Below are 56,240 nucleotides of genomic sequence, written 5' to 3'. Positions count from 1 at the left end.
GGCAAGGGCAAGTTCAAGGAACTGTCCGCCGACGCCAAGGGCGGCGTTCGTCTTGCCTTCTCGATCGACGAAGCCAAGGCTCATGCCAAGGAAATGCTCGGCAACACGCTCGTCACCGCGCAGACCGGCCCGGCCGGCAAGCAGGTGAACCGCCTCTACATCGAGGACGGCGCCGACATCGAGCGCGAACTCTATCTGTCGCTGCTCGTCGACCGCTCGGTCGGCCAGGTTGCCTTCGTCGTTTCGACGGAAGGCGGCATGGACATCGAGGCTGTTGCGCACGACACGCCGGAAAAGATCGTCAACGTCGCGATCAACCCGGAAGCCGGCGTCACCGCCGCTGATCTTGCCAAGCTCACCGCGGCCCTGAAGCTCGACGGCGAAGCCAAGGCTGACGCTGAAAAGCTCTTCCCGATCCTCTACAAGGCCTTTGTCGAGAAGGACATGAGCCTGCTCGAGATCAACCCGCTGATCGTCATGAAGAACGGCCGCATGCGCGTTCTCGACGCCAAGGTCTCGTTCGACGGCAACGCGCTCTTCCGCCACGACGACATCAAGGCTCTGCGCGACGAGACCGAAGAAGACGCCAAGGAAATCGAGGCCTCGAAGTGGGATCTCGCCTATGTCGCGCTCGACGGCAACATCGGCTGCATGGTCAACGGCGCCGGCCTTGCCATGGCGACGATGGACATCATCAAGCTCTACGGCAAGGAGCCGGCGAACTTCTGCGACGTCGGCGGCGGCGCTGGCAAGGAGAAGGTCGCGGCAGCCTTCAAGATCATTACGGCCGACCCGAAGGTCGAGGGCATCCTCGTCAACATCTTCGGCGGCATCATGAAGTGCGACGTCATCGCTGAAGGTGTCGTTGCCGCCGTGCAGGAAGTCGGCCTCAAGGTTCCGCTGGTCGTTCGTCTCGAAGGCACGAATGTCGAGCTTGGCAAGAAGATCCTGAATGAATCCGGCCTGGCGATCACCGCCGCCGACGATCTGGACGATGCTGCCAAGAAGATCGTCGCCGCGATCAACGGCTAACTGAAGGACCAGACCACATGTCGATTCTCGTTAACAAGAACACCAAGGTCCTCGTTCAGGGCCTGACCGGCAAGACCGGCACCTTCCATACCGAACAGGCGCTTGCCTATTACGGCACGCAGATGGTCGGCGGTATTCACCCGAAGAAGGGCGGCGAAACCTGGACCGGCTCCAAGGGCGAAACCCTGCCGATCTTCGCCTCGGTTGCCGAAGGTCGTGAAAAGACCGGCGCGGACGCATCCGTGATCTACGTTCCGCCGGCAGGTGCCGCGGACGCGATCATCGAGGCGATCGATGCGGAAATCCCGTTCATCACCTGCATCACCGAAGGCATCCCGGTTGCCGACATGGTACGCGTCAAGGCTCGCCTCGACCGCTCCAAGTCGCGTCTGCTCGGCCCGAACTGCCCCGGTATCCTGACGCCGGAAGAATGCAAGATCGGCATCATGCCGGGCTCGATCTTCCGCAAGGGTTCGGTCGGCATCGTCTCGCGCTCCGGCACGCTGACCTATGAAGCCGTGTTCCAGACCTCCAACGAAGGCCTCGGCCAGACGACGGCCGTCGGCATCGGCGGCGACCCGGTCAAGGGCACCGAGTTCATCGACGTGCTCGAGATGTTCCTGGCGGACGAAGCCACGACCTCGATCATCATGATCGGCGAAATCGGCGGCTCGGCCGAAGAGGATGCTGCACAGTTCCTCATCGACGAAGCCAAGAAGGGCCGCAAGAAGCCGATGGCCGGTTTCATCGCGGGCCGTACCGCTCCGAAGGGCCGTACCATGGGCCACGCCGGCGCTGTCGTTTCCGGCGGCAAGGGCGATGCGGAATCCAAGATCGCTGCGATGGAGCAGGCAGGCATCCGCGTATCGCCTTCGCCGGCTCGTCTCGGCAAGACGCTGGTCGAAGTCCTCAAGGGCTGATCTCAAACCATTTGTCCGGGCCGGTCGATCCGGCCCGGACAACGTGCCTGCCGCCTGTTTCCTTGGCTGATTGAAGATCAGGACATGCGGCAATGACTGCCACGGTGACCCAGCGCGTCCTGACGATGCGCGGCGCCGTAGGAGAAAGGCCCGGCGCCCGGACGCGCCGAACGAACATGAACGACCGGGATACCCGGCAACCCAACTTCAGTCAGGAGGCGGACAGATCAGTCCGCGTGAGACCATGACAAGGCAAGAGGCCAACGAGCAATTCCAGCTCACTTCGTTTCTGGACGGCGCCAACGCCGCCTATATCGAGCAGCTCCATGCACGCTACGAGGCGGACCCGGCGTCCGTGTCGGCTGAATGGCAGGCCTTCTTCAAGGCGCTCGCCGACCGGCCGGAAGATGTGGTGAAGGCAGCCAAGGGCGCCTCCTGGAAAAAGAACAACTGGCCGATCCCGGCCAATGGCGAACTGGTCTCGGCGCTCGATGGCGACTGGGGCACGGTCGAGAAGGTCATCGAGAAGAAGGTCAAGGCGAAGGCCGAGGAAACGGCGGCCGCCACCGGCACCGTCGCCAGCGCTGCCGACATCCACCAGGCGACGCGCGATTCCGTCCGCGCCATCATGATGATCCGCGCCTATCGCGCCCGCGGCCACCTGCATGCAAAGCTCGACCCGCTCGGCCTGGCTGCCCCGGTTGAAGACTACAACGAGCTTTCGCCCTCGAACTACGGTTTCGAGGACAAGGATCTCGACCGCAAGATCTTCATCGACAACGTGCTCGGCCTCGAATACGCGACCCTCCGCGAGATGGTCGAAATCCTCGAGCGCACCTACTGCTCGACGATCGGCGTCGAGTTCATGCACATGTCCAACCCGGAAGAGAAGGGCTGGATCCAGGAGCGCATCGAAGGTCCGGACAAGGGCGTCGACTTCACGCCTGAAGGCAAGAAGGCGATCCTGCAGAAGCTGATCGAGGCCGAAGGCTTCGAGCAGTTCATCGACGTCAAGTATAAGGGCACCAAGCGCTTCGGTCTCGACGGCGGTGAGTCGCTCATTCCGGCGCTCGAGCAGATCATCAAGCGCGGCGGCCAGGAAGGCCTCAAGGAAATCGTGCTCGGCATGGCCCACCGCGGCCGTCTGAACGTGCTTTCCCAGGTCATGGCAAAGCCGCACCGCGCCATCTTCCACGAGTTCAAGGGCGGCTCCTACGCGCCTGACGACGTCGAAGGTTCGGGCGACGTGAAGTACCACCTCGGTGCGTCTTCCGACCGCGAATTCGACGGCAACAAGGTTCACCTGTCGCTGACGGCAAACCCGTCGCACCTGGAAATCGTCAACCCTGTGGTCATGGGCAAGGCACGCGCCAAGCAGGACCAGATGGCGACCGTCTTTGAAGGCGACATCATTCCGCTGCGCGAACGCTCCAAGGTCATGCCGCTGCTGCTGCATGGTGACGCCGCTTTTGCCGGCCAGGGCGTGATTGCTGAAATCCTCGGGCTTTCCGGCCTGCGCGGTCACCGCGTTGCCGGTACGGTCCACTTCATCATCAACAACCAGATCGGCTTCACCACCAATCCGGCCTTCTCGCGCTCGTCGCCCTATCCGTCCGACGTCGCCAAGATGATCGAAGCGCCGATCTTCCACGTTAACGGCGACGATCCGGAAGCGGTTGTCTACGCGGCCAAGATCGCCACCGAATTCCGGATGAAGTTCCACAAGCCTGTCGTCATCGACATGTTCTGCTATCGCCGCTTCGGCCACAACGAAGGCGACGAGCCGGCGTTCACGCAGCCGAAGATGTACAAGGTCATCCGCGCCCACAGGACCGTCGTCCAGGTCTACTCCGACCGCCTGATCGCCGAAGGCCTGATCTCCGAAGGCGAAGTCGAGAAGATGAAGGCCGATTGGCGTGCACATCTCGAACAGGAGTTCGAGGCCGGCCAGTCCTACAAGCCGAACAAGGCCGACTGGCTTGACGGTGTCTGGTCGGGCCTGCGCTCGGCCGACAACCAGGACGAACAGCGCCGCGGCAAGACGTCGGTGCCGATGAAGCAGTTGAAGGAAGTCGGCCGCAAGATCTCCGAGATCCCGGCTGGTTTCAGCGCGCACCGCACGATCCAGCGCTTCATGGAAAACCGCGCCAACATGATCCAGACCGGCGAGGGTGTCGACTGGGCCATGGCTGAGGCGCTCGCTTTCGGCACGCTGGTCACGGAAGGCACCAAGATCCGCCTGTCGGGCCAGGACTGCGAACGCGGCACCTTCTCGCAGCGCCACTCGGTGCTCTACGATCAGCAGTCGGAAGAGCGCTACATCCCGCTCGCAAACCTGTCGCCGACCCAGGCGCGCTACGAAGTCATCAACTCGATGCTTTCGGAAGAGGCAGTTCTCGGCTTCGAGTACGGCTACTCGCTCGCCCGTCCGAACGCGCTCACCCTCTGGGAAGCTCAGTTCGGCGACTTCGCCAACGGTGCGCAGGTCGTCTTCGACCAGTTCATCTCGTCGGGCGAACGCAAGTGGCTGCGCATGTCGGGTCTCGTCTGCCTGCTGCCGCACGGCTATGAAGGCCAGGGTCCGGAGCACTCGTCTGCTCGCCTGGAACGCTTCCTGCAGCTTTGCGCGGAAGACAACATGCAGGTCGCCAACGTCACGACGCCGGCGAACTACTTCCACATCCTGCGCCGCCAGGTGAAGCGCGACTTCCGCAAGCCGCTGATCCTGATGACGCCGAAGTCGCTGCTGCGTCACAAGCGTGCGATCTCCAGCCTGTCGGAAATGGCCGGCGAGAGCTCGTTCCACCGCCTGCTGTGGGACGATGCCGAGGTGATCAAGGACGGCCCGATCAAGCTGCAGAAGGACTCGAAGATCCGTCGCGTCGTGCTCTGCTCGGGCAAGGTCTATTACGACCTGCTCGAAGAACGCGAAAAGCGCGGCATCGACGACATCTACCTGCTGCGCGTCGAACAGCTCTATCCGTTCCCGGCCAAGGCGCTCATCAACGAGCTCAGCCGCTTCCGCAACGCGGAGATGGTCTGGTGCCAGGAAGAGCCGAAGAACATGGGCGCTTGGTCGTTCATCGACCCGTACCTCGAATGGGTTCTTGCCCATATCGACGCCAAGTATCAGCGCGTGCGCTACACCGGCCGTCCGGCTGCCGCATCGCCGGCGACGGGCCTGATGTCGAAGCACCTGGCGCAGCTTGCCGCCTTCCTCGAGGACGCGCTGGGGGGCTGATGCTCCCCACGCTCTGAGCCAATAGAAACAGATATCTGATCAACGGAACAAAAATCATGGCAACAGAAATCCGCGTTCCCACCCTTGGCGAATCCGTCAGCGAAGCGACCGTCGGCACCTGGTTCAAGAAGGTCGGCGACGCCATCAAGGCCGATGAACCCCTGCTCGAACTCGAAACCGACAAGGTGACGATCGAAGTTCCGGCTCCGGCCGCAGGCACGCTCTCTGAAATCGTCGCCCAGGCCGGCGAGACCGTCGGTCTCGGCGCGCTGCTCGGCCAGATCGCTGCAGGTGCCGCTGGCGCCGCAGCGGCCGCTCCGGCTGCTGCCGCCGAAAAGAAGGCCGAGCCGGCTGCTGCCGCCCCGGCCGCTGCTGCAGCACCGGCTGCCTCGTCGATGCCGCCGGCACCGTCGGCTGGCAAGCTGCTTGCCGAAAACAACCTCTCGGCCGATCAGGTCGACGGCTCCGGCAAGCGTGGCCAGGTGCTGAAGGGCGACGTCCTTGCAGCCGTCGCCAAGGGCATCTCGACGCCGGCCGCTTCCGAGCCAGCCAAGATCCAGGCCCGTGCGCCGTCGACGGCTGAAGACGTCGTTCGCGAAGAGCGCGTCAAGATGACCCGCCTGCGCCAGACGATTGCCCGTCGCCTCAAGGATGCGCAGAACACTGCCGCCATGCTCACCACCTACAACGAGGTGGACATGAGCGCCGTCATGTCGCTGCGCAACAAGTACAAGGACATCTTCGAGAAGAAGCACGGCGTGAAGCTCGGCTTCATGGGCTTCTTCACCAAGGCCGTCACCCACGCGCTGAAGGAAATCCCGGCCGTCAACGCCGAGATCGACGGCACCGACATCATCTACAAGAACTACTGCCACATCGGCGTCGCCGTCGGCACGGACAAGGGTCTTGTGGTTCCGATCGTTCGCGATGCCGACCAGATGTCGATCGCCGAGATCGAAAAGGACATCGGTCGCCTCGGCAAGGCTGCCCGTGACGGCGCGCTGTCGATGGCCGACATGCAGGGCGGCACCTTCACCATCTCCAACGGTGGCGTCTACGGTTCGCTGATGTCTTCGCCGATCCTCAACGCGCCTCAGTCGGGCATCCTCGGCATGCACAAGATCCAGGAGCGTCCGGTCGCCATCGGCGGCCAGGTCGTCATCCGCCCGATGATGTACCTCGCGCTCTCCTACGATCACCGCATCGTCGACGGCAAGGAAGCCGTGACCTTCCTCGTGCGCGTCAAGGAAAGCCTGGAAGATCCGGAACGCCTGGTTCTCGATCTCTGATATCCGGAAACAGCGGGGGCGTCCTTCATGCCCCCGCCGTTCGCCGTCCGCGATCACGCGCGGCGAAAACCGTCTCTGCGGCCTGGCCGGAGAGACTGGCCGTCAGGGCCGATGATGTCGATCCGAACCGCTCCTGCGATTGCGAGGGATGATGGAAGCCGCCGCAGCGTCGACTGAAATCTGGGTGCTTGGCTGGAGCGTGGTGTTCCTGATCGTGCACATCCTGGTGCAGGCGCTGTCGCTCGATCTCGCCGGCGATCTCAGTTTCAAATATCTGCTCGGCCCCCGCGACGAACAGCGCGTTTCGAAGAGCATCGTGGCAGGACGTTTGCTGCGGTCGCTTCGCAACATGCTGGAAACCTATCCGGCCTTCGTTGGGCTTGCGCTCGCCCTGGCGGTGACCGGCAAGACCGGCGGTCTCGGCGCCATCGGCGCAGTGACCTGGCTTCTGGCACGGCTGGCTTACACCGTTCTCTACGCGGCCGGCGTTCCCGTGCTGCGCACCCTCGTCTGGTTCGTGTCGATCATTGCGCTGTTGCTGATGGTTGTCCGGCTCATGGCATAGCATCCTGGCGACAAGGCAAGAGGAGACTGGCATGGCATTCGGACCCGACGTTCCGCCGATCCAGGCGCATATCTGCGTCAAGGACGGGCTTGCCGCCATCGCCTTTTACGAGAAGGCGCTCGGTGCGGTGAATACATTCCACGCGATGGCCGGGGACGGCAAACGCGTCATGCACGCCAATCTGGCGATCTACGGCGGCGAGGTGATGCTGCACGACGAATTCCCCGAATTCGGCGGCAGCGTGCTTTCGCCGAACACGATCGGCGGTACCGGCGTTGCGATCAGCATCAACCTGGCGAAGCCTGCCGATGTCGACGCAGCCTACGACAAGGCGGTGGCCGCCGGGGCATCGACAGTTCTGGAGCCGCAGGATACCTTCTGGCACGCACGCTACGCGCGCATCCAGGATCCCTTCGGCCACGTCTGGGCCTTCAACGCACCGGTCGCAAACCCATGAGCCAGTATTTCTTCGAACTCGCATCGCTGATGGCGATCTTCGCCTTCGCCATCGTCTCGCCCGGCGCAGACCTCGCGATGGTCATGCGCCAGTCGATCGTGCATGGCCGCCGTCCGGCGATCATCACGTCCTTCGGCATCGGCACGTCGCTGATGTTCCATGTGACTTACACGATCCTCGGCCTCGGACTGATCATTTCGCAGTCGATCTATCTGTTCAACATCGTCAAATGGTGCGGCGTCGCTTACCTGATCTATATCGGCATCAAGGCGCTTCGCGCCGGCCAGACGGAGATCCAGGTCGACCACACGGAAGGCAGCGGGCCGGTCAAGGGCCAGTCGGCGGCCAAGGCCTTCGGCCTCGGCTTTGCCGCCAACGCGCTCAACCCCAAGCCGGTGTTCTTCTTCCTGTCGATCTTCTCGACGGTCGTTCACGCCCATACGCCGATGATGATCAAGTTCGGCTACGGCCTTGTCATGGCGACCTGCCTGATCGCGTGGTTCGTCGGCGTCAGCCTGTTCATGACGACGCCGCGCATGCGTGCTGCGTTTACCCGCGCCAGCAAGTGGATCGACCGCGCCAGCGGCGTGGTCTTCATCGCGCTCGGCCTCAAGCTCGCGACGGAGAAGGCAGCCTGATCATGTGCTCCGGTCGACTCCTTTCAGCCCTGTTCGGTCTTGCCTTTGCCGCGCCGGCGATTGCCGCCGACTGCAAGCAGTCGCACGCGATCTACGGCGACCGCGACGGAGCCTACGAGCTGCGTTTCGAACCGGTCGGCTCGGCAAGCGCCGCGACCAGCAACCACTTCAAGGTGGCGGTTCTCAAGCCCGGCCTGCTGCTCGATGGCGTCGTCATGCCGGCGGGCGAGCCGGAACGGGCGACCGGGCTGATCATGCACAATTGCCCCGAGGGGGATGCGACCGGCGAGGAACTGCGCGCCTGTACTGTGTGGCAGGGTGTCGTCTACGCGCTCGACAAGGCCGGCGCGATCAGCGAGATCCCGCAAGAGAGCGAGACGGCGGCCGAGCAACTGCTGCTTCCCGACTTCGGTCCGTCGCTTCGCGCTTCGACCGCCTGGGGCAAGGGCAAGGCCGAGGCCGACAGTTGGGATGCCTTCACGTTCAAGGGATGCGCCGCATGAGTGCGAGCCCTGTTCTTCTCGTGACCGGCGGCAGCCGCGGCATCGGTGCTGCAATCTGCCTTGGCGCTGCAAAAGCCGGCTGGCGGGTCGCTGTCAACTATGCGTCGAACCGCGATGCGGCCGATGCGGTTGTCGGCGCGATCGAGCGGGCTGGCGGCACGGCGATCGCAGTTCAGGGCGATGTCGGCTCCGAGGCGGATGTCCAAGCGATCTTTGCTGCCGTCGATTCGGCTTTCGGCCGGCTGGACGGGCTCGTCAACAATGCCGGCATCGTCGGACAGACGGCACGGGTCGACGAGATGTCGCCCGAGCGGCTTGAGCGCATGTTCCGCATCAACGTCACCGGCTCCATCCGCTGTGCAGCGGAAGCCGTCCGGCGCATGTCGACACGATACGGGCACCAGGGCGGTGTCATCGTCAACATCTCCTCGGTTGCCGCCACGCTTGGCTCGCCGGCGCAGTATGTCGATTACGCCGCCTCGAAAGGTGCGATCGACACCTTCACGACAGGGCTTTCGCGCGAGGTCGCGACCGAAGGCATTCGCGTCAACGCGATACGGCCCGGCATCATCGATACCGAGATCCACGCCTCCGGCGGCTTGCCGGACCGGGCGCGTGATCTCGCCTTCACCATACCCGTTCAGCGACCCGGCACGGCCGAGGAAGTCGCTGACGCGGTTCTCTACCTCCTGTCGGATAAGGCGACTTATGTGACGGGGGCAATTCTCAATGTCAGCGGCGGACGGTAACCGTCCTGAAGGAAGGATATTCTAATGGCTTATGATCTCATCGTTATCGGCAGCGGCCCCGGCGGCTATGTCTGCGCGATCAAGGCGGCCCAGCTCGGCCTGAAGGTCGGCGTCGTCGAAAAGCGCGCCACCTACGGCGGCACCTGCCTCAACATCGGCTGCATCCCGTCGAAGGCGTTGCTGCATGCTTCCGAGATGTTCCATCAGGTTGCCCACGGTGTTGACGCGCTCGGCGTCGAAGTCGCGGCACCGAAGCTGAACCTCGAAAAGATGATGGCCCACAAGGACGCGACCGTTAAGGCCAATGTCGACGGCGTCTCGTTCCTGTTCAAGAAGAACAAGATCGACGGCATCCAGGGCACCGGCAAGGTGCTCGGCCAGGGCAAGGTCTCCGTCACCAACGACAAGGGCGAGGAACAGATCCTCGAAACCAAGAACATCGTGATCGCCACCGGCTCCGACGTCGCTGGCATCCCGGGCGTCAAGGTCGATATCGACGAGAAGGTGATCATCTCGTCGACGGGCGGCATCGCGCTCGAGAAGGTTCCGGCCAACATGATCGTCGTCGGTGGCGGCGTCATCGGCCTCGAACTCGGCTCGGTCTGGGCCCGCCTCGGCGCCAAGGTCACCGTTGTCGAGTATCTCGACACGCTTCTCGGCGGCATGGATGGCGAGGTTGCCAAGCAGTTCCAGCGCATGCTCGCCAAGCAGGGCATGGACTTCAAGCTCGGCGCCAAGGTGACCGGCGTCGTCAAGGACGGCAAGGGCGCCAAGGTGACGTTCGAGCCGGTCAAGGGCGGTGACGCCCAGACGCTCGATGCCGATGTCGTGCTGATCGCCACCGGCCGCAAGCCCTACACCGACGGTCTTGGCCTTGCGGAAGCGGGCGTCGTCATGGACCAGCGCGGCCGCGTCGAGATCGACAATCACTTCCAGACGAGCGTCGCCGGCGTCTACGCGATCGGCGACGTCGTGCGCGGCCCGATGCTCGCCCACAAGGCGGAAGACGAAGGTGTGGCGGTTGCCGAGATCCTCGCTGGCCAGGCCGGTCACGTGAACTATGACGTCATCCCTGGTGTCGTCTATACCCAGCCGGAAGTCGCCTCCGTCGGCAAGACCGAGGAAGAGCTGAAGGCGGCTGGTGTCGCCTACAAGGTCGGCAAGTTCCCATTCACGGCCAACGGCCGTGCGCGCGCAATGCTCGCCACCGACGGCTTCGTGAAGATCCTTGCTGACAAGGAAACCGACAAGGTGCTCGGCGGCCATATCGTTGGCTTCGGCGCCGGCGAGATGATCCACGAGATCGCGGTTCTGATGGAATTCGGCGGTTCGTCGGAAGACCTCGGCCGCACCTGCCACGCGCACCCGACCATGTCGGAAGCGGTCAAGGAAGCGGCACTTTCGACCTTCTTCAAGCCGATCCACATGTAAGGATCATGCAGGGGGCTGCGATCACGCGGCCCCCTGTTTCCGGCCGCGTTTCTGCGTGCCGGCTGGCCCTTGTGGCCATTGCTCACCTTATCGGCGTCAGCGCCCGCATTGCCGCTATCGGCGTTTCCGGTCGCCAAGCGACCGTATCATTCTTCTGAAGCAGACCTGAGGGCGTGGAAACGCTCCTCGAACTCGCGCCTCAGGCTGCGCCGTGCCTCGGCAGCGCGCTGCCGGCGCTTGCGGTCGGCCGTGTCGGTGACAAGGGTCGGAACCGGGGTCGGGCTGCCGTCGGCATCGACCGCGACCATGGTGAAATAGCAGGAATTGGTGTGGCGGCGCTCGCCGCTCCTGATGTTCTCGGCCTCGACCCGGATGCCGATTTCCATCGAGGTGCGGCCGGAATTGTTGACGGCTGCACGGAAGGTGACGAGCTCGCCGACATGGATCGGCTGGCGGAAGGTGACCTGGTCGACCGAGAGCGTCACGGCATATTGCTGCGAATAGCGCGAGGCACAGGAAAACGCCACGCGGTCGAGGAGGTTGAGGAGCGCGCCACCATGGACCTTGCCGCTGAAATTCGCCATATCCGGCGTCATCAGCACGACCATTTCGAGTTCGCGTGTGTCGTAGCTGGTTTCCATTGTCCATCTCCAGATTTTGCAGCATCCCGCCTGAGTTATGCAGCTTGCCGGAGCGAAGGGAAGGGGGAGGATCTGGAAGAGGGGATGTGACGATTGGCCCGAGGGCTGCGACAAGCGGTCTTCTGTCCAGGCACGGGGGAGGGCGCGATCATGTCTGCAAGGACAGACGACGCGCGCGTCAGGAGGAAAGATGAAACCGAGAGCCGTGGCCATATCGTTGCCGAGCCGGCATCTACCGGATGCCGATTGGGCCGACCGCTTCGAGCTTGCCCTTGATGGCAAAGGCGTGACCGCGGCGGAAGCCGCCGAACGTTCGCTTGGCCGGTCGCCGCGATGGGTCCGCGTGTTGCTGCGCCTGCGCAACCGCATCGTCTCGATCATCGGCCTGAAGTCGGCGGCGCCGTCCAGCCGTCTGGGACTGATCGGGGCGTTTCCTGTCGTTTCGAAGAGTGATGACGAAGTGGTGCTCGGCTTCGATGACAAGCATCTCGATTTCCGCATCGTCGTCGACGTCCGGGCGGGGTCGGCGGTCAATCAGATCGTCGGCGTCACCACGCTTGTGCGCAGGCACAACACGCTCGGGCGGGTTTACCTCATGGCCGTCACGCCGTTTCACAAGGCTATCGTGCCGACACTTCTGGCGCGGGTGGCAGGTCCCGGCGGTTAAGTCCGCGGTTCAATTTTCAGTCCGGACAAAAGCAGGTCGAGATTGTCGCGTGCGCTGGTGAGGCGCATGGCCGGATCTTCCGCCTCGGCAATCCAGAGCGCCGCATCGGAGAGCGCGCCATTGATCAGCCGCGCCAATGTCTCGGCATTTCCCGGACGTACGACGCCCGCGGCGATCATCGCCGAAAGCCTGGTGGCAAGCGACGCGAGGCATTGGCGCCGGCTCGGTTCCAGCACGCTTGCTCCGAGTACCGCCGGCGCATCCTTCAACACGATCTGTCGGATTTCCGGTTCGAGCGCCATTTCCAGATAGAGCCTGCAGCGGCGCACGAAACCGTCCCACGGCTCCGGGGTCGCGGAGGCTGCGTCGAGCCGTGCGTCCATCTCGCCGTCCAGAGTCTCCACGACCGCACGCAGCAGGCCCTTCTTGTCGCCGAAATGATGATAGAGCGCCCCACGCGTGAGCCCGGCCAAGGCGGTGAAATCGTCCATCGAAGTCTCCGCATATCCGCGTTGCCTGAACGCTTCCCGGGCGGCGGCGATCAGCTTTGCCTTCGTTTCCGCGATCATGTCGCTGCGCGCACGCCTTGTCATTTGCAGCTCCTCCTTTTGCATACGGTTCGTATGTTAATTGACATGCGAAGCGTATGTCAATATCACTACCATACGCGGCGTATGTTAATGACGCGACGCTCAGACATGTATCGCAGGAGTTTTCATGGCCAATCCCTATGCACAGATCTTTGCTGCCAAAGGCACGGTCGGCTTCACCTTGGCGGGATTGGTGTCACGGTTGCCGTTGTCGATGATGGGCATCGGCATCATCACCATGCTGGCCCAGTCCCGCGGCAGCTACGGTTTGGCTGGCGGTGTGGCCGCCGCCTTCACGCTGGCCTCGGCACTGCTGGCGCCGCAGGTTTCCCGGCTCGTCGATCGCTTCGGCCAGAGCCGCGTCCTGCCGGTCGCCGCGGCACTCAGCCTTCTCGGCAGCTCGACTCTCCTCGTCTTGACCCATTGGCGGGCGCCGGACTGGACGCTCTTCATCTTTGCCATTCTTGCCGGGTGCACGCCCAGCATGTCGGCGATGACCCGGGCGCGGTGGACCGAGCTCTATCGCGGCCGTCCGGAGCTGAAGACCGCCTTTTCGCTCGAATCGGTCTTCGACGAGATCTGCTTCATCGTCGGGCCGCCGATCGCCGTGGGCTTAAGCGTCGGCCTGTTTCCCGAGGCCGGACCGCTGGCGGCTGCGGCATGCCTGGCCATCGGCGTCACCGCCTTCGTGCTGCAGAAAGGCACCGAGCCACCGGTCAAGCCGGCCGAGACGATGGCGCCCGGTTCGGTCCTTCGTTACCCGGCGCTGCGCGTGCTGATTGTCGCGCTCGCCGGCATGGGCATCATTGTCGGCACGATCGACGTGGTCAGCGTCGCCTTTGCCGAGGCCGAAGGGCGACCAGCGGCGGCGAGCCTCGTGCTCTCCCTCTATGCCCTCGGTTCCTGCATCGCCGGTCTGGCGTTCGGTGCGGTCCGGATCGGCCTGTCTTTGGCGAAGCTGTTCCTGATCGGCGCGGGCATGACCGCCGCCAGCACATTGCCGCTGCTCTTTGCCGACGGGATCGGCAGCCTTGCGACGATGATGTTCATTTCGGGCCTGTTCTTTGCGCCGACGATGATCGTCGCCTTGAGCATCGGCGAAACCGCCGTGCCGCCGTCGAAGTTGACGGAAGGGCTGACCTGGTTGACCACCGGTCTCGGCATCGGTGTTGCGGCGGGTGCGGCGGTGTCAGGCGGCGTGGTCGCGCGCTTCGGCGTTCAGGCCGGCTTCACCATTGCGCTCGCCGCCGGGGCCTTGATCCTTGCCGCAGCGTTCTGGGGCTATCGCCGTCTGTCGTGGATCGAGAGTGACGCTGCCACTGCAAGCGCGTCCGAGGTCGTTTCCCGTGCCGGTGCGCAAGGTTGAGAAGGGAGCGTCGTGCCGGCGGGCGCTCGCTGACGGCCGGCCCTTCAGTTGGCGCGCGTGACCGTAAAACCCTGAGCGCGCAGCAATTCGACCAGACCTTCCTTGCCCGGCAGGTGCAGTGCGCCGACCGCCATGAAGGCGCCGCCGTCCTTGAGGATCGGTTCGGCGCGCGTCGCCATGGTTTTGTTGCGGTCGACGATGATGCGCTGCTCGAAATCGGCATAGCCGAAATCCTCGGCGCTCTTGTCCGACACGGCTCTCATCATCGGCATGATCATGCCGGTGTCGCCTGCGAGATAGAGATCGGTCATCGTCGCGAAGACGTCGTCGATGGTCTTGCCGAGCGCGAGCGTCTCGATGAGGGCGCGCAGATGCAGTTCGGTCGGCAGCGAGTCCATGGCGGCGAGCTGCTCGACCAGCGTTTCCAGCCCCTTCAGCGTCTTGCCCTGACTGACGGCATCCTCGGCGATCTTCTTGTCGAGGAAGGAGGCGCCTGCAGCCTTGCGGCTCATTTCGCAGGCGGGCAGCGCGACGAAGCTCGCGATCATCCAGGGCTTCATGCGGGAAACCAGGGTCAGCGGAATGCCGCGTGCCTTAAGGCCTGTTTCGAGCTGTTCGCGGTCGTCGGGCTTCAGGAAGTCGGCGATCGTCTTGTTGTCCGGAAGCATGGTGAGATCGGGCCGCATCAGGATCGCGGCGGCCGACTTCTTCTCATCGATGATCTCGTCCGATTCAACGATGACGGTCGAGGCTGCCTCAAAGGCGGCGGGCGCCTCAGTCGGCAGGGCCAGCACGCGCGGATCGGTGACATGCATCGTGCCAAGCAGCCAGGACGGCGCGACACCGTCCTTCTCGATCTTCCAGAAGATGCCCTTGCTGTTCGGGATGGCGGCAGCTTCCGCTTCGAGTGCGGCCAGTTTCGTCGGGTCGGATTTTGCAAGCGCGGTCAGAACATTCGCGCCGCCACATTCGACCTCCGTGGCATCAGCCTCAGCGACGAAGACGAGAGTGACGAGGAGGCAGGCGGCGAGCATGACATGCAGCAGGGCGACCAGCCAAAGTGCGCCATCGGCGAGCCGCGCAAGCAGGTGCCGCGGCAGGTTTTGCTGAGGTCTCGCAAAGGCGGTCATCGTTCTTCCCTGACAGTCGCATGGTCGATAGTCGACCCTAGGCCCGGGCCGGTCACGGCTTCCTTAACGGGCATGGTTAATCCGCCCTTTCGCCGAAAATCAGGCGCGCGGGTGGGCGCGGTCGTAGATTTCCAGAAGCCGAGCCGAATCGACGCCGGTATAGACCTGGGTGGTCGACAGGCTGGCATGGCCGAGCAGTTCCTGAATGGTCCTGAGATCGCCGCCGCCGGCCAGCAGATGGGTGGCGAAGGAGTGGCGCAGCGCATGCGGCGTTGCCGTCTCGGGCAGGCCGAGCGCCCCGCGCAGCTTCTGCATTTCGCGCTGGATGATCGCCGGCTGCAGCTTGGCGCCGCGCGCACCCAGGAACAGCGGCGCATCGGCCGCGATCGGATAGGGGCAGAGCTTCAAGTAGGTGGCGACGGCCTCGCGCGCCGCTTCGATCAGCGGCACGATGCGGGTCTTGTTGCCCTTGCCGACGATGCGCAGCGACGAGGGCGCGCCGGCAAATGCTGACGGCGTGAGGCCGAGCGCCTCGGAAATGCGCAGGCCGCAGCCGTAGAGCAGGGTCAGCACCGCTGCGTTGCGCGCCGCGATCCAGGGTTCCTCGGCAAGTTGCGCCTCGGACGTCACGACATTCAGCGCTTCGCGATCGGTGAGCGGCTTCGGCAGGGATTTGGGCTGTTTGGGCGAACGCACCGCAGCCGCACCGGCCGCGTTGGCAAGGCCGTTGCGTTCGAGATAGCGCAGGAAGGAGCGAAGCCCGGCCAGCCCGCGGCCGAGCGTGCGGGCGCCGGCGCCGCCCTTGCGACGCTGGGCGAGGAAGCCGCGAAGGTCAGCCGGCCTCAGCGTGCGGATATCGGAAAGCCGTGGCGGCCCGGCGAGATGGCCGGTGAGAAATGTCAGGAATTGCCGGGTGTCACGCTCATAGGCCTCGACGGTATTGTCGGAGAGGCGGCGCTCCCGCATGAGGCCGTCCAGCCAGCGCTGACGCTCGGCAAGTAGCTCGGGATGGCCGATGACGAGGAACTCGTTCATTGTCGTTTTCCTGAGTTTGTCGGTCCGCGACAATGCCCTGACGCATCTTAGGTTTTTGCTAATGCACCCTTGGAATCTGTCATCCTTCGATCATATAGAATTGCGATGGTCAGCCGCAAACAAACGGATCGGACTATGGCGGGACGGGATTCGGTGAACGGATTCGCGCATTTTGCAGAAGTAATCACCCTGGTCTCCCAGGGGCAGCCTGGCCACATCGTCGACACGCTGATCGCGGAGCGTGGCCAGCGGATCGTCAAGAGCCCGCTATGGCCGCTGATGCGGCCTTTTCTCTACACGTTGCTGAACTATCGCAAGGCGCACGAGTTCGCCGATGCCGTCGCCAACATGCCGGGATTCCAGGCCTTCGAGCACCTGAGCTCGCTGCTTTCGCTGGAGGTGCGGGTCGACCGGGCCGAGCGCATTCCCGCCAAGGGCGGCTTCCTGCTCGTCAGCAACCACCCGACCGGCATTGCCGATGGGATCGCCGTTTTCGACCTCTTGAAGAGCCGGCGGCCGGACATGATGTTCTTCGCCAATCGAGACGCCATCCGCGTCAATCCGCGTTTCGTCGAAATGGTCATCCCGGTCGAATGGCGCGAGGAACACAAGAGCAAGCTGAAGGCGCGTGAGACGCTGCAGGTGACCAACCGGGCGATCGGCGAGGGTAAGGCGACGGTGCTCTTCCCCTCGGGACGCATCGCCTACTGGGCCGAAGGATGTCTCAACGAGCGGCCATGGAAGACATCGGCCGTGGGCTTTGCGCGCAAATACGGCCTGCCGATCCTGCCGGTGCATATGAGCGCCCGCAATTCCGGCCTGTTCTACTGGTTCGCCAAATGGTCGACCGAGCTGCGCGACATGACCGTGTTCCACGAACTGCTGAACAAGAAGGGCGATCTTTTCGACTTTCGCATCGGCAACCTCATCCCGCCGGAGGCGCTGGAAGGTGAAACGGGCGAGGTGACGAAGGCGCTCGAACGACACACGGTCTTCGATCTGGCGCTGGATGCCGACGCGGCCTTCAAGCCCCGGCTGCAAACGGCGGCCGCGCTCTAGCGACTGTCGTGGCTTACGGAAACGCTGGCAGGCTTCACCCCGCGCGGCGGATCGGCTAGGTCTGAGCCATGCAGCTTCAATCCATGTTTGCCGAAAACTACCGTTCGCTGAGGTCGATCCGCATGGATCTGACCGGGGTCAACCTGTTCATCGGCGAAAACGGCGTCGGCAAGTCCAATCTCTACCGGGCGCTTCAACTCGTGCAAGCCGCCACGCGGGGCACTTTGGCGCGCGAGATTGCCGAAGAGGGCGGAATGTCGTCGGCGCTCTGGAGCGGCCGCCGGCGTGCCGACAAGCCGGCGCGCATAAGGCTCGAAACCGAGCTTCTGGACGAGGAGCGGGCCATCACCTTCCGCTACCGCATCGAGGCCGGGCTGCGTCCGCCGAAGGCTGCGGCCGGGTTCGCCTATGAGCCACAGGTCAAGGAAGAGGAACTGACGGTCGAAACCGGCCGCCGCCCGGTGACGATGATGAAACGCGTGGGCCCCGGCATCTTCGTGCGCGGCGAACGCGGGCGGATGGAGGATTATCCGGAGCAGGCGCTGACGTCCGAAACGGCGATCTCGCTGCTCGGCGATGCCGGCCATTATCCGGAGGTCGGCACCTTCCGCCGTGCGGTCGAGCAGTGGCGCTTCTTTCACGGCTTCCGCACCGACCGCGATTCGCCGTTGCGGCTGCCCTGCCTTGCGGTGACCGCGCCGATGCTCGACGAGACCGGCGTCAATATGGCGGCCGTCTTTGCAACGCTGCGCCACACGCGCGAGGACACGGTCGACCTCGACCGGGCCATCGCCGACGCGTTCGGCGGCGCTTACCTCGATGTTCCCGAACCCGGCCAGTTCGCCGAGTTTTCGCTGGTCTTTCCGGATTTTCCCAGCCGGCCGTTTTCGCCGCGCGAGCTTTCCGACGGGCAGATGCGTTTTCTGGCGCTGGCGGCCGCACTGCTTTCCTATCGCCGGCCGCGCTTCATCGCGCTCAACGAGCCGGAGACGAGCCTGCACCCGGACATGCTGCCGGCGCTTGCCGACATGATCGCCAGCGCGTCGCGCGAAAGCCAGATCTGGATCGTCACCCATTCGGAGCGGCTGGCGCAGGAAGTGCGTCAACGCTCGGGCATTCGTCCGCGGCGAGTGATCCGCAAGGACAGCGCCACCTGGATCGACGGCATGCGGCTGACAGGGCTGATGGACGATGACGAGTAGGCAACAAAAAAGCCCGGCGCGGTGGCCGGGCTCTTTCTGAACTTTCCTGAAAGTATCAGGCGATCTTCTGGCCGGTCTTGGCCCAGTCGGCCAGGAAGGTTTCGAGGCCCTTGTCGGTCAGCGGGTGCTTGACCAGCGCCTTCAGCGTTGCCGGCGGTGCGGTGACGACGTCCGCGCCGATGAGGGCGGCTTCCTTGACGTGGTTCACGGTGCGGATCGAAGCTGCAAGGATTTCGGTCTCGTAGCCGTAGTTGTCGTAGATGTGGCGGATCTCGCGGATCAGGTCCATGCCGTCAAACGCGATGTCGTCGAGGCGGCCGACGAAAGGCGAGACGAAGGTCGCGCCGGCCTTGGCGGCGAGCAGGGCCTGGTTGGCAGAGAAGCACAGCGTCACGTTGGTCTGGTGACCGTCAGACGTCAGCGCCTTGCAGGCCTTGAGGCCGTCGAGCGTCAGCGGCAGCTTGATGCAGATGTTGTCGGCGATCTTCGAGAGAACGGCGGCTTCCTTCATCATCTCGGCGTATTCGGTTGCGGTCACTTCAGCCGAAACCGGGCCTTCGACGATGCCGCAGATTTCCTTGGTGACTTCCGTGATGTCACGGCCCGACTTCAGGATCAGCGACGGGTTGGTGGTGACGCCATCGAGGAGGCCGAGATCGTTCAGCTCACGGATTTCCTTGACGTCGGCGGTATCAACGAAAAATTTCATGGGGTCACTCCCTTGGGGCACGATTGCCGTTCGGCGCATATCTACCGGGGAGGAATTCCGTTGGCAGAGATCGCGCGCGTTGAAACTCTGGTGGAACCGTGACAAACCCTGCGGCCTGCAAGGCTGCGGTTCGCAGCGCAGTTTTCTTTAACCGAAACACGTGGCAAGGTCACGGCAAAATGACTCGCGATTCAACCGATTTATTCGGCGATTTGCTCGGGCCCGTTTCGGCCCGTCGCGTCGTGCCGGTCCTGGTGCCCATGCCGGCGCCGAAAGCCTATTCCTATGCGGTTCCCGACGGCATGGCGGTCGAAGCGGGCTCGATCGTGCAGGTGCCTCTGGGCCCCCGTCTCGTCGTCGGCGTGGTCTGGGATGGCGATGATGACGGGAGCGTCGATGCCAAGAAACTCAAGACGATCGAGAAGGCTTTCGACTGCCCGCCGTTGACGCGCGACATGCGGACCTTTCTCGATTGGGTGGCCGCCTATACCGTCACGCCGCCGGGGCTGGTGGCACGTATGGCGCTCCGCGCACCGGCGGCGTTCGATCCCGAACCGATGGTGGAGGCACTGCGTCTCACCGAGATGCGGCCGGAGCGCATGACGGCTGCGCGCGAGCGCGTAATCGCTGCCGCCAGTGACGGTTTTTCCTGGACTCGCTCGGGGCTGGCGCATGCCGCCGGCACGTCGTCGAGTGTGATCGAAGGGCTAACCCAGCAAGGCGTCTTCGAGACCGTCTTCATGGCGCCGCCGCCTGTCGTCGCCTTGCCAGATCCCGATTTCACCGCGCCCCGGCTCGAAGGCCCGCAGAAGGATGCGGCCGCCGATCTGCTGGCAGCGGTAGAGGAGGGCGGCTTCTCGGTGTCGCTGATCGACGGCATCACCGGGTCCGGCAAGACCGAGGTCTATTTCGAGGCGATCGCTGCGACCCTTCGCGCCGGCAAGCAGGTGCTGATCCTGCTTCCCGAAATCGCGCTGACGTCGAGCTTCCTCGAGCGCTTTCAGGATCGTTTTGGCGCCAAGCCCGCCGAGTGGCATTCGGACTTGGCTCCCCGCACCCGCGAAAAGGTCTGGCGTCAGGTGACGACAGGCACCGTCCGCGTCGTGGCCGGCGCCCGCTCGGCGCTGTTCCTGCCCTTCGAGGAACTGGGCCTCATCATCGTCGACGAAGAGCACGACCCTGCCTACAAGCAGGAAGATCGCGTCTTCTACAATGCGCGCGACATGGCGGTCGTTCGTGGTCGCATCACCGGCTTTCCCGTAGTGCTCGTCTCGGCGACGCCGTCGCTCGAAAGCCGGGTCAATGGCGATGTCGGCCGTTACAAGCCGATCCACCTGCCGACCCGTTTCGGCGATGCGGCGCTGCCGCGGCTCGGCGTCGTCGACATGCGTCAGCATCCGCCGGCACGCGGCGGCTTTCTGTCGCCGGTGCTCTTGAACCAGGTCGGCAAGGCGGTCGAGCGTGGCGAACAGGCGTTGCTCTTCCTCAATCGTCGCGGCTACGCACCGCTGACGCTCTGCCGCGTCTGCGGCCATCGCTTCCAGTGCCCGGATTGTTCGAGCTGGCTTGTCGAGCATCGCTTCCGCGGGCAGATCCAGTGCCACCAGTGCGGCTATTCCGAGCGCACGCCGGAAGCCTGCCCGGAATGCGGCACGCTCGATCATCTGGTGGCCTGCGGGCCGGGGGTCGAGCGCATCGCCGAAGAGGTGGAGCGGCATTTCCCCGAGGCGCGCACCATCGTGCTTTCTTCCGACCTGATGGGCGTCAAACGGTTGAGGCTGGAGCTTGAAGCCATCACGCGTGGCGAAGCCGATATCGTCATCGGCACGCAACTCGTCGCCAAGGGACATAACTTCCCCCTGATGACACTGGTCGGCATTGTCGATGCGGATCTGGGTCTTGCGAACGGCGATCCGCGTGCGGCGGAGCGGACCTTCCAGCTGCTCTCGCAGGTGACGGGTCGTGCGGGCCGAACGGGTCTCAAAAGCCTCGGCTTGCTGCAGACCTATCAGCCGCAGCATCCGGTGATGCAGGCGATCGTTTCCGGCGATGCCGACGCTTTCTACGACCGCGAGATCGCCGAGCGCGAGAAAGCGCTGCTGCCGCCTTTTGGCCGGCTTGCCTCGCTGATCGTTTCGGCCGACACGCGCCAGGATGCCGAGGGCCACGCGCGCGGCTTGCGGATGGCCGCCCCCCGCACCGAGGGTATCAGTATTCTCGGTCCGGCCGAGGCGCCGCTGGCGCTGGTGCGTGGGCGGCATCGCTTCCGGCTGCTGGTGCATGGCCGGCGCAACAGCGACATGCAGGCCTTCGTCAAGGCGATGATCGCCGCCGGTCCCAAGGAGCGCGGCTCGATCAGCGTCCAGCTCGACATCGATCCGCAGAGCTTCCTGTAGTTCAAGTTTCCTGTGATCGCCGCATTCTGAAGCCCGTGGGCGATTCACAACCGGGGCGACATGCGCTAGAGGTCAGGGACGCATTGCTCCGGCCGACGACGGGGCAGCATGACAACGGGCTCATCTGCGGGAACGGGCATGGAGTTTTATATTCCGACGGAAACCGGCGAGTTCCTCGCCTTCTGCGCGGCAGCGGTCGCAGCGTTGATCGGCGTCGTCATGCTGTTTGCTCCGCGGCTGACTTTTCGCGCAGCCGGCATCGGTATTGCCGAGGGGCGGCGCGGCGGCCTTGCCGAGGCGCGCTCTACCATGGGCGGCATGCATGTGGGGCTCGGTCTTGCCGCCATTCTGCTCGCCCAGCCGATGGTTTATCTCGCTGTCGGCGCGGCCTTTGCGCTCGCCGCCTTCGGCCGAATCCTCTCGATGATGAGCGACAACGGCAGCACGCTCTACAACTGGGCGGCGCTCATCGTTCAGGCGGCACTCGCCATCCTTCCGCTCGCCTATGTCTTCGGCATGATCTGATTGCGATTGCGGGCTTCCCGCGATTCACAGCGCAGGACCGAATTTACGGCAAAATTCGGCCAAAGGTGGCCGACTTATGCCGCATTCCTGCCCTTCGCGTGTTGCGAGTCCAAACATCCTATGCTAGACGAACCGCGAATTGCGGGGGAAGTGGGTCGCCAGGCCTCGATATCCTGCAAATTATTGCAGCAAATTCAAGATCTTAAGTTGACGGCCCACCGCCAGCGCAGTTCTTGGATGAAATTGAGAGAAGCTTGTGCCCGTGGCAGACACATCCCAGCTTATTTCCGGTGTTGCAGAAAGATATGCGTCCTCGCTTTTTGAACTCGCGCTCAGCGCCGGTTCGGTCGAGGCAGTCGGTGCGGATCTTATCCGCGTCCAGGCCCTGATCGACGGCAGCGACGATCTGAAGCGGCTGATCGCCAGCCCGGTCTTTTCTGCAGACGACCAGTTCAAGGCCATTTCGGCAGTTGCCGCGAAGGCTGGCATCTCCGGGCTCGTCGGTAACTTCCTCAAGGTCGTTGCCCGCAATCGCCGCCTCTTCGCGCTGCCGGGCATGATCAAGGCGTTCCGCCTGATCGCCGCGCGCCATCGTGGCGAAATTTCCGCCGACGTCACGTCGGCCCATGCGCTCTCCGCGGCGCAGGAAACTGAATTGAAGGCGACGCTGAAGAGCGTCACCGGCAAAGACGTGGCGGTCAACGTCACCGTCGACCCGTCTATTCTTGGAGGTCTGATCGTCAAGGTCGGGTCCCGCCAGATTGACACTTCCCTTCGCACCAAACTCTCTACCCTTAAGCTTGCACTGAAAGAGGTCGGCTGATGGATATCCGCGCCGCGGAAATTTCCGCAATTCTCAAAGATCAGATCAAAAATTTCGGCCAGGAAGCAGAAGTCTCCGAAGTCGGTCAGGTGCTTTCCGTCGGTGACGGTATTGCCCGCGTCTACGGCCTCGACAATGTCCAGGCAGGCGAAATGGTCGAATTCCCGGGTGGAATTCGCGGCATGGCGCTGAACCTCGAAGCCGACAACGTCGGTGTCGTTATCTTCGGTTCGGACCGCGACATCAAGGAAGGCGACACCGTCAAGCGGACTGGCGCCATCGTGGACGTTCCGGTTGGTCCGGAACTGCTCGGCCGCGTCGTCGACGCGCTCGGCAACCCGATCGACGGCAAGGGCCCGATCAACGCCAAGCAGCGCTCGCGCGTTGACGTCAAGGCTCCGGGCATCATTCCGCGCAAGTCGGTGCATGAGCCGATGTCGACCGGCCTCAAGGCCATCGACGCCCTCATCCCGGTTGGCCGTGGCCAGCGCGAGCTCGTCATCGGCGACCGTCAGACCGGCAAGACCGCGATCATCCTCGACACGATCCTCAACCAGAAGGCCATTCACGACAATGGTCCGGAAGGTGACAAGCTGTATTGCGTCTACGTCGCAATCGGCCAGAAGCGTTCGACCGTTGCCCAGTTCGTGAAGGTTCTGGAAGAGCGTGGCGCTCTGCAGTACTCGATCATCGTTGCTGCGACCGCTTCCGACCCGGCTCCGATGCAGTACCTCGCACCGTTCGCCGGTTGCGCGATGGGCGAATACTTCCGTGACAACGGCAAGCATGCCCTGATCGGCTACGACGACCTGTCGAAGCAGGCTGTTTCCTACCGCCAGATGTCGCTCCTGCTGCGCCGCCCGCCGGGCCGCGAAGCTTACCCGGGCGACGTTTTCTACCTGCACTCCCGTCTGCTCGAGCGCGCTGCAAAGCTGAACGACGACATGGGCGCTGGCTCGCTGACGGCTCTGCCGGTCATCGAAACGCAGGGTAACGACGTTTCGGCGTTCATCCCGACCAACGTGATCTCGATCACCGACGGCCAGATCTTCCTCGAAACCGACCTGTTCTATCAGGGCATCCGTCCGGCCGTTAACGTCGGTCTGTCGGTTTCGCGCGTCGGCTCGGCCGCGCAGATCAAGGCGATGAAGCAGGTTGCCGGCTCGATCAAGGGCGAACTCGCCCAGTATCGCGAAATGGCCGCCTTTGCGCAGTTCGGCTCGGACCTCGACGCCGCTACGCAGCGCCTGCTGAACCGCGGTGCCCGCCTGACCGAACTCCTGAAGCAGCCGCAGTTCTCGCCGCTGAAGACGGAAGAACAGGTCGCTGTCATCTTCGCAGGCGTCAACGGTTACCTCGACAAGCTGCCGGTCAACCAGGTCGGCAAGTTCGAGCAGGGCCTGCTTTCGTACATGCGTTCGGAAGGCAAGGACATCCTGGAAACCATCCGCAAGGACAAGGCGATCTCCGACGACGTCAAGGGCAAGCTGAAGGCTGCAATCGACAGCTTCGCCAAGTCTTTCGCCTGAGCGGATTTCATTTAGGACGGATAACGGATGCCTTCACTTAAGGATCTGAAGAACCGGATCGCCTCCGTCAAGGCGACGCAGAAGATCACCAAGGCGATGAAAATGGTCGCCGCGGCGAAGCTTCGGCGCGCGCAGGAGGCGGCCGAGGCCGCCCGGCCTTACTCGCAGCGTATGGCTGCCGTTCTCGCCAACATCGCCCAGGCGGTTGGCGCGGACGACAGCGCGCCTGCGCTGATGACCGGAACCGGCAAGGACGATACGCACCTTCTGGTCGTCTGCACGGCTGAACGCGGCCTTTGCGGCGGCTTCAACTCGCAGATCGCCCGTCATGCCCGCGACCACGTTCGCAAGCTGCTTGCAGCCGGCAAGACGGTCAAGATCATCTGCGTCGGCAAGAAGGGCTTCGATATTCTGCGCCGCGAATACGCGTCGCTGATCATCGATCGTGTCGACCTGCGTGAGGTCAAGAAGATCGGCTTTGAAAACGCCGACCAGATTGGCCACAAGATCATCGCGCTCTTCGAAAAGGGCGAGTTCGATGTCTGCACGCTGTTCTATTCTGAGTTCAAGTCCGTTATCGCCCAGATTCCGACGGCTCAGCAGCTGATCCCCGCTTCGGCCGGCCCGGTCGCAGCGGAAGCATCGGATGCTTCGGCCGTCTACGAATATGAGCCGGACGCGGGCGCGATCCTCAGCGATCTTATTCCGCGCAACATTTCGGTGCAGATCTTCCGGGCCTTGCTCGAGAACGTCGCCGGCGAAATGGGCGCCAAGATGAGCGCGATGGATAACGCGACGCGCAATGCTGGTGAGATGATCAACAAGCTGACGCTGAACTACAACCGTCAGCGCCAGGCTCAGATCACCAAGGAACTCATTGAAATCATCTCGGGCGCGGAAGCGCTCTAAGGTCACGAGAAGAGGGTAAGGATTATGGCTAAGGCAGCTACCCCGAAAGAAACCGCAGCGGAGAAGAAGCCCGCTGCACCGAGGAAGGCAGCTTCCGCCAAGACCGCAGCAGCAGCCGCAACCGGCGCTGTCGGTCGCGTAACGCAGGTCATCGGCGCCGTCGTCGACGTCGCGTTCGATGAAGGCCAGCTTCCGCAGATCCTGAACGCGCTGGAAACCGACAACAACGGTAACCGCCTCGTTCTCGAAGTCGCACAGCACCTCGGCGAAAACGCCGTCCGTACGATCGCCATGGACTCGACCGAAGGTCTCGTCCGCGGCCAGTCGGTCACCGACACCGGCGCACCGATCACGGTTCCGGTTGGCGACGAAACGCTCGGCCGTATCATGAACGTCATCGGCGAGCCGGTTGACGAAGCAGGCCCGCTCGTCACCTCGGGCAAGCGCGCCATCCACCAGGAAGCGCCGTCCTACGTCGAGCAGTCGACGGAAGCGCAGATCCTCGTCACCGGCATCAAGGTCGTCGACCTTCTCGCTCCTTACGCAAAGGGCGGCAAGATCGGCCTCTTCGGCGGCGCAGGCGTCGGCAAGACCGTTCTCATCATGGAACTGATCAACAACGTCGCCAAGGCGCACGGTGGTTACTCGGTGTTCGCAGGCGTGGGTGAACGTACCCGCGAAGGCAACGACCTTTACCACGAAATGATCGAGTCCGGCGTTAACAAGCACGGCGGTGGCGCAGGCTCCAAGGCTGCCCTCGTGTACGGCCAGATGAACGAACCGCCGGGCGCCCGCGCTCGTGTCGCCCTGACGGGTCTGACGATCGCTGAAGACTTCCGCGACAAGGGCCAGGACGTTCTGTTCTTCGTCGACAACATCTTCCGCTTCACCCAGGCAGGTTCCGAAGTGTCGGCGCTGCTCGGCCGTATTCCGTCGGCCGTGGGTTACCAGCCGACGCTGGCGACCGACATGGGTCAGATGCAGGAACGCATCACTACGACGACCAAGGGCTCGATCACCTCGGTCCAGGCCATCTACGTTCCGGCCGACGACTTGACCGACCCGGCACCGGCAACCTCGTTCGCCCACCTGGACGCAACGACCGTTCTGTCGCGCTCGATCGCCGAAAAGGGTATCTACCCGGCCGTTGACCCGCTCGACTCGACCTCGCGCATGCTCGACCCGATGATCGTCGGCGAAGAGCACTACGAAGTGTCGCGTAAGGTGCAGACGACCCTGCAGCGCTACAAGGCGCTCCAGGACATCATCGCCATCCTGGGCATGGACGAACTGTCTGAAGAAGACAAGCTGGCCGTTGCCCGCGCTCGTAAGATCGAACGCTTCCTGTCGCAGCCGTTCTTCGTCGCCGAAGTCTTCACTGGTTCGCCGGGCAAGCTCGTCGCTCTCGAAGACACGATCAAGGGCTTTAAGGGCCTGGTCAACGGCGAGTACGACCACCTGCCGGAAGCTGCCTTCTACATGGTTGGCTCGATCGAAGAAGCGATTGAAAAGGCCAAGAAGCTGGCTGCCGAAGCCGCTTGATAGCACTGTTAAGCCTCGGCGCTGCACAAGCGCCGAGGCTTTCATCCTGTCCTTTCGCAAGGATAGGGAAGACATGCACAGCCGCCTCTCAGGTGGCGCGCCCACAAGAAGTGAATGGTCATGGCCGATTTCAACTTTGAGCTTGTTTCCCCCGAGCGCCTGCTCGTCTCCGAAAAGGTGACGGAAGTCGTCATTCCGGCGACCGAGGGCGAGATGACCGTGATGGCCAATCACGCGCCGACGATGACGACGGTGAAGCCCGGCGTGGTCACGGTGAAGCTGGCCGACGGCAAGACGGAGCGCTTTGCGGTGTTTGGCGGCTTTGCCGACATCCTGCCGACCGGCTGCACGCTGCTCGCCGAATCCGCCGTTCATGTCGATGAACTCGACCGCACGGCTCTCGAAAGCCGTATCGACGCGGTTCGTGCCGAGCTGGAAGGCGCCGGCGACGAAAAGAAGACCCGTCTGGAGCAGTTCGTCGCCGAACTGACGAAGCTCGGCGAGATCGTGATCCCGGCCTGAAAGGGACACCCGGAAGGGTGAAGCGAATGAGAAAGCCCCGCCTTCGAGCGGGGTTTTTTGTTGCCTGTTTTGTCCGATCTTGTAACCAATAGCAGCCGGACCGGCCGCTTTAGCCATTCTTCATTAGAGCTGCTGTACTGAGCCGGCATCGTTCAGCCTAGGAAGAGAGACCGCTGGCATGACGTCGAAGATTGTTCCTGTCATCATGGCCGGCGGAAAGGGCACCCGACTGTGGCCGCTCTCGCGCTCCGCCGCGCCCAAGCAGTTCCTGCAGATTCTTTCCGAGCGATCGCTGTTCCAGCAGACGCTCGAACGCGTGGGCGACCGCACGCGATACGAACCTGCCATCGTCGTCACCAACAGCGACTTTCGCTTCATCGTCGCCGAGCAGGCCCGTACGATCGAGGCTGAGCTCGGCGACATCCTCTTGGAGCCGGTGGCGCGCAACACCGCACCGGCCCTTGCCGCCGCCGCCTTTGCAGTCCTTGGCCGCTACGGCGAAGGGGCGATCATGCAGGTGCTTGCCTCCGATCACGAGATCGATGCCGGCGTCCTCTACGAGGACTGCATCCTGCGAGCGCAGGAGGCCGCCGGGCGGGGAGAGCTGGTGACCTTCGGCATCACGCCGACCGAGCCGGCCACCGGTTACGGCTATATCGAGTGTGGCGACGAGCTGGCCGAAGGTACGAACCGGGTGGTGCGTTTTGTCGAGAAGCCGGATCGGGCGAAAGCCGAGGCGATGATCGCGACCGGGCGCTATCTCTGGAACTCCGGCCTGTTCATGCTGCCAGTAATGCTCTTTCTCGACGAGTTGAAGCGCTTTGCGCCCGAAGTCTTCGACGCAGCGAAGGCTGCCGTCGAAGGTGCCTACAAGGATCTCGATTTCACCCGGCTGCACGGCGAGAGCTTCGCAGCCGCTCCGGATATTTCCGTCGACTACGCCGTGTTCGAAAAGACCGACCATGCAGCCGTTGTGCCGTCGTCCTTCCCCTGGTCGGATCTCGGAAGCTGGGATGCGGTGTGGAAGACCGGGCGCAAGGATGACGACGGCAATGTCGTCACGGACCGGGCGACGGTGTCGAACACCCGCAACTCGCTGGTTCTGTCACGCGACATTCACCTGGCGGTGCAGGGGTTGGAAGACGTGGCCGTCATTGCCGGCGAGGACGCCGTCTATGTCGGGCGGCTGGACGACAGCCAGAGCGTCGGCCATATCGTCAAGGCGCTGGCGCGTTCTCCCAAAACCGCGGCGCTGACGGAGGTGCACCCGACCTCCTACCGCCCCTGGGGCGCGGTGGCCGCGCTTTCCGACGGCGAGCGCTTCTCGGTGAAGCGGCTGCGTGTGACGCCCGGCAAGAAAATCTCCCTGCAGAAGCACCATCACCGCGCCGAGCACTGGATCGTCGTGCGCGGCATGGCGGAGGTCACCATGGGCGGCGAGACGCGGCTCCTGCACGAGAACGAGTCGGTGTTCATTCCGCAGGGCACGGTGCACCGGCTGCACAATCCGGGCAAGATTCCGCTGGAGCTGATCGAGGTGCAGACCGGCTCCTATCTCGGCGACGACGACACCGTTCGCATCGAGGACGAATTCGGCCGCAACTAAGCGCATCGCATCGTTGGCGGACCGTGAAACGAAAAATACCCGGGCTGAACCCGGGCATTGAAGTCGGCGCATCAGGACTGATTGGCTCAGCCGGCGACGCGCGCGCTCTCGCCCTTCTGGGCGTAGTAGTGACCGAAGCGGTTGGCGAGGAAGGTGTCGAGGCCGATGTCTTCCTGACGAACGAAACCCTTCTGGGCGATCTTGCCTTCGGCGAGCAGATCGAGCACGGCGCAGATGCTGCCGGCCGTGGTGATCTGGATGCCGCTCTGCATGCGACCGGCAACGACGCCGCTATAGACCTTGTTGGCGTAGGTTTCCTGGATCAGGCGACCGTCGCGGAAGCCCGAAACGGTAACGAAGATCACGACGACGTCCTGGGTGGTGGTCGGCAGCGAATTTTCGAAGATGTCCTTGAGGACTTCGCGGCGGTGACGCAGGCCGAGGTCGTTCAGCAGCGCCTTCATGATGGCGGCGTGACCCGGGTAGCGGATCGTCTTGTAGTTCAGCGTGCGGACCTTGCCCTTCAGCGTTTCGCAGAGCGTGCCGAGGCCGCCCGAGGTGTTGAAGGCTTCGTAGGTGACGCCATCAAGCGAGAATTCTTCGCGTTCTTCCATGGCCGGAACTTCGATCAGGTTGCTCTCAACGATCGCCTCGCAGGGCTCGATGTATTCGTTGATGACGCCGTCGGTGCTCCAGGTGAGGTTGTAGTTCAGAGCGTTCGATGGGTACTGCGGCAGGGCGCCGACGCGCATGCGCACGCTTTCCAGCGTCTGGAAGCGGCTGGCGAGATCGTTGGCGACGATCGAGATGAAGCCCGGTGCGAGGCCGCACTGGGGGATGAAGGCGGTGTTCGCCTTGGCGGCGATCGCCTTGACCTGGCGGGTGGATTCGACGTCTTCGGTAAGATCCAGGTAGTGGATGCCGGCTTCGGCAGCGGCTTCGGCGATTGCGACCGTCAGGTGGAACGGAGCGGCGCTGAGCACGGCGAACTTGCCGGAGAGAAGGGCGACGAGCGCCTTCTTGTCGCCGATGTCGACGGTTGCCGTCGTGATCGCGGCATGCTTTTCGACCTGTTCCAGCTGCTCGGCGGCGCGGTCGGCGACGCAGACGCTGTAGTCGCCGGTGTGGGCCAGCATGCGAGCGATGGTGGAGCCGATCTTGCCTGCTCCGATGACGACGATATTCTTCATTCTTTCCCCCGGGGTATGAGAACTGTTTGTGTCTCTATTGTCGAGGGAGGGACTGTTGATTTGAAGCGCTAATATGACTAAATCGCCTATCTAAATTCGGCAGATTGCCCAACAGGACAGACGAAATGCAGATCACCGACAAGGATCGCGAGCTTCTCGCCATCTTGAGCGAGAACGCCCGCATGCCGACGGCGACGATTGCCCGAAGGCTTGGTCTGTCGCGCACGACGGTGCAGGCCCGTATCGAGCGGTTGGAGCGCGAAGGCATCATCGCCGGCTATGGCGTGCGCCTCTCGGAAAGCTACGAGAAGGGGCTGGTCAAGGCGCATGTGCTGATCACCATTGCGCCGCGGGCGCTCTCGCGCGTGACCCCGGAACTGAGCGCCATCCGGGAAATCCAGACGCTGCATTCGGTCAGCGGCAGCTTCGACCTGATCGCCGTGGTCGCCGCGATGTCGATCAGCGAACTCGACCTGCTGATCGATCGGATCGGCGAAATCGACGGTGTCGACCGGACGCTGTCGTCGATCATCCTCTCGACGCGGATCGACCGCTAGGCCGTCCTTCGGCTCAAGCGACAAGCGACGCGGCCGTCAGGGTGGGCTAACGGACGGCGCGGATTCCTCTTTGTTGCTACCCGTTCCGTCGGGCACCTTGGCTGGAGCGTTCCAGGCGCTCGGTCCCCGAACGAAACTGCGCAGGCTGCCATCGCCATAGGCGAGCCACTTGCTGCGGTCGAAATATTGTTCGGCAATGTTCTTCGGGCGGGCGCGGGCGGGTTGATTGGCGAGGAAATTGTAGCGCTGCGTCTCCTCGTCGGATTCACGCTTGAGCTGGATGCGGCTGCCGAAGCGCTTGAGGTCGAATTCCCTCAGCGCCTGGATCTGCAAGGTGACGCTGGCCGCATCCGCCCAGCGCACGTGGTCGAGGAACACGGATGCCGCGCGCGCCGCCGCCGTCGTCACCGCCTGGCTGTCCTCCTGGCGCTCGATGTTGAGCTTGACCCGGAACGATGAGATCTCTTCCTCGCCGCTGCCCTTGACGAAGATGAAGATCGAGGAGGGTTTGTCCTCGCCCGGCCGGGGGAAGGAAATGAGCGAGGAGCATTCCCATTGAGCCTGTTCGCCGGCGCTCGATTTCCATTCGAGTTCCCGAAAGCCGGCGTCGCGCAACTCGTCGCAAAGCGCCTTGGGGTCGCTGCGGATGGCGCGCAGGAACGGCTGCTCCGGCGTCTGCAGATCCTGGAAGATCCAGGCGGGCAGGGCGATGCGCGGTGGCACGCGCCTCGCGCGCTTCGTGCCCGTCGTCTCGTCTGGCTTTCCCCGTTCGAGGAAGGTCGTCGGCAGGCCGAATGCGAGCAGAACCCTTTTCAGATTGCGCTGCTCGTTGGCGAGCAGGGCCGTCGCGACGATGGCGGTGACGATCAGCAGCAGGGCCACGATGAAGAAGCGCAGACCGGTGCTGCGGGCCGGCTTGCCGGCGGGCGTCTTGCCCTTGGCCGTGCTCATGCAGCCTCGCCCGCCCGATGATGGGCGATGAGCTGCGGAGCCTCCAGCGAAGGGCGATCGGTCTGCCGGGTTTCCATGATCTCAGGCTAGCAAGATGTCCAAGCTTCCTTCATCCTCGAAATCCGTCGCGGCGGCAATATGCAACCGCCGATAACCGCGCGGCGACTATTGCATCCCGGCACAACGCGCCGGTGAATGGTTGTTGGCGTGAACTAAAAAGTTGAAATCCGGAAGCGATTGCATAGCTTGCGTCCGCAGACATTCAAACGGGACGTACGTTCGTCATGACAGAGCTGACATCCGCAACTCCCTCGATCGACGTACCGCTGGTGCGCCGGCTGCTCGCGGCGCAGTTTCCGCAATGGTCGGAACTCGACGTACGGCCGATCGAACCGGGCGGCTGGGATAACAGGACGTTTCGCCTCGGCGACCGGATGACCGTCCGGTTGCCGAGCGCCGAGCACTACGTTTTGCAGGTGGAAAAGGAACATCGCTGGCTGCCGCTGCTGGCGTCGCAACTGCCGCTGCCCATTCCGGTGCCTCTCGGCAAGGGCGTGCCGGGAGAAGGTTTTCCCTGGCCCTGGTCGGTCTATCGTTATCTCCCCGGGCAAACACTGGCTGTCGAGCGGGTCGACGATATCAGTCAGGTGGCGAAGGACCTGGCGCGGTTCCTGCGCGCGCTGATGCAAGCGGATGCCATCGGGGCACCCTTGCCCGGCGATCACAATTTCCATCGCGGCGGGCCGCCCGCCTTCTATGACGCGCAGACGCGTCAGGCGCTCACGCTGCTTGCGGACAATGTCGATACGACAGTGGCAGCAGAGGTGTGGGAGGCCGCACTTGCCGCGCCTTTCGAAGGAGCGCCTGTCTGGTTTCACGGCGATATCGCCTGGGGCAACCTGCTGGTCGAGAACGGCAGCTTGAGCGGCGTCATCGACTTCGGCACCTCCGGCGTCGGGGATCCGGCCTGCGATCTGGCGATCGCCTGGACGTTTTTCGACGGCGAGAGCCGCGAGGTTTTCCGCGACGGCATGGCTCTCGATCGCGGCGCCTGGGCGCGCGGCCGCGGCTGGACCCTGTGGAAGGCGCTGATCGTCCTTGCCGACATGACTGGCGCGCCCGCGAGCGAAAAGGCAAAGCAGCGCGTGGTGATCGACGAGGTGCTTGCGGATCACCGTCGCTACGGCTGAGACCGGTTGGGCGGCGGCCAAGCGCCGACTTGACCCCGGCGCAAATTGCCTCTAGGTCAGGCGCACGCGGGACGACCCGCGTCGGTGTTTCGCCTGGGGACGGCCCCATTATCTCGACCGAGATATTGGAGACGATCGTACCATGCAGCCCCGTAGCCCGCGGCACGTCCGCGTGACCAATTCCTTCATCGAGCAGCCCGATTGCCCCGCCGGAAGCCATCGTTTCGTGGAACGATCTCGGCCGCCGATCGCTTTCCCAACATATTGAAGCGCGCAGGTGGCCGCCTGCGCGCGCCGCCGACGTTTCGTCACCAACGCACGAGGTTGATGATGGCCGGACCCATCGAACAATTTGAGATCAAGTCGCTCTTCCCGATCGCCGAAGTCGGCGGCCACCAGATCAGCTTTACCAACTCGGCCGCCTACATGGTGCTGACGATCGCGATCGCCAGCCTCTTCCTGATCCTGTCGACCAGGAGACGCGGCCTCGTGCCGAACCGGGCGCAGTCGGCTGCCGAAATCCTCTATGAGTTTGCGGCAAAGACTTTGCGCGACAACGCCGGCGAAAAGGGCATGCGCTTCTTCCCGCTGGTGTTCTCGCTGTTCATGTTCATCCTGACCGCCAACCTGATCGGCATGTTTCCCTATGCCTTCACGGTAACGAGCCATATCGCCGTCACCTTCGCGCTGGCGATGCTGGTGTTCCTGACGGTCACGCTCTATGGCCTCTACCGGCACGGCCTCGGCTTTCTCAGGCTGTTCATGCCCTCAGGCGTGCCGTTGATCCTGGCACCGATCATCATCCCGATCGAGGTGGTCTCCTACCTGTCGCGCCCGGTCAGCCACTCAGTCCGTCTGTTCGCGGTCATGCTCGCCGGTCATATCACGCTCAAGGTTTTCGCCGGCTTCGTCGTGGGCTTGAGCGGTTTCGGCGCGCTTGGCATTCTGGCGGCGATCATGCCCCTGCTGATGACGGTGGCGCTGACGGGGCTGGAGCTGCTGATGGCCCTGATCCAGGCCTATATCTTCACCATGCTGACCTGCATGTATCTCAACGACGCGCTGCATCCGAGCCACTGAGAAAAGGCAAGAGGCTCCCCCGCCAAGGGGAGCCTCTTTTTCATTCGGCCGCCACGCGCCGGGCTTCGTTGCGGTAGGTCCGCCAGGACGACCAGGCGAAGGCCATCAGGAACATTGCGGTCATCAGGAGCACGATGGTCGGCGCCGGCGCGCTGTCGATGAAGAAGGACAGATAGACGCCGGTGAAGGACGCCGTCATCGCGATCAGCACGGCGACGATGAGCATCATGCCCATTGTCCGGGTGATCAGGAAGGCGATGGCGCCGGGCGCGATCAGCATGGCGATGGCGAGGATCAGCCCCACCGCCTTCAGCGCACCGACAATCGTCAGCGACAGGATCGCCAGCAGCCCATAGTGCAGCCAGTTGACCGGCAGGCCGACCGCCTTGGCCTGGGCCGGGTCGAAGGCATGCAGCAGGAAATCCCGCCACTTGACCGCGAGGATGCCGGCGGCGACGAGCGCGATCGCGCCGGTCTCGACAATGTCCGGCCAGCCGATGCCGAGCATGTCCCCGAAGAGGATGTGATCGAGGTGCACGTCGCTCTGGATCTTGGTGTAGAGCACCAAGCCGAAACCGAACATGCCGGAGAAGACCACGCCCATGACGGTATCCTGCTTGATGCGGCTGTTTTCCTTGAGATAGCCGGTGAGCAGCGCGCAGGACATGCCGGCGGCAAAGGCGCCGACGGCGAGCGGCAGGCCGACGATGTAGGAGATCACCACGCCGGGAAAGACGGCATGTGAGATCGCATCGCCCATCAGCGACCAGCCCTTCAGCACCAGGAAGCAGGAGAGCATCGCGGTCGGGATCGCCACCAGCACCGAGATCAAAAGCGCGTTGCGCATGAACTCGAATTCGAACACGGCAAGCATCATGTCGAGCGAGATCATCGGCCGGCCTCCACCGGTTCGGCGCCGCGCCGGCGGGCGGCCAGAAGCCCGTGCTTCGGGGCAAAGACGAAGGCCGTCAGGAAGATCAGCGTCTGCAGCACGATGATGATGCCGCCGGTGGCGCCATCGAGGAAATAGCTGAAATAGGCGCCGAAGAAGCTCGTCAGCGTGCCGATGGCGACGCTGATGAGGATCAGCCGCGGAAAACGATCCGTCAGCAAATAGGCGGTGGCGCCCGGTGTTACGACCATGGCGATGACGAGAAAGGCGCCGACGGTCTGGAGGGCCGCGACCGTGCAGGCCGAAAGCAGCGTGAAGAACAAGACCTTGAGGAAGGTCGTCGGGATGCCGATCGAGCGGGCGTGGCTCTCGTCGAAGAAGGTCACCATCAGGTCCTTCCACTTGGCCGTCAGGATGACCAGCGAGACGATGCCGATGATCGCCAGTTGCAGCGTGTCGGCGGGCGTGATCGCCAGGATGTTGCCGAGCACGATTGTCTGGATGTTCACCGACGTCGGCGACAGCGAGACCATGAAGAGGCCGAGGCCGAAGAAGGAGGTGAAGATCAGCCCGATGATCGTGTCTTCCTTGAGCCTTGTGCGCTGATTGAGAAACAGCATGGCGCCGGCGGCAAGGGCGCCGGAGAAGAAGGCGCCGAGCGAGAAGGGCAGGCCGAGCATGTAGGCGCCGGCAACGCCGGGCACAATCGAGTGCGAGAGCGCGTCGCCGATCAGCGACCAGCCTTTCAGCATCAGATAGGAGGACAGGAAGGCGCAGACGCCGCCGACCAGTGCGCTCACCCACATGGCGTTGAGCATGTAGCCGTAGGTGAAGGGTTCGGAGAGCGTGGCGATCATTTGCCGTTCTGTTCCCCGTTGGTCTCGGGCTTTGCCGGTTGCGCCACCATGCGGTCCTTGTCGCCATACATGACGAGCGGACGCTCGTCGTCGGTGATGACGGCAAGCTGGCGGGGATCGGCGTCGTCGTGCAGGCTATCGCCGCCGAGCACGAAGTGCCGCAGCACGCCACCGAAGGCGAGCTCGAGGTTCTCGCGGGTGAAGGTCGTCTCGGTCGGGCCATAGGCGAGCACGGTGTTCTTCAGAAGCACGGTGCGGTCGCAGAATTCCGGTACGCTGCCGAGATTGTGGGTCGAGACCAGCATGACCCGGCCCTCGTCGCGAAGGCCGATCAAAAGCCGAATGATCGCGTCCTCGGTTTTGACGTCGACGCCGGTGAAGGGTTCGTCGAGCAGGATGACCTTGCCGTCCTGGGCAAGGGCGCGTGCGAGGAAGACGCGCTTCTTCTGGCCGCCGGAGAGTTCGCCGATCTGGCGCTTGCGGTAGTCGCTCATGCCGACGCGGGCAAGGGCTGCCTCGACCGCTTCGTGATCGACTTTCTTCGGGATGCGCAACATGTTCATGTGGCCGTAACGGCCCATCATGACCACGTCCTCGACCAGCACCGGGAAGTTCCAGTCGACTTCTTCGGCCTGCGGCACATAGGCGACGAGGTTTTTCTTCAGCGCGTCCGGCACGGAAAGACCGAGGATCGCGATCTCGCCGCGCGACAGGCGGGCAAAGCCCATGATCGCCTTGAACAGCGTCGACTTGCCGCTGCCGTTGACGCCGACGAGCGCAGTGATCGTGCCGGTCGGGATCTCGAAGCTGGCGTCACGCAGCGCCCGCAGGCCGTTGCGGTAGGTGACGGTGGCACCCGCGACGCGGATGCCGCTTCCTTGCTCACCGGAAGAAGGTGCTGGCCCGGAGCGCGTCTTCACCTGAAGGTTCATTGTGCAAGACCCTTGGCGATGGTTTCCGATGTGACGCGCAGCAGGTCGACATAGGTCGGAACCGGGCCGTCCGCTTCGCTCAAGGAATCAACGTAGAGCACACCGCCGTATTTTGCACCGGTCTCGCGCGCCACTTGTTCTGCCGGGTCCGGCGAAATCGTGCTTTCGGAGAAGACGACCGGGATATGGTTCGCCCGGACGGCGTCGATCACCTTGCGGACCTGCTGCGGGGTACCCTGCTGGTCGGCGTTGATCGGCCAGAGATAGAGTTCCTTCATTCCGAAATCGCGGATCAGGTAGCTGAAGGCGCCTTCGCTCGAGACCAGCCAGCGCTTGTCCTCGGGGATCTTGGCGATCTCGGCGCGGATCGGTGCAATGGTCGCCTCGATCTTCTGCTTATAGGCCTCGGCATTGGCCTTGTAGGTCTCGGCATTATCAGGGTCGTACTTCACGAAGGCGTCGCGGATGTTGTCGACATAGATCAACGCGGCCGATGGCGACATCCAGGCATGCGGATTGGGCTTGCCGGTATAGGGGCCCTCGGCAATGCCCATGGGGTCGATGCCGGTCGAGACGACGACACCGGGAACATCGTCGAAGTTCTGGAAGAATTTCTCGAACCAGCGCTCCAGGTTCAGGCCATTCCAGAGGATCAGCTTGGCGTCATGCGCCTTCAGGATATCGCGCGGCGTCGGCTGGTAGTTGTGGATCTCGGCGCCCGGCTTGGTGATCGATTCGACGATGGCCGCGTCGCCCGCGACGTTCTTTGCCATGTCGGCAATGACCGTAAAAGTCGTCACTGCCTTGAATTTCTCCTGCGCGTAAGCGGCGCCTGGAACGAGCGCAATGGCTGCGACGGCCGTCATTGCCGCCAGGATCGCGCGCCTCGTCTGATCGATCATTCTCTACTCCCAGATGTTGATGCTCACAGGAGTAGGGGAATGATTTGCATAAGTCAATGCAAATGAGAAGCATTCGCAACTGGCTATTTTCAAAGGCCGTGCCCTTGGCTAGTGTACGACCATGAAACAGAACAAGAATCGTGTCGAAGAACTGGAAGGCGTGTTGAGGGATGGCGGCGTGCGCGTGACGCGCCAGCGTGCCGCTATTCTGAAGATCCTCGCCACCGCCGAAGACCATCCGGATGCAAACGAACTGCATCGCCGGGCGAAGGAAATCGACGCCACCGTCTCGCTATCGACGGTCTACCGGACGTTGTCTGCGCTTGAGCAACAGGGCGTGGTGCAGCGCCATGCCTTTGAGAGTGCGACCGCTCGCTTTGAGACCGCCGACGCGCCGCACCACGATCATCTGATCGATATCGACACCGGTGCGGTGATCGAGTTCCGCTCCGACAAGATCGAGCAGCTTCAGGCGGAAATCGCCGCCGAACTCGGCTATGACCTCGTACGTCACCGGCTGGAACTCTACTGCCGCAAGCGCAAGGACTGAGGCGTCGGCAATGGCGCGCCAGACGGCGCGCGCAATCTCTTCTCTTTATCCGTAAGTGGCCTCAGCCGCGGTCGGCGATCGTCGCGGCGACGCGTCGCCGCGCCGGAATGGTCATGGCCGCGACCCCGACGATGACGCAGCCAAGGCCGATCCAGGCGGTGTCCGACAGCCGTTCGCCGAGGAAGAGCGCGCCGATGGCAACGCCGATCGGCACGCGCAGATAGGCCTGTGCCGTGGCGCCGACCGAGCCCAGTGTCTGGATCAGCCGGAAGTAGATGGCAAAGGCAAGGGCGGTCGAGAAGACGGCGAGGCCGAGCAGTGCCAGCAGCGACTCCGTCGACGGCGCAAGCGCCCAGGGCCTGTCGACGACGAGGCTTACCGGGATCAGCAGGGCAGCACCTGCGATCAACGAGCCGGCGGCGGGCATCATCGGGTCGAGTCCCTTGAAGCCGCGACCGAAGATGGCGGCGCCCGCGTAGCAGACGGTGGCGAGCACCACGGCCAACTGTGGCAGCAACTGTTCCCCGAGGCCGCCGAAGGCCTCCATGCCGATGATCAGGCTGATGCCGGTCATGCCGGCGACGATGCCAACGAGCTTGCGGGCCGTGACCGCTTCGTGGCGGGTGATCAGCGCCGTCATCAGGAAGGCGAAGATCGGCGTCGTCGCATTGAGGATCGAGGCGATGCCGGCATCGATCGTCTGCTCGGCCCAGGCGATCAGCGTGAAGGGCACAACGCTGTTGAGGCAGGCCTGGAACAGGAAGCGCCGCCAGGTCGCCGCGTCACGCGGCAGGCTGAGACCACGCCAGCGCAGAACGGCAAGAAGAAGCGCGCCGGCAATCAGGGTGCGGGCGGCAATCAGCGTAACCGGCGGAATGGTCTCGATGCCGATCTTGATGAAGGTGTAGGAGGCGCCCCAGAGCGTTGCGAGCGCAAGAAGCAGCAGGAGTTCGAGAGAAAGGTTGGTCTTGGCCATCGGGATCGCATCCTTGTGTCGTCATTGTTGCCATCGTTCTAGCGCGACGCTTACGGCGGATGCTTCGTTGGCGATCGAAGTATCGGGATCCTCCGAGATGTGGAAAAGCGAAACCCCGGCTTTCGCGGGAAAGCCGGGGTTCCGTGATTGCGGGTGGCTCAATGGTTGTCGGCGAGCTTGGCCGCGTTGACGCTGGCTGTGCTTTCGAAGCTGAGGCCATTGAAGAAGGCGTTGAGCACGACGGCCGAGATCGAGGCAAGCACGATGCCGGACTCGATGATCGGGTGGATCGCATGCGGCAGCCAGATCAGGAAGTTCGGCGCGATCAGCGGGATCAGGCCGAAGCCGACCGAGACGGCGACCACGAACAGGTTGTTGCGCGACGACTTGAAGTCGACGGTCGACAGGATGCGCACGCCGGTCGCAGCGACCATGCCGAACATCACCAGGCCGGCGCCACCGAGCACGAAGGTCGGAACCGCTTCGACCAGTGCGCCCATCTTCGGGATCAGTCCGAGCGCGATCATGATGACGCCCCCCATCACGCAGACGTAGCGGCTCTTGACGCCGGTGACGCCGACAAGCCCGACATTCTGCGAGAAGCTCGTGTAGGGGAAGGTGTTGAACAGGCCGCCGATCATGGTGCCGAGGCCATCGACCCTGAGCCCCGCCGTCAACTGCTGCCGCGAGACTTCGCGATTGGTGATTTCGCCGAGTGCCAGGAACATGCCGGTCGATTCGATCATCACGACGATCATCACGAGCGACATGGTGGCGATCAGCACCGGATCGAAGATCGGCATGCCGAAGCGCAGCGGCGTGACCACCGCAAACCAGCCGGCATCGGCCACCCGGTCGAAATGCATCATGCCGAGTGCTGCGGCGACGACGCAGCCGACGACGACGCCGGTCAGCACCGCGATGTTGCTGATCAGTCCGCGGCCGAAGCGTGCAATCACGAGAATGGAGAGAAGCACGAAGCCGGCCAGCGCAATGTGGCTCGGCTCGGCGTAGAGCGGGTTCGGGACGCTGGCGCCAAGCACCAGGCCGTCCGGTACCGCCGGGCCTCCGGTGGCCGCGGCCTTCTTGAGCTCCGCCAGCCATTCCGCATGGCTCGGATCGACGAGCTTGGGTGCGGTCGGACCGAAGGGATTGCCGAAGATCCAGTTCACACCGACGCGCATCAGCGAAACGCCGATGACGAGAATGATCGTGCCGGTGACGACGGGGGGGAAGAACCTCAGAAGCCGGCCCATGACCGGCGCGAGCAGGAGCGCGACGAGGCCGGCGCCGATGATGGCGCCGAAGATCATCCGAGCACCCTCTTGCCCGGGTGTCATCGCCGCCATCGAGACCATCGGGCCGACCGAGGCGAAAGTAACGCCCATCATGACCGGAAGCCGGATGCCGATGCTGCGGCCGAGGCCAAGCGACTGGATGATGGTGACGAGGCCGCAAACGAAAAGATCGGCGGAAATCAGGAAAGCGACGTCCTGGGGGCTGAGCTGCAAGGCGCGGCCGACGATCAGGGGCACCGCGACGGCGCCGCCATACATGACAAGGACATGCTGCAACCCGAGGGTCGCAAGTCTGCCCACGGGCAGCCTCTCGTCCACCGGGTGTATGCTGGAAACGTCGCTCATGGTTCCTCCTCCCATTACATCGACCAGTCCGGCCCCCCCGTCCTCCAACAGGGGAAACGCTATCTTCGGTTGTCGAGACAGAATGTCGCAAGTATCGCCGGAACGAAAACACTTTCCGGATTTCGGGGGAAATTGTCGAGGGGTGATCGGGGCGGGAAAGGTTCGGATTTGACCGTCGAACGGCTCCGACCGGGCAGGTATTGCCGAAGAAGGCCTCAAGGCGCGCCAACGAACAGCTTGATCCTAGCAACGATGCAACGTTGCTGCAATGCGAAGCGACGATGGTTCGTCGCGCCGGGTGCGAAGGCTCCGCCGCGGTTCGTTTGGGATCATGTCGATGAAATCTTGCAGATTGGCCTTTTCGTCTCCCTGTCGTGCGCTTTTCGCGCTGCTGATCGTTCTCTGGCCGGCGGTCGCCGGGGCGAGCGGCGTCAGCTTCCAGGGGCAATGGCAGCAGGTCACGTCCGGCGCCGGTGACTGCGAGAGCTGCTCGGTCGAGATCCGGCGGAACGGCCCCGTGCTGAAGGTGACGGGGAGGGATGGATGGTTCGCGGTGACCCATCTCGGGCGCGTCGGCGGCGGTTCGAGCGCTGCGGGCATCGGGCGCTGGAACGAGGCCGGCGCCGGCCGCTATCGCGGCAAGCCGTTCGACATCCGCATCACGATCGTCGACGAGCATCTCCACATGGATATGAGCGTGCGGATGGATGATGGCTCGACGCAGGCGGTCAGGGCCATCTTCGACAAGCGACGATCCGAGAAATCCGGACGCCTGCGGCTTGCTCACATGTAGGCGCGACAGGTCCTTTCACGCCCATGGGCAAAGAAATACCGGGGCCGTTGCCGACCCCGGTGCCGCATCTCCCGAGGAGAGGGCCGCCCGTTTTGCAGGCGGCCGTTGGTTTCTTACTTCTGCCAGCTCTTGACCAGATCGTCGTAGTTGACGGTCTGCGGCTTTTCCTTCTCGTTCTCGATCTTCAGCTGCGGAGCGAGGTTGCCCTTGGAAACGGCATCCTTGTTCCAGTACTCGAGATCGTGCTCTTCGGCGAGCTTCGGACCGATGTCGCCCTGAACGCCCGAGCGTTCGAGACGGGAGAGAACCTTCTCCTGCTCGGCGCACAGCGAGTCCATGGCTTCCTGAGCGGTCTTGGCACCCGAGGATGCATCGCCGATCGCCTGCCACCAAAGCTGAGCCAGCTTCGGATAGTCAGGAACGTTCGTGCCGGTCGGCGACCACTGCAGGCGGGCCGGCGAACGGTAGAACTCGATCAGACCGCCGAGCTTCGGAGCGCGGTCCGTGAAGCTCTTGTGGTCGAGCGTCGACTGGCGGATGAAGGTGAGGCCGACATGGCTCTTCTTCACGTCGACGGTCTTCGAGGTCACGAACTGCGCATAGAGCCAGGCGGCCTTGGCGCGGTCGTCAGGCGTGGACTTCAGCAGCGTCCAGGAACCGGCGTCCTGGTAACCGAGCTTCATGCCGTCCTTCCAGTAGACGCCATGCGGGCTCGGAGCAAAACGCCACTTCGGCGTGCCGTCCTCGTTGACGACGGGCAGGCCCGGCTTGACGAAGTCGGCGGTGAACGCCGTGTAGGTGAACATCTGCTGGGCGACTTCGCCCTGCGACGGAACCGGGCCGGATTCCGAGAAGGTCATGCCCTGCGCAGCTGCCGGTGCGTAGGCCTTCATCCAGTCGAGATACTTCTGGATGGAGTAGACAGCGGCCGGGCCGTTGGTGTCGCCACCGCGGGCAACGCAGGAGCCGACCGGACGCGAGTTTTCGTCGACCTTGATGCCCCACTCGTCGACCGGCTTGCCGTTCGGGATGCCCTTGTCGCCGTTGCCGGCCATCGACAGCCAGGCGTCGGTGAAGCGCCAGCCGAGCGACGGGTCCTTCTTGCCGTAGTCCATGTGGCCATAGACTTTCTTGCCGTCGACTTCGCGACCGGTGAAGAACTCGGCGATATCCTCATAGGCCGACCAGTTGACCGGAACGCCGAGGTCGTAGCCGTACTTCGCCTTGAAGTCCGCCTTGTTCTTCTCGTCGTTGAACCAGTCGTAGCGGAACCAGTAGAGGTTCGCGAACTGCTGGTCGGGAAGCTGGTAGAGCTTGCCGTCCGGTGCTGTCGTGAACGACTTGCCGATGAAGTCGTCGATGTCGAGGTTCGGGTTGGTGACGTCCTTGCCTTCATTGGCCATGAAGTCGGTCAGGCTGCGGGCCTGCTGGTAGCGCCAATGGGTGCCGATCAGATCCGAGTCGTTGATGTAGGCGTCATAGACGTTTTCGCCCGACTGCATCTGCGTCTGCAGCTTTTCGACGACGTCACCTTCGCCGATCAGGTCGTGGGTGATCTTGATGCCGGTGATGTCGGAGAAGGCCTTGGCCAGGGTCTTCGATTCGTATTCATGAGTGGTGATCGTTTCGGAAACGACCTTGATTTCCATGCCGGCAAAGGGTTTCGCTGCATCGACGAACCACTGCATTTCGGCTTCCTGGCCGGCGCGGTCGAGCGAGGACATGTCGCCGATCTCGCTGTCGAGGAATTTCTTGGCTTCGTCCATGCCGGCAAAAGCGCTGCCGGTGAAAGCCAGCAGCATAGCTGCCGTCGTAGTCAAAAGATGCCGTCGCATAATTCCCTCCCTTAGGTTTGCGAATGCGGTTCTTTATCTTTCGAGGGGCCGCCCGTCTGGCGGCCCCTCAAATCGGTTCGCCTCAGACGTAGCGGAAGACGCCGACGGCATAGACCAGGGAGAGCGCGAGCGCCCACCACAGGTTCTGCCCGCCGACGAAGCCGAGCCATGCGAGGTGAATGAAGGCGCTGCCGAGCAGTGACACGAAGAGGCGATCGCCCCGTGTCGTCTCGAAGCGCAGGATGCCGACGCGCGGGTTGCCACCGGGCGAGGCATATTCCCAGACCGCCATCATCGACAGCAGTGCGAAGATCGTCAGGAAGAACATGGCCGACGGAAACGACCAGGCCATCCAGCCACCGGGGATGAGCGGCGCGAACCAGTCGCGCGCGCCGTCCTTGATGGGCAGCATGCTGAAGAGCAGCCCGGCAACGGCGGCGTAGACGACGAGAACGGCGGCAAACGGCAGTTGCCAGCGGGCGTTGCGAACGGGTTGAGCGGTCATCATACCCTCCCCAGGGCAAAGCCCTTGGCGATGTAGTTGCGAACGAAATAGATCACGAGTGCGCCCGGAATGATGGTGAGCACGCCGGCGGCCGCCAGCACGCCCCAGTCGAGACCGGAGGCGGAGACCGTGCGGGTCATGGTGGCGGCGATCGGCTTGGCGTCCGTGGTCGTCAGCGTGCGGGCAAGCAGCAGTTCGACCCAGGAGAACATGAAGCAGAAAAACGCAGCGACACCGATGCCCGAGGCGATCAGCGGCATGAAGATCTTCACGAAGAAGCGCGGGAACGAGTAACCGTCGATATAGGCGGTCTCGTCGATCTCCTTCGGCACGCCCGACATGAAGCCTTCCAGGATCCAGACCGCGAGCGGCACGTTGAACAGGCAGTGCGCAAGGGCAACCGCGATGTGCGTGTCGATCAGGCCGAAGGCCGAATAGAGCTGGAAGAAGGGCAGCGCGAAGACGGCCGGCGGCGCCATGCGGTTGGTCAAGAGCCAGAAGAACAGGTGCTTGTCGCCGAGGAAGCGGTAGCGCGAGAAGGCGTAGGCCGCCGGCAGCGCTGCCGTCACCGAGATCACCGTGTTCATGACGACGTAGATGATCGAGTTGATGTAGCCGTTGTACCAGGAGGGGTCGGTGAAGATCACCTGGTAGTTCCGGAGCGTCGGATTGACCGGCCAGAGCGAGAAGGTGCTCAGGATCTCGCTCGTTTCCTTGAAGCTCATGTTGACGAGCCAATAGATCGGCAGGAGCAGGAAGACGATGTAGACCGTCGGCACCAGCCAGGAGAGGCGTTCGGTAAGTGGTTGTTTTTGCATTTTGTTTCTCCTCCCGCCTTTGTCAGCCCTGCGCGTCGCTCGTGGTCATCACGGTGTAGAAGATCCACGAGAGCAGCAGGATGATGAGGAAGTAGATGATCGATAGCGCTGCCGCCGGACCGAGGTCGAACTGGCCGATGGCCGTTTTGACGAGGTCGATGGACAGGAAGGTTGTCGAGTTGCCGGGACCGCCGCCGGTGACGACGAAGGGCTCGGTGTAGATCATGAAGCTATCCATGAACCGCAGCAGGAAGGCGATCAAAAGCACGCGCTTCATCTTCGGCAGCTGGATGTAGCGGAACACCGACCAGCGCGAGGCGCCGTCGATCTTGGCCGCCTGGTAATAGGCGTCGGGGATCGAGACGAGACCGGCATAGCAGAGCAGGACGACGAGGCTCGTCCAGTGCCAGACGTCCATGACGATCAGCGTGACCCAGGCGGCAACGGGGTTCTGCACGTAATTGTAGTTGATGCCGATCGCTTCGAGCGTGCGGCCGAGCAGGCCGATGTCGACGCGGCCGAAGACCTGCCAGATGGTGCCGACGACGTTCCACGGGATCAAGAGCGGCAGCGCCATCAGGACGAGGCAGACCGGCACGCCGAGACCCTTCTTCGGCATGTTGAGCGCGATGATGATGCCGAGCGGGATTTCGATCGCCAGAATGATCGCCGAGAAGATCAGGTTGCGGCTGAGCGCGTCCCAGAAGCGGTCCGACGTCAGCACCTGCACGTACCAGTCGGTGCCGGCCCAGAAGAACTGGTTGTTGCCGAAGGTGTCCTGGACCGAATAGTTGACGACGGTCATCAGCGGGATGACGGCCGAGAAGGCGACCAGCACGAGGACCGGCAGCACCATGAACCAGGCCTTGTTGTTCCAGGTTTTCTCCATGGTCAGGCCTCCTCGCCGACGCGCCAGGAATCGGCGTAGATATTGATGGCTTTCGGATCGAAGGTGACGCGCGGCTCGGCGGGGATCTCGCCGTCCTCGTCGACGATGATCGAGATCGGCTGGTCGGCAAAACGGGCGCGCACGATCTTGTGGCGGCCGATATCCTCGACCTTGGTGATCGCGACCGGCATGCCTTCGCGACCGAGCGAGACGAATTCCGGGCGGATGCCGAGCTCGGTCTTGGCGCCGGCCTTGACCTTGGGCTGGAAGGTGAGGCCCAACTGCTCGCCGCCGATCGTCGCGGTGCCGCCGTCGAGCTTGACCGGCAGCACGTTCATGCCCGGCGAGCCGATGAAGTAGCCGACAAAGGTGTGGCGCGGGCGCTCGAAGAGTTCCGCCGGCGTGCCGATCTGCACGATCTGGCCGTCATACATGACGACGACCTTGTCGGCGAAGGTCAGCGCCTCGGTCTGGTCGTGGGTGACGTAGACCATGGTGAAGCCGAACTGCTTGTGCAGGCGCTTGATCTGTGAGCGCAGCACCCACTTCATTTCCGGATCGATGACCGTCAGCGGTTCGTCGAAGAGGATCGCGCTGACGTCGTTGCGCACGAGGCCGCGGCCGAGCGAGATCTTCTGCTTCTGGTCGGCGGTGAGGCCCCGAGCCGTCTTCTTCGCCCAGCCGCCAAGGCCGATCATCTCGATCGTTTCCTTGACGCGGCGGTCGACCTCGGCCTCCGGCACATGCCGGTTGCGCAAGGGGAAGGCCAGATTATCGTAAACCGTCATCGTGTCGTAGATGACCGGGAACTGGAACACCTGGGCGATGTTGCGTTCCTGGGTCGACAGATGCGTCACGTCCTTGCCGTCGAAGAGGATCTCGCCTTCGGACGGGTTGATCAGGCCAGAGATAATGTTGAGCAGCGTGGTCTTGCCGCAGCCGGAGGGCCCGAGCAGCGCATAGGCGCCGCCGTCGTTCCACTCGTGGTGCACTTCCTTCAGCGCGTAGTCGTTTTCCGACTTCGGCTTGGCGCCATAGGCGTGGCGGATATGGTTGAGATTGATGCGTGCCATGTTTTCCTCCCAGCGCCTCCTTTAGGCCGTGCCGCCGATGGCGCGTCCGTCCGGCCCGAAGGCCATGAGATGGCGGGTATCGACGAAGACCTCGAGGGTTGCGTCGGGTTCGATGTCGTGAATGCCCGGCGCCAGCATCACCCAGCGCGCATTGGCAAAACCGACGTGAATGAAGCTTTCGGAGCCGGCAATTTCGGAGATCGCCGTCTTCACCGTCAGGGCATCGCCGCCACCCTGCGGGCGGTCAAACGACAGGTGATGCGGCTGGAACGCGACGGTGCAGGGACCGTTGCCGATGCCAGCCAGATGTGCCGGGACGGTGAGCACAGACTTGCCGTCGAGCGTGAAGGCCGAGCCCGCTTTGACCAGCTCGATGCAGTTCAGCGGCGGATCGGCGAAGGTGCGGGCGGTGATCAGGTCGACCGGGCGGCGATAGACGTCGATTGTCTTGTCGAACTGGGTGATGCGGCCCTGGCTGAGGGCTGCGGTGTTGCCGCCGAGCAGCAGCGCTTCCGAAGGCTCGGTCGTCGCATAGACGAAGATGGCGCCGGAGGCGGCGAAGATCTTCGGCAGTTCCTCGCGCAGTTCCTCGCGCAGCTTGTAGTCGAGGTTGGCGAGTGGCTCGTCGAGCAGCACCAGATCGGCGTTCTTGACGATGGCGCGGGCAAGTGCCGTGCGCTGCTGCTGGCCACCTGAGAGGTTCAAGGGCGTGCGGTCGAGATAAGGCGTCAGCTTCAGCAGATCGGCCGCCTTGCGCACCTCGCGGTCGATGGTGGCGGTGTCGGCGCCGTTGATGCGCATCGGTGAGGCGATGTTTTCGTAAACGGTCATCGCCGGATAGTTGATGAACTGCTGGTAGACCATGGCGACCGAACGCTTCTGCACCGGCAGGCCGGTGACGTCGGCGCCGTCGAAAAGGAGCGAACCGGAGGCGGGCTTGTCGAGACCGGCCATCAGCCGCATCAGCGACGTCTTGCCGGAAAGGGTCGGGCCGAGCAGAACGTTCAGCGACCCCCTCTCCAGCACCAGGTCGGTCGGGTAGATATGCGTCTCCCCGCCTACGACCTTGGATATCTTCTTCATTTCAAGCATTGAATTCTCCACCCAGCCTGTCGGCAGTCCGAGCGTTTTCCACCCCAGCGCGGAAACGCTCTATCTCATCGGTTTTCTGCATTTCCGGGCGCGCGCGCCCGTGTTGGAAATGCATTGAATGCGAGCGTTGTCAGGCGGCTGCGTTGGCCGCGCCTCGCATGTATTCCTCCAGCGCTGCCGCCTCGCCCGGCGTCAGCTTCAATCCCAATTTCGTGCGCCGCCACAGCACGTCCTCGGCGTGCCGCGCCCATTCCTGCGTCATCAGCCACTTGACCTCGGCCTCGTAGAGATCGGCGCCGAAATGGTGGCCGAGACCGGCCTCGTTCGACGCCGAACCCAGAAGTGCTGCGGCGCGCGTGCCATAGAGGCGCACGAGGCGACGCGCATGCTGGGGCGCAAGGAAGGGATATTGCTTCCGCAGTCTTGCGACTTCGTCGGCATAACCCTGGGCGGGAAAATCGCCGCCCGGAAGCCTGGAGCCGGCGGTCCATTTCGAACCCTTGACGCCGATCGCCTCGCCGATCTTTTCCAGTGCGGATTCGCCGAGGCGGCGATAGGTCGTGAGCTTGCCGCCGAAGACGTTGAGCAGCGGTGCCGCACCCTTGTCACCCTCGACCCGCAGCACGTAGTCGCGCGTCGCTTCCTGCGCCTTGCTGGCGCCGTCGTCGTAAAGCGGGCGAACGGCCGAATAGGTCCAGACGATGTCGTCCTTTTCCACCGGCTCGAGGAAATACTCGCTTGCTGCCCGGCAGAGATAGTCGACCTCCGCGTCGCTGATGCGCACCTCGCCCGGATTACCGGTGTAGTCGCGGTCGGTGGTACCGATCAGCGTGAAGTCTTCTTCGTAAGGGATGGCGAACATGATGCGGCCATCCGGGTTCTGGAAGAAATAGGCGCGCGGATCGTCGAACTTCTTCTTCACGACGATGTGGCTGCCCTGAACGAGGCGGACATTGTGCACGTCGTTCTTGCCGAGCGCGCCCGAGAGAACCGCGTCGACCCAGGGGCCGGCGGCATTGATGAGCATGCGGGCCTTGAGCGTCTTGCGTTCGCCGGTTGCCTGGTTCTCGGTTTCGATGGCCCAGAGCCCACCGTCGCGACGTGCAGCGACGACGCGGGTACGGGCCATGATGACGGCGCCGCGGTCGGCAGCGTCGCGGGCATTCAAGACCACGAGGCGGGCGTCGTTGACCCAGCCGTCGGAATATTCGAAGGCCTTGTTGAACAGGCGCTTCAGCGGTTTGCCGGCGGGATCGCGGTTCATGTCCAGCGTCGCCGTTGCCGGCAGCAGCTTGCGGCCGCCGATATGGTCATAAAGGAAGAGGCCGAGGCGGATGAGCCAGGCCGGGCGCAGGCCGCCCTTGTGATAGGGCAGCACGAAGCGCATCGGCCAGATGACGTGCGGCGCCATTGCCCACAGCACCTCGCGCTCCATCAGCGCTTCGCGCACGAGGCGGAATTCGTAATGTTCGAGGTAGCGCAGGCCGCCGTGAATGAGCTTGGTGGAGCCGGAGGACGTGCCGGAAGCGAAATCGTTCATTTCGGCCAAGGCGACCGAGTACCCACGGCCGACCGCGTCGCGCGCGATGCCGCATCCGTTGATGCCGCCGCCGATGACGAAGACGTCGTAGATTGCCTGCTCTGACACTGCTGTTTCCCCTCCACATTTCGCGATGCACAAATTGATGCGTCAGCGAAAGTGAAATCAGTTAAAACGAAAACATATCGAATGTCAAACGAATGCTCCCCGAATCTTTAGGGGTGGCTAAATCTCCCGTTTCAGGCGTCGGTTTCGATCAGGCGAACGTCCTGTTCAACACAGATTTTCCTGACGTTTTCGAGCGTGCAGCGGTCGGTGATGAAGGTCTGGACCTGCGATATATGGCCGATGCGAACAGGCGCGGTTCTTTCGAATTTGGTCGAGTCGGAAACCAGAATGACATGGCGCGCATTGGCGATGATCGCCTGGGCGACTTTCACTTCGCGAAAATCGAAATCCAGCAGCGCGCCGTCATGGTCGATCGCCGAGGCGCCGATGACGGCGAAGTCGACCTTGAACTGCTTGATGAAATCGACGGCGGCCTCGCCGACGATGCCGCCGTCCGAGCCGCGCACGACGCCGCCGGTGATCACCACCTCGATCGAGGGGAAAACGCGTAAGCGATTGGCGACATTGATGTTGTTGGTGATGACCATCAATTCCTTGTGGTCGAGCAGGGCCTCGCCCACAGCTTCGGTGGTGGTGCCGATATTGATGAACAGCGACGCGTTGTCGGGGATGAGTTCGGCGGCGGCCTTGCCGATCGCCTGTTTCTCCGGTGCCGCGATCTGGCGGCGGGCGTCGTATTTGACGTTTTCCTTGCCGCTCGGGAAGATCGCGCCGCCATGAATGCGGTTCAGGATCTTGGCGTCGCAGAGGTCGTTCAGGTCCTTTCGGATGGTCTGCGGCGTGACAGAAAAGCGCTGCGCCAGCTCCTCGACCAGTACCCGGCCCTCGCTTTTTGCCAGTTCCAGGATCTCCTCCTGCCGACCGGTCAAATACATTCCATCCTCCCCATTTTCGTTTTGTTTCATAATATGCAAAAACGAAAGCCGCGCAATTTCAGAATCGGCGTTTGCGGCGAAATCGCTTTCGCAGCGGGTCCAGGGTGTCGGCGCGCGTTGCATTCGCTACGGCGATAGGCGACCCTGCCTTAGGAGTGAAGAGGGGAAAGACATGTTTCATCCGGCCTTGTTCAAGGGCATGACCGTCGTGATCACCGGTGCCGGGCGCGGCATCGGGCTCGAGGTTGCCCGGCAGTTCCTGAATTGTGGCGCGCATGTACTCGTCCATGCCGGCCGGTCGATCGGCGACCTGCCCGATTTTCTCGAATCTGCGGCGACGGAAGGCCGGGCCTATGTGGCGACGGCGGATTTTCTCGCGCCGGATGGTGTCGAGGGGCTGGCCGACGTGGTGCGCAGCCGCTTCGAGAGCATCGATATCCTCATCAACAATGCCGGCACGATGGTCGGCCGCTTCCCGGCGGCGGAGCTGTCCGACGAGCAGTACCAGACCGTCGTCCAGCTCAACCAGACCGCGGTCGTCGAGATGACGCGGGCGATGCTGCCGCTGTTGCGCAAGGGTACGCATCCGGCGATCGTCAACACCGTCTCGATCTCTGCGGTTACCGGCGGCAGCGCCGGATCGTCGATCTATTCGGCGACGAAGGCGTTCGTTTCCACCTATTCCAAGGCCTTGGCGCGGGAACTCGCGCCCGAGGGCATCCGGGTCAACTGCGTTTCGCCGGGGACGATCACCACCGAATTCCACGAGCGCTACTCATCGCCGGAGAAGCTGGAGGCGACCCGCAAGACCATTCCGCTTGGTCGGCTCGGGACGGCGGAAGACTGCGCGCCCGCCTATCTCTTCCTCGCCTCGCATGCGCTGTCGGGCTACATCACCGGGCAGGTGCTGGAGGTGAATGGCGGGCAGCTGATCGTTTGAGCGGTAGATGAAGTCGGCTACCCCTCATCCGCCTACCGGCACCTTCTCCTCGCTTGCGGGGAGAAGGAAGGCTGCGGCGCCCGCTCGCGTCCCCACTCCATTCGGGGCCTGCATCATGAAGGGGCGACCTCGCGAAGCGCCACGTCCCGCAAGCGGGAGAGGGTTAGGGTGAGGGGCAGAGCCACAACAACTGAAGGCCGGACATGATCGACAAGCTGGAAATGTTCCTCGTTCTCGCCCGCGAAAGGCATTTTGGTCGCGCGGCGGAGGAGTGTGGGGTGACGCAACCGACGCTGTCGGCGGCCATCCGCCAGCTTGAGGATCAGCTCGGCGTCATGCTCGTCAGCCGCGGGTCGCGCTTTCAGGGCCTGACGCCCGAGGGCCAGCGCGTACTCGAATGGGCGCGGCGCATCGTCGGCGATACCCGCACCATGCGTGAGGAGATGCGGGCGGCGCGCAAGGGTCTTTCCGGCCATATCCGGCTGGCCGCGGTGCCGACGACACTTGCCATGGTGCCGATGATCACCGCGCCATTCCAGGAAAAGCACCCTGATGTCACCTTTTCCGTGCTCTCGACGACATCGGTGCAGATCCTGGCGCTGCTCGAAAATCTCGAGATCGATGCGGGGCTCACCTATCTGGAGAACGAGCCGCTCGGCCGGGTGACGAGCGTTCCGCTCCAGGTCGAGCGCTATCACCTCGTCACCGCCGCCGGAACACCGCTTTCGGAGCGGGAAAGCGTGACGTGGAAAGAGGTTAGCGACGTTCGGCTTTGTCTATTGACGGCCGATATGCAGAACCGCCGCATCATCAACCAGCATTTTTCGGAGGCCGGTGCCGTCGCCAAGCCGACGCTCGAATCGAACTCGATGATCGTGCTTTTTTCGCATGTGCGCACCGGCCGCTGGGCCAGCATCATGCCATTCAACGTCGCGAAATCATTCGGTTTTCACGAAGATATCCGGATGATCCCGATCGTCGATCCGGACGCCCGTCACACGGTCGGCCTGGTTGCGACGCATCGTGAGCCGTTTACGCCGCTGGTGTCGGCCTTGCTTCACGAAGCACGCATTCTCGGCGAGCGGAATCAGGCTCAATAGATTTTTTCTATCGATCGACGGAACAGCCTTATTGACCCATGCGGCCATAAGCGCGAAGCTTTTTGATCATGGCCGGAGACCGCCGAGGAACGGCCTTCGCCAGAAGTGAAATGTCGGCTGGGCCGGTCGTCCGTTTCGGGTGCTGCCGCCTCGCCCATGAGCCGGGAGGGCTCCCGTTGAACATCCATCAGCCGCGCGCCGATATCGCGGAAACCACGCTCGCCATCGTCGAGGAGCTGAAGCGGCTGGAAGGGCCCTTGCTGCCGATCCTGCACGAACTGCAGGAAGAGTTCGGCTATGTGCCGCAGGAATGTCTTCCGGTGATTGCCCGCGAACTCAACCTCTCGCGCGCCGAAGTCTATGGGGTGATGAGCTTCTACCATGATTTCCGCGATCACCCCGCGGGGCGCCACGTGCTGAAGCTCTGTCGCGCCGAAGCCTGTCAGTCGATGGGCGGCGACCAGCTGGCCGAGCGCGCGAAGCGGCTGCTCGGCATCGATTTTCACCAGACGACCCCGGATGGCGCGGTGACGCTGGAGCCGGTCTACTGTCTCGGGCTCTGTTCCTGCGCACCCTCCGCCATGCTGGACGGAGAGGTGCATGCCCGGGTCGATGCCGCCGATCTCGAAGCGCTCGTTCAGGAGGCGCGTCGATGACCGCAAAGATCTACATTCCGCGGGACGCCGCGGCCGTGGCGCTCGGCGCCGACAAGGTAGCCAAGGCCATGGCCGAGGCGATCGGCGCACGCGGCCTCGACGCCACGATCGTGCGCAACGGTTCGCGCGGCATGCATTGGCTGGAGCCGCTGATCGAGGTGGAAACGGCTGACGGCCGTGTTGCCTATGGCCCGGTCAAGGCACATGACGTTTCGTCACTGCTCGATGCCGCCCTGCTCGACGGCGGCGATCATGCCCTCTGTCTCGGGAAGACCGAGGAGATCCCCTTCCTGAAGCAGCAGACGCGGCTGACCTTTGCTCGCTGCGGTATCATCGATCCGCTTTCGCTCGACGATTACCAGGCCCATGGCGGGCTCGCCGGTCTGCGCAATGCCATTGCCATGGCGCCGCAGGACATTGTCGCGCAGGTGACCGAAAGCGGCCTTCGCGGCCGTGGCGGCGCAGGCTTTCCGACCGGCATCAAGTGGAAGACCGTTCTCGATGCGGCGGGCGATCGGAAGTACATCGTCTGCAACGCCGACGAGGGCGATAGCGGCACCTTTGCCGACCGGATGATCATGGAAGGCGATCCCTTCGTGCTGATCGAGGGCATGGCGATCGCCGGCATCGCGACCGGCGCGACCAGGGGCTTCATTTACACCCGCTCCGAATACCCGCATGCGATCGCGGCGATGGCTGAGGCGATCGAGATCGCCCGCAAGGCCGGCGTGCTCGGCACCTCGGTGCTCGGTTCCGGTCGGGCCTTCGATATGGAAGTGCGCGAGGGCGCAGGTGCCTATGTCTGCGGCGAGGAAACGGCGCTGCTCAATAGCCTCGAAGGCAAACGCGGCATCGTGCGGGCCAAGCCGCCGCTTCCCGCGCACAAGGGCCTCTTCGACTGTCCGACCGTGATCAACAACGTGATCTCGCTCGCCTCCGTCCCCATCATCATGGACGAGGGCGCCGCCTATTACCGCGACTTCGGCATGGGCCGGTCGCGCGGCACGATCCCGATCCAGATCGCCGGCAACGTCAAGCATGCCGGTCTCTACGAAACCGCCTTCGGCCTGGCGCTCGGCGAGATCATCGATCACATCGGCGGCGGCACGGCGAGTGGCCGGCCGGTCAAGGCCGTGCAGGTCGGCGGTCCGCTCGGCGCCTATTTTCCCCGTGCCCTGTTCGACACGCCGTTCGACTACGAAGCCTTCGCCGCGCGTGACGGTCTGATCGGCCATGCCGGCATCGTTGTGTTCGACGACACCGTCGACATGCTGCACCAGGCGCGCTTTGCGATGGAATTCTGCGCGGTAGAAAGCTGCGGCAAGTGCACGCCCTGCCGCATCGGTTCGACGCGCGGTGTCGAGGTGACCGACAGGATCGCCGCCGGCATCGAGCCGGAGAAGAACCGCGAACTGCTCGCCGATCTTTGCAACACGATGAAGTTCGGTTCGCTCTGCGCCCTTGGCGGCTTCACGCCCTATCCGGTCATGAGCGCCATGACCCATTTCCCGGATGATTTTCAGCCGGCACCGCGCGTTCAAGCGGCGGAGTGAGGAAAAGACCATGTCTCTCATTCATGAAATCGACTACGGCACTCCGGCCTCCAAGTCCGAAAAACTGGTGACGCTGACGATCGACGGACGCGAGGTCACCGTGCCCGAGGGCACTTCGATCATGCGCGCGGCGATGGATGCCGGCATAGAAGTGCCGAAGCTCTGCGCTTCCGACATGATGGATGCCTTCGGCTCCTGCCGGCTCTGTCTCGTCGAGATCAAGGGACGCGCCGGCATGCCGGCCTCCTGCACGACGCCGGTTGCAGCCGGTATCGAGGTCTCCACCCAGACGCCGCGGCTGAAGGACGTGCGCCGCGGGGTGATGGAGCTCTACATTTCCGACCACCCTCTCGACTGTCTGACCTGTGCTGCCAATGGCGATTGCGAGCTGCAGGACATGGCCGGCGCAGTCGGCCTGCGCGACGTGCGCTACGGCTATGAGGGCGAGAACCACGTCACGGCGCGCAACAATGGCGAGATCAACGCCAAGTGGATGCCGAAGGACGAGTCCAATCCCTATTTCACCTACGATCCGGCCAAATGCATCGTCTGCTCGCGCTGTGTGCGCGCCTGCGAGGAAGTGCAGGGCACCTTCGCGCTGACGATCGGCGGCCGCGGTTTCGACAGCCGCGTTTCGGCCGGGATGGCGGAAGACTTCATGTCGTCGGAATGCGTCTCCTGCGGCGCCTGCGTCCAGGCCTGCCCGACGGCGACGCTCATCGAAAAGTCGGTGATCGAGATCGGCCAGCCCGAACATTCCGAAGTGACGACCTGCGCCTATTGCGGCGTCGGCTGCTCGTTCAAGGCGGAAATGCGCGGCGAGGAACTGGTGCGTATGGTGCCGTGGAAGGATGGCCAGGCCAATCGCGGCCATTCCTGCGTCAAGGGCCGCTTCGCTTACGGCTATTCCAACCACAAGGACCGCATCCTCAACCCGATGATCCGCGAGAAGATCTCCGATCCCTGGCGCGAGGTCACCTGGGAGGAGGCTTATGCGCATGTGGCCTCCGAGTTCCGGCGGATCCAGTATCAGTACGGCCGCGATTCCGTCGGCGGCATCACCTCGTCGCGCTGCACCAATGAAGAGACCTATCTGGTGCAGAAGCTGGTGCGCGCCGGCTTCGGCAACAACAATGTCGATACCTGCGCCCGCGTCTGCCATTCGCCGACCGGCTACGGCCTCGGCCAGGCCTTCGGGACCTCGGCCGGTACGCAGAACTTCGACAGTGTCGAGTTCACCGACGTCGCCGTCATCATCGGCGCCAACCCGACCGACGGCCATCCGGTCTTCGGCTCGCGACTGAAGAAGCGGCTGCGCGAAGGCGCCCAGTTGATCGTCATCGATCCGCGCCGCACCGACATCGTGCGCTCGCCGCATGTGGAGGCCGCCTATCACCTGCCGCTCCAGCCCGGCACCAACGTCGCGATCTTGACGTCGATCGCCCATGTGATCGTCACCGAAGGCCTCGCCAACGAACAGTTCATCCGCGAGCGCTGCGACTGGTCGGAGTACGAGGATTGGGCCGCCTTCGTCGCCGAACCCTACCATAGCCCGGAGGCGACCGAAGCCTATACCGGCGTGCCGGCCGATCTCGTGCGGGGCGCGGCCAGGCTCTATGCCACCGGCGGCAACGGCGCGATCTATT

The 56,240-nt window shown here is 63.4% G+C and carries 53 protein-coding genes (2 of these 53 cut by a window edge); 32 read left to right on the top strand and 21 right to left on the bottom strand.

Annotation, left to right across the window (positions count from 1 at the left end):
* From sucC to lpdA, 10 genes are all read left to right on the top strand, one after another.
* Positions 1-1,032, top strand: the 3' portion of a protein-coding gene (gene sucC / locus IB279_RS31650) for an ADP-forming succinate--CoA ligase subunit beta (RefSeq protein ID WP_090295314.1). It extends 162 nt beyond the left edge of the window; 1,032 of the gene's 1,194 nt are visible here — the last part of the coding sequence; its start codon lies beyond the left edge, outside the window; it ends in the stop codon at positions 1,030-1,032.
* 17 nt (positions 1,033-1,049) lie between these two features.
* A complete protein-coding gene (gene sucD / locus IB279_RS31645) occupies positions 1,050-1,952 on the top strand; it encodes a succinate--CoA ligase subunit alpha (protein WP_058321727.1) in 903 nt (300 codons plus the stop codon).
* Between the two features lie 244 nt (positions 1,953-2,196).
* Positions 2,197-5,193: a 2-oxoglutarate dehydrogenase E1 component gene (locus IB279_RS31640; RefSeq protein WP_060521400.1), complete on the top strand. Its 2,997-nt coding sequence runs from the start codon at positions 2,197-2,199 to the stop codon at positions 5,191-5,193.
* A gap of 56 nt (positions 5,194-5,249) precedes the next feature.
* The gene (gene odhB / locus IB279_RS31635) at positions 5,250-6,482 is read left to right on the top strand and encodes a 2-oxoglutarate dehydrogenase complex dihydrolipoyllysine-residue succinyltransferase (protein WP_112771755.1); all 1,233 of its coding nucleotides are present in this window, start codon (positions 5,250-5,252) and stop codon (positions 6,480-6,482) included.
* Positions 6,483-6,633: 151 nt separating this feature from the next.
* Complete coding sequence (locus IB279_RS31630; RefSeq protein WP_112771756.1) at positions 6,634-7,047, top strand: MAPEG family protein; 414 nt, start codon at positions 6,634-6,636, stop codon at positions 7,045-7,047.
* Positions 7,048-7,078: 31 nt separating this feature from the next.
* Entirely contained in the window at positions 7,079-7,504 is a 426-nt protein-coding gene (locus IB279_RS31625) for a VOC family protein (RefSeq protein ID WP_192340504.1), read from the top strand.
* On the top strand, positions 7,501-8,142 hold the full coding sequence (locus tag IB279_RS31620; protein ID WP_060521397.1) for a LysE family translocator: 642 nt from the start codon (positions 7,501-7,503) through the stop codon (positions 8,140-8,142). Before IB279_RS31625 ends, IB279_RS31620 begins: the two co-directional genes overlap by 4 nt.
* Positions 8,143-8,144: 2 nt before the next feature.
* A complete protein-coding gene (locus IB279_RS31615; protein WP_112771757.1) occupies positions 8,145-8,645 on the top strand; it encodes a hypothetical protein in 501 nt (166 codons plus the stop codon).
* On the top strand, positions 8,642-9,394 hold the full coding sequence (locus tag IB279_RS31610) for an SDR family oxidoreductase (RefSeq protein WP_034803090.1): 753 nt from the start codon (positions 8,642-8,644) through the stop codon (positions 9,392-9,394). Before IB279_RS31615 ends, IB279_RS31610 begins: the two co-directional genes overlap by 4 nt.
* A 24-nt stretch (positions 9,395-9,418) precedes the next feature.
* Positions 9,419-10,825 (top strand): dihydrolipoyl dehydrogenase, encoded by a 1,407-nt coding sequence (lpdA, locus tag IB279_RS31605; RefSeq protein WP_060586444.1) that lies wholly within the window; start codon positions 9,419-9,421, stop codon positions 10,823-10,825.
* A 146-nt stretch (positions 10,826-10,971) separates the two neighbouring features.
* On the opposite strand, the gene IB279_RS31600 is transcribed toward lpdA, so the two are convergent.
* Entirely contained in the window at positions 10,972-11,466 is a 495-nt protein-coding gene (locus tag IB279_RS31600; RefSeq protein ID WP_060521394.1) for an acyl-CoA thioesterase, read from the bottom strand.
* A 190-nt stretch (positions 11,467-11,656) separates the two neighbouring features.
* Here IB279_RS31600 and IB279_RS31595 point away from each other — a divergent pair, with 190 nt between their 5' ends.
* Positions 11,657-12,133 carry a DUF2867 domain-containing protein gene (locus IB279_RS31595; protein WP_112771758.1) on the top strand — a complete coding sequence of 159 codons (477 nt, stop codon included), beginning with the start codon at positions 11,657-11,659 and terminating at the stop codon, positions 12,131-12,133.
* Here the strand turns inward: IB279_RS31595 and IB279_RS31590 are convergent.
* The gene (locus tag IB279_RS31590; protein WP_060521392.1) at positions 12,130-12,726 is read right to left on the bottom strand and encodes a TetR/AcrR family transcriptional regulator; all 597 of its coding nucleotides are present in this window, start codon (positions 12,724-12,726) and stop codon (positions 12,130-12,132) included. The two genes, IB279_RS31595 and IB279_RS31590, sit on opposite strands and share 4 nt — an antisense overlap.
* Before the next feature lie 124 nt (positions 12,727-12,850).
* Here IB279_RS31590 and IB279_RS31585 point away from each other — a divergent pair, with 124 nt between their 5' ends.
* On the top strand, positions 12,851-14,089 hold the full coding sequence (locus IB279_RS31585; RefSeq protein ID WP_060521391.1) for an MFS transporter: 1,239 nt from the start codon (positions 12,851-12,853) through the stop codon (positions 14,087-14,089).
* A gap of 44 nt (positions 14,090-14,133) precedes the next feature.
* Here IB279_RS31585 and IB279_RS31580 read toward each other — a convergent pair whose 3' ends face one another.
* Both IB279_RS31580 and IB279_RS31575 read right to left on the bottom strand, forming a co-directional pair.
* The gene (locus IB279_RS31580; protein WP_112771759.1) at positions 14,134-15,219 is read right to left on the bottom strand and encodes a TraB/GumN family protein; all 1,086 of its coding nucleotides are present in this window, start codon (positions 15,217-15,219) and stop codon (positions 14,134-14,136) included.
* A 99-nt stretch (positions 15,220-15,318) separates the two neighbouring features.
* Positions 15,319-16,254: a tyrosine recombinase XerC gene (locus IB279_RS31575; RefSeq protein WP_112771760.1), complete on the bottom strand. Its 936-nt coding sequence runs from the start codon at positions 16,252-16,254 to the stop codon at positions 15,319-15,321.
* 135 nt (positions 16,255-16,389) lie between these two features.
* Between IB279_RS31575 and IB279_RS31570 the strand changes: the two genes are divergently transcribed.
* Together IB279_RS31570 and IB279_RS31565 are read left to right on the top strand one after the other, a co-directional pair.
* On the top strand, positions 16,390-17,313 hold the full coding sequence (locus IB279_RS31570) for a GNAT family N-acetyltransferase (RefSeq protein ID WP_034802530.1): 924 nt from the start codon (positions 16,390-16,392) through the stop codon (positions 17,311-17,313).
* Positions 17,314-17,381: 68 nt separating this feature from the next.
* A complete protein-coding gene (locus IB279_RS31565; protein WP_060611081.1) occupies positions 17,382-18,515 on the top strand; it encodes an AAA family ATPase in 1,134 nt (377 codons plus the stop codon).
* Positions 18,516-18,570: 55 nt separating this feature from the next.
* Here IB279_RS31565 and fsa read toward each other — a convergent pair whose 3' ends face one another.
* A complete protein-coding gene (gene fsa / locus IB279_RS31560) occupies positions 18,571-19,224 on the bottom strand; it encodes a fructose-6-phosphate aldolase (protein ID WP_034802519.1) in 654 nt (217 codons plus the stop codon).
* Positions 19,225-19,403: 179 nt separating this feature from the next.
* Here fsa and IB279_RS31555 point away from each other — a divergent pair, with 179 nt between their 5' ends.
* From IB279_RS31555 to IB279_RS31520, 8 genes are all read left to right on the top strand, one after another.
* Positions 19,404-21,620, top strand: a complete 2,217-nt coding sequence (locus tag IB279_RS31555; protein ID WP_060586436.1) for a primosomal protein N' — start codon at positions 19,404-19,406, stop codon at positions 21,618-21,620.
* Between the two features lie 138 nt (positions 21,621-21,758).
* Positions 21,759-22,145 carry a hypothetical protein gene (locus IB279_RS31550; protein ID WP_034802512.1) on the top strand — a complete coding sequence of 129 codons (387 nt, stop codon included), beginning with the start codon at positions 21,759-21,761 and terminating at the stop codon, positions 22,143-22,145.
* A 256-nt stretch (positions 22,146-22,401) separates the two neighbouring features.
* A complete protein-coding gene (locus IB279_RS31545; RefSeq protein WP_112771761.1) occupies positions 22,402-22,968 on the top strand; it encodes a F0F1 ATP synthase subunit delta in 567 nt (188 codons plus the stop codon).
* Complete coding sequence (atpA, locus tag IB279_RS31540; protein WP_034802507.1) at positions 22,968-24,497, top strand: F0F1 ATP synthase subunit alpha; 1,530 nt, start codon at positions 22,968-22,970, stop codon at positions 24,495-24,497. The genes IB279_RS31545 and atpA overlap by 1 nt, the downstream gene beginning before the upstream one ends.
* A gap of 27 nt (positions 24,498-24,524) precedes the next feature.
* The gene (locus IB279_RS31535; protein ID WP_034802504.1) at positions 24,525-25,406 is read left to right on the top strand and encodes a F0F1 ATP synthase subunit gamma; all 882 of its coding nucleotides are present in this window, start codon (positions 24,525-24,527) and stop codon (positions 25,404-25,406) included.
* 24 nt (positions 25,407-25,430) lie between these two features.
* On the top strand, positions 25,431-26,948 hold the full coding sequence (gene atpD, locus IB279_RS31530) for a F0F1 ATP synthase subunit beta (RefSeq protein WP_034802502.1): 1,518 nt from the start codon (positions 25,431-25,433) through the stop codon (positions 26,946-26,948).
* 120 nt (positions 26,949-27,068) lie between these two features.
* Complete coding sequence (locus IB279_RS31525) at positions 27,069-27,470, top strand: F0F1 ATP synthase subunit epsilon (RefSeq protein WP_034803086.1); 402 nt, start codon at positions 27,069-27,071, stop codon at positions 27,468-27,470.
* A gap of 178 nt (positions 27,471-27,648) precedes the next feature.
* Positions 27,649-29,076, top strand: a complete 1,428-nt coding sequence (locus tag IB279_RS31520) for a mannose-1-phosphate guanylyltransferase/mannose-6-phosphate isomerase (RefSeq protein ID WP_192340502.1) — start codon at positions 27,649-27,651, stop codon at positions 29,074-29,076.
* 86 nt (positions 29,077-29,162) lie between these two features.
* Here IB279_RS31520 and IB279_RS31515 read toward each other — a convergent pair whose 3' ends face one another.
* Positions 29,163-30,266 (bottom strand): saccharopine dehydrogenase family protein, encoded by a 1,104-nt coding sequence (locus tag IB279_RS31515; protein ID WP_034802496.1) that lies wholly within the window; start codon positions 30,264-30,266, stop codon positions 29,163-29,165.
* A gap of 125 nt (positions 30,267-30,391) precedes the next feature.
* On the opposite strand from IB279_RS31515, the gene IB279_RS31510 reads away from it, so the two are divergent.
* Positions 30,392-30,823 (top strand): Lrp/AsnC family transcriptional regulator, encoded by a 432-nt coding sequence (locus IB279_RS31510; RefSeq protein WP_034802493.1) that lies wholly within the window; start codon positions 30,392-30,394, stop codon positions 30,821-30,823.
* Positions 30,824-30,859: 36 nt separating this feature from the next.
* On the opposite strand, the gene IB279_RS31505 is transcribed toward IB279_RS31510, so the two are convergent.
* Positions 30,860-31,774: a DUF6030 family protein gene (locus tag IB279_RS31505; protein ID WP_234824476.1), complete on the bottom strand. Its 915-nt coding sequence runs from the start codon at positions 31,772-31,774 to the stop codon at positions 30,860-30,862.
* 284 nt (positions 31,775-32,058) lie between these two features.
* Here IB279_RS31505 and IB279_RS31500 point away from each other — a divergent pair, with 284 nt between their 5' ends.
* Positions 32,059-32,964: an aminoglycoside phosphotransferase family protein gene (locus IB279_RS31500; protein WP_112771763.1), complete on the top strand. Its 906-nt coding sequence runs from the start codon at positions 32,059-32,061 to the stop codon at positions 32,962-32,964.
* Between the two features lie 330 nt (positions 32,965-33,294).
* Positions 33,295-34,044, top strand: coding sequence for a F0F1 ATP synthase subunit A (locus tag IB279_RS31495; protein WP_090295342.1), 750 nt, complete (start codon positions 33,295-33,297; stop codon positions 34,042-34,044).
* Positions 34,045-34,084: 40 nt separating this feature from the next.
* On the opposite strand, the gene IB279_RS31490 is transcribed toward IB279_RS31495, so the two are convergent.
* From IB279_RS31490 to IB279_RS31475, 4 genes are read right to left on the bottom strand one after another with little or no spacing between them, the layout of a single operon-like run.
* The gene (locus IB279_RS31490; protein ID WP_060611074.1) at positions 34,085-34,936 is read right to left on the bottom strand and encodes a metal ABC transporter permease; all 852 of its coding nucleotides are present in this window, start codon (positions 34,934-34,936) and stop codon (positions 34,085-34,087) included.
* Positions 34,933-35,793 (bottom strand): metal ABC transporter permease, encoded by an 861-nt coding sequence (locus IB279_RS31485; RefSeq protein ID WP_112771764.1) that lies wholly within the window; start codon positions 35,791-35,793, stop codon positions 34,933-34,935. Before IB279_RS31485 ends, IB279_RS31490 begins: the two co-directional genes overlap by 4 nt.
* The gene (locus IB279_RS31480) at positions 35,790-36,725 is read right to left on the bottom strand and encodes a manganese/iron ABC transporter ATP-binding protein (protein ID WP_034802478.1); all 936 of its coding nucleotides are present in this window, start codon (positions 36,723-36,725) and stop codon (positions 35,790-35,792) included. The genes IB279_RS31485 and IB279_RS31480 overlap by 4 nt, the downstream gene beginning before the upstream one ends.
* A complete protein-coding gene (locus IB279_RS31475; protein ID WP_034802475.1) occupies positions 36,722-37,627 on the bottom strand; it encodes a metal ABC transporter substrate-binding protein in 906 nt (301 codons plus the stop codon). The genes IB279_RS31480 and IB279_RS31475 overlap by 4 nt, the downstream gene beginning before the upstream one ends.
* A 121-nt stretch (positions 37,628-37,748) precedes the next feature.
* On the opposite strand from IB279_RS31475, the gene IB279_RS31470 reads away from it, so the two are divergent.
* On the top strand, positions 37,749-38,177 hold the full coding sequence (locus IB279_RS31470) for a Fur family transcriptional regulator (RefSeq protein ID WP_034802472.1): 429 nt from the start codon (positions 37,749-37,751) through the stop codon (positions 38,175-38,177).
* Between the two features lie 61 nt (positions 38,178-38,238).
* On the opposite strand, the gene IB279_RS31465 is transcribed toward IB279_RS31470, so the two are convergent.
* Both IB279_RS31465 and IB279_RS31460 read right to left on the bottom strand, forming a co-directional pair.
* The gene (locus IB279_RS31465; protein ID WP_112771765.1) at positions 38,239-39,153 is read right to left on the bottom strand and encodes a DMT family transporter; all 915 of its coding nucleotides are present in this window, start codon (positions 39,151-39,153) and stop codon (positions 38,239-38,241) included.
* 158 nt (positions 39,154-39,311) lie between these two features.
* Positions 39,312-40,796 carry a nucleobase:cation symporter-2 family protein gene (locus IB279_RS31460; RefSeq protein ID WP_112771766.1) on the bottom strand — a complete coding sequence of 495 codons (1,485 nt, stop codon included), beginning with the start codon at positions 40,794-40,796 and terminating at the stop codon, positions 39,312-39,314.
* A gap of 337 nt (positions 40,797-41,133) precedes the next feature.
* Here IB279_RS31460 and IB279_RS31455 point away from each other — a divergent pair, with 337 nt between their 5' ends.
* Positions 41,134-41,589, top strand: coding sequence for a hypothetical protein (locus IB279_RS31455; protein ID WP_143556345.1), 456 nt, complete (start codon positions 41,134-41,136; stop codon positions 41,587-41,589).
* 113 nt (positions 41,590-41,702) lie between these two features.
* Here IB279_RS31455 and IB279_RS31450 read toward each other — a convergent pair whose 3' ends face one another.
* From IB279_RS31450 to IB279_RS31415, 8 genes are all read right to left on the bottom strand, one after another.
* Positions 41,703-43,424, bottom strand: a complete 1,722-nt coding sequence (locus IB279_RS31450; RefSeq protein WP_034802459.1) for an ABC transporter substrate-binding protein — start codon at positions 43,422-43,424, stop codon at positions 41,703-41,705.
* 82 nt (positions 43,425-43,506) lie between these two features.
* A complete protein-coding gene (locus tag IB279_RS31445; RefSeq protein WP_034802456.1) occupies positions 43,507-43,929 on the bottom strand; it encodes a DUF2160 domain-containing protein in 423 nt (140 codons plus the stop codon).
* Entirely contained in the window at positions 43,929-44,747 is an 819-nt protein-coding gene (locus IB279_RS31440; protein ID WP_034802454.1) for a carbohydrate ABC transporter permease, read from the bottom strand. The genes IB279_RS31445 and IB279_RS31440 overlap by 1 nt, the downstream gene beginning before the upstream one ends.
* Positions 44,748-44,769: 22 nt before the next feature.
* Positions 44,770-45,636 carry a carbohydrate ABC transporter permease gene (locus IB279_RS31435; RefSeq protein ID WP_034802451.1) on the bottom strand — a complete coding sequence of 289 codons (867 nt, stop codon included), beginning with the start codon at positions 45,634-45,636 and terminating at the stop codon, positions 44,770-44,772.
* A gap of 2 nt (positions 45,637-45,638) precedes the next feature.
* A complete protein-coding gene (locus IB279_RS31430) occupies positions 45,639-46,709 on the bottom strand; it encodes an ABC transporter ATP-binding protein (RefSeq protein WP_034802449.1) in 1,071 nt (356 codons plus the stop codon).
* A 21-nt stretch (positions 46,710-46,730) separates the two neighbouring features.
* A complete protein-coding gene (locus IB279_RS31425) occupies positions 46,731-47,801 on the bottom strand; it encodes an ABC transporter ATP-binding protein (RefSeq protein WP_112771767.1) in 1,071 nt (356 codons plus the stop codon).
* Positions 47,802-47,931: 130 nt separating this feature from the next.
* Positions 47,932-49,449: a glycerol-3-phosphate dehydrogenase gene (gene glpD / locus IB279_RS31420; RefSeq protein WP_034802443.1), complete on the bottom strand. Its 1,518-nt coding sequence runs from the start codon at positions 49,447-49,449 to the stop codon at positions 47,932-47,934.
* Between the two features lie 131 nt (positions 49,450-49,580).
* Positions 49,581-50,345: a DeoR/GlpR family DNA-binding transcription regulator gene (locus IB279_RS31415; protein ID WP_034802440.1), complete on the bottom strand. Its 765-nt coding sequence runs from the start codon at positions 50,343-50,345 to the stop codon at positions 49,581-49,583.
* Positions 50,346-50,517: 172 nt separating this feature from the next.
* On the opposite strand from IB279_RS31415, the gene IB279_RS31410 reads away from it, so the two are divergent.
* The 5 genes from IB279_RS31410 to fdhF all read left to right on the top strand — a co-directional run.
* Positions 50,518-51,285 (top strand): SDR family NAD(P)-dependent oxidoreductase, encoded by a 768-nt coding sequence (locus IB279_RS31410; RefSeq protein WP_112771769.1) that lies wholly within the window; start codon positions 50,518-50,520, stop codon positions 51,283-51,285.
* A gap of 203 nt (positions 51,286-51,488) precedes the next feature.
* A complete protein-coding gene (locus tag IB279_RS31405) occupies positions 51,489-52,385 on the top strand; it encodes a LysR family transcriptional regulator (RefSeq protein WP_060521374.1) in 897 nt (298 codons plus the stop codon).
* Between the two features lie 176 nt (positions 52,386-52,561).
* Complete coding sequence (locus IB279_RS31400) at positions 52,562-53,041, top strand: formate dehydrogenase subunit gamma (protein WP_034802432.1); 480 nt, start codon at positions 52,562-52,564, stop codon at positions 53,039-53,041.
* The gene (locus tag IB279_RS31395) at positions 53,038-54,594 is read left to right on the top strand and encodes an NADH-quinone oxidoreductase subunit NuoF (RefSeq protein WP_112771770.1); all 1,557 of its coding nucleotides are present in this window, start codon (positions 53,038-53,040) and stop codon (positions 54,592-54,594) included. Before IB279_RS31400 ends, IB279_RS31395 begins: the two co-directional genes overlap by 4 nt.
* 10 nt (positions 54,595-54,604) lie before the next feature.
* Positions 54,605-56,240 carry the 5' portion of a formate dehydrogenase subunit alpha gene (gene fdhF, locus IB279_RS31390; protein WP_060586411.1) on the top strand. The gene runs 1,244 nt beyond the window's last position, so 1,636 of the gene's 2,880 nt are visible here — the first part of the coding sequence; it begins with the start codon at positions 54,605-54,607; its stop codon lies off the right edge, out of view.

The organism is Ensifer sp. ENS06, from assembly GCF_014852205.1.
Lineage (GTDB): Bacteria > Pseudomonadota > Alphaproteobacteria > Rhizobiales > Rhizobiaceae > Ensifer > Ensifer adhaerens.
The sequence above is the reverse complement of the archived record's forward strand: the minus strand, read 5'-3'. Positions and strand labels throughout refer to the sequence as shown.

What these genes read in the sequence shown, in the direction of transcription:
- IB279_RS31460 (WP_112771766.1), bottom strand. Translation starts at nt 40,796, where the DNA reads ATGAGCGACGTTTCCAGCATACACCCGGTGGACGAGAGGCTGCCCGTG.
- IB279_RS31445 (WP_034802456.1), bottom strand. Translation starts at nt 43,929, where the DNA reads ATGACCGCTCAACCCGTTCGCAACGCCCGCTGGCAACTGCCGTTTGCC.
- atpA (WP_034802507.1), top strand. Translation starts at nt 22,968, where the DNA reads ATGGATATCCGCGCCGCGGAAATTTCCGCAATTCTCAAAGATCAGATC.
- IB279_RS31515 (WP_034802496.1), bottom strand. Translation starts at nt 30,266, where the DNA reads ATGAAGAATATCGTCGTCATCGGAGCAGGCAAGATCGGCTCCACCATC.
- IB279_RS31430 (WP_034802449.1), bottom strand. Translation starts at nt 46,709, where the DNA reads ATGGCACGCATCAATCTCAACCATATCCGCCACGCCTATGGCGCCAAG.
- IB279_RS31405 (WP_060521374.1), top strand. Translation starts at nt 51,489, where the DNA reads ATGATCGACAAGCTGGAAATGTTCCTCGTTCTCGCCCGCGAAAGGCAT.
- IB279_RS31630 (WP_112771756.1), top strand. Translation starts at nt 6,634, where the DNA reads ATGGAAGCCGCCGCAGCGTCGACTGAAATCTGGGTGCTTGGCTGGAGC.
- IB279_RS31500 (WP_112771763.1), top strand. Translation starts at nt 32,059, where the DNA reads ATGACAGAGCTGACATCCGCAACTCCCTCGATCGACGTACCGCTGGTG.
- IB279_RS31570 (WP_034802530.1), top strand. Translation starts at nt 16,390, where the DNA reads ATGGCGGGACGGGATTCGGTGAACGGATTCGCGCATTTTGCAGAAGTA.
- IB279_RS31625 (WP_192340504.1), top strand. Translation starts at nt 7,079, where the DNA reads ATGGCATTCGGACCCGACGTTCCGCCGATCCAGGCGCATATCTGCGTC.
- IB279_RS31505 (WP_234824476.1), bottom strand. Translation starts at nt 31,774, where the DNA reads ATGAGCACGGCCAAGGGCAAGACGCCCGCCGGCAAGCCGGCCCGCAGC.
- IB279_RS31520 (WP_192340502.1), top strand. Translation starts at nt 27,649, where the DNA reads ATGACGTCGAAGATTGTTCCTGTCATCATGGCCGGCGGAAAGGGCACC.
- lpdA (WP_060586444.1), top strand. Translation starts at nt 9,419, where the DNA reads ATGGCTTATGATCTCATCGTTATCGGCAGCGGCCCCGGCGGCTATGTC.
- IB279_RS31510 (WP_034802493.1), top strand. Translation starts at nt 30,392, where the DNA reads ATGCAGATCACCGACAAGGATCGCGAGCTTCTCGCCATCTTGAGCGAG.
- IB279_RS31620 (WP_060521397.1), top strand. Translation starts at nt 7,501, where the DNA reads ATGAGCCAGTATTTCTTCGAACTCGCATCGCTGATGGCGATCTTCGCC.
- IB279_RS31480 (WP_034802478.1), bottom strand. Translation starts at nt 36,725, where the DNA reads ATGAACCTTCAGGTGAAGACGCGCTCCGGGCCAGCACCTTCTTCCGGT.
- IB279_RS31550 (WP_034802512.1), top strand. Translation starts at nt 21,759, where the DNA reads ATGGAGTTTTATATTCCGACGGAAACCGGCGAGTTCCTCGCCTTCTGC.
- IB279_RS31425 (WP_112771767.1), bottom strand. Translation starts at nt 47,801, where the DNA reads ATGCTTGAAATGAAGAAGATATCCAAGGTCGTAGGCGGGGAGACGCAT.
- IB279_RS31455 (WP_143556345.1), top strand. Translation starts at nt 41,134, where the DNA reads ATGAAATCTTGCAGATTGGCCTTTTCGTCTCCCTGTCGTGCGCTTTTC.
- IB279_RS31535 (WP_034802504.1), top strand. Translation starts at nt 24,525, where the DNA reads ATGCCTTCACTTAAGGATCTGAAGAACCGGATCGCCTCCGTCAAGGCG.
- IB279_RS31590 (WP_060521392.1), bottom strand. Translation starts at nt 12,726, where the DNA reads ATGACAAGGCGTGCGCGCAGCGACATGATCGCGGAAACGAAGGCAAAG.
- IB279_RS31610 (WP_034803090.1), top strand. Translation starts at nt 8,642, where the DNA reads ATGAGTGCGAGCCCTGTTCTTCTCGTGACCGGCGGCAGCCGCGGCATC.
- IB279_RS31640 (WP_060521400.1), top strand. Translation starts at nt 2,197, where the DNA reads ATGACAAGGCAAGAGGCCAACGAGCAATTCCAGCTCACTTCGTTTCTG.
- IB279_RS31615 (WP_112771757.1), top strand. Translation starts at nt 8,145, where the DNA reads ATGTGCTCCGGTCGACTCCTTTCAGCCCTGTTCGGTCTTGCCTTTGCC.
- IB279_RS31575 (WP_112771760.1), bottom strand. Translation starts at nt 16,254, where the DNA reads ATGAACGAGTTCCTCGTCATCGGCCATCCCGAGCTACTTGCCGAGCGT.
- IB279_RS31465 (WP_112771765.1), bottom strand. Translation starts at nt 39,153, where the DNA reads ATGGCCAAGACCAACCTTTCTCTCGAACTCCTGCTGCTTCTTGCGCTC.
- IB279_RS31435 (WP_034802451.1), bottom strand. Translation starts at nt 45,636, where the DNA reads ATGGAGAAAACCTGGAACAACAAGGCCTGGTTCATGGTGCTGCCGGTC.
- IB279_RS31495 (WP_090295342.1), top strand. Translation starts at nt 33,295, where the DNA reads ATGGCCGGACCCATCGAACAATTTGAGATCAAGTCGCTCTTCCCGATC.
- IB279_RS31600 (WP_060521394.1), bottom strand. Translation starts at nt 11,466, where the DNA reads ATGGAAACCAGCTACGACACACGCGAACTCGAAATGGTCGTGCTGATG.
- IB279_RS31395 (WP_112771770.1), top strand. Translation starts at nt 53,038, where the DNA reads ATGACCGCAAAGATCTACATTCCGCGGGACGCCGCGGCCGTGGCGCTC.
- IB279_RS31475 (WP_034802475.1), bottom strand. Translation starts at nt 37,627, where the DNA reads ATGATCGATCAGACGAGGCGCGCGATCCTGGCGGCAATGACGGCCGTC.
- IB279_RS31470 (WP_034802472.1), top strand. Translation starts at nt 37,749, where the DNA reads ATGAAACAGAACAAGAATCGTGTCGAAGAACTGGAAGGCGTGTTGAGG.
- IB279_RS31555 (WP_060586436.1), top strand. Translation starts at nt 19,404, where the DNA reads ATGACTCGCGATTCAACCGATTTATTCGGCGATTTGCTCGGGCCCGTT.
- IB279_RS31525 (WP_034803086.1), top strand. Translation starts at nt 27,069, where the DNA reads ATGGCCGATTTCAACTTTGAGCTTGTTTCCCCCGAGCGCCTGCTCGTC.
- IB279_RS31585 (WP_060521391.1), top strand. Translation starts at nt 12,851, where the DNA reads ATGGCCAATCCCTATGCACAGATCTTTGCTGCCAAAGGCACGGTCGGC.
- atpD (WP_034802502.1), top strand. Translation starts at nt 25,431, where the DNA reads ATGGCTAAGGCAGCTACCCCGAAAGAAACCGCAGCGGAGAAGAAGCCC.
- IB279_RS31565 (WP_060611081.1), top strand. Translation starts at nt 17,382, where the DNA reads ATGCAGCTTCAATCCATGTTTGCCGAAAACTACCGTTCGCTGAGGTCG.
- IB279_RS31595 (WP_112771758.1), top strand. Translation starts at nt 11,657, where the DNA reads ATGAAACCGAGAGCCGTGGCCATATCGTTGCCGAGCCGGCATCTACCG.
- IB279_RS31490 (WP_060611074.1), bottom strand. Translation starts at nt 34,936, where the DNA reads ATGATCTCGCTCGACATGATGCTTGCCGTGTTCGAATTCGAGTTCATG.
- IB279_RS31410 (WP_112771769.1), top strand. Translation starts at nt 50,518, where the DNA reads ATGTTTCATCCGGCCTTGTTCAAGGGCATGACCGTCGTGATCACCGGT.
- sucD (WP_058321727.1), top strand. Translation starts at nt 1,050, where the DNA reads ATGTCGATTCTCGTTAACAAGAACACCAAGGTCCTCGTTCAGGGCCTG.
- fsa (WP_034802519.1), bottom strand. Translation starts at nt 19,224, where the DNA reads ATGAAATTTTTCGTTGATACCGCCGACGTCAAGGAAATCCGTGAGCTG.
- IB279_RS31415 (WP_034802440.1), bottom strand. Translation starts at nt 50,345, where the DNA reads ATGTATTTGACCGGTCGGCAGGAGGAGATCCTGGAACTGGCAAAAAGC.
- IB279_RS31485 (WP_112771764.1), bottom strand. Translation starts at nt 35,793, where the DNA reads ATGATCGCCACGCTCTCCGAACCCTTCACCTACGGCTACATGCTCAAC.
- IB279_RS31440 (WP_034802454.1), bottom strand. Translation starts at nt 44,747, where the DNA reads ATGCAAAAACAACCACTTACCGAACGCCTCTCCTGGCTGGTGCCGACG.
- IB279_RS31580 (WP_112771759.1), bottom strand. Translation starts at nt 15,219, where the DNA reads ATGACCGCCTTTGCGAGACCTCAGCAAAACCTGCCGCGGCACCTGCTT.
- odhB (WP_112771755.1), top strand. Translation starts at nt 5,250, where the DNA reads ATGGCAACAGAAATCCGCGTTCCCACCCTTGGCGAATCCGTCAGCGAA.
- IB279_RS31450 (WP_034802459.1), bottom strand. Translation starts at nt 43,424, where the DNA reads ATGCGACGGCATCTTTTGACTACGACGGCAGCTATGCTGCTGGCTTTC.